The sequence below is a fragment of the Pelomonas margarita genome, assembly GCF_043555875.1.
GTDB lineage: Bacteria > Pseudomonadota > Gammaproteobacteria > Burkholderiales > Burkholderiaceae_C > Pelomonas > Pelomonas margarita.
The window spans coordinates 1-57376 of record NZ_JBIGHW010000014.1; the positions used below are offsets into that span (position 1 = coordinate 1).

Sequence of the window (57376 nt, forward strand, 5' to 3'; positions counted from 1 at the left end):
ACCTTCGCTGAAGTCCATCTTGGGCACGACCCACTGGCAGACGCGACGAAGCATTTGCTCGTCGGACCACTCAGCCTTCGCCACGAAGTGATGCAGCGACTGATGCCGCGCACTTGCGTGGACCGGGTCCACACGCGCCGCCATGGGCTCTACGCTCTTGCGAGCCAGCGGCAACATCAGTCCCGTGCAATAGCCACGAAGCCCCTCGTGACGGTCGGCGTGTCCCAGCCCCGAAGCCAAATGCTCCAGGTATTCCTCAAAGCGGTCTGCGACGTTCATCGATCCTCAACCAAAGAATCAAGAAGTCCGCATAATGCCTTGATTTTATTGACACAGTAAGATTAGGCGTTTGCCGACGTTTGACCATGCTCAGCGACTAGCGCGACGAGGAACGCCGGCGAGCTCCTCGTCGTAGAGCCCCAGCTTCCGACTGGCATCCATCATCGCGTCGAGACCCTTGGATTGCCGTTCTTTGCTACTTGCCTTGTAGGCGAGCAAGGCGATCCTAGAAATTCGTCGGTGATTGCCAGCCGTTCGTCGTATCTCCCCAAGAGCGCCCGAGTCTGCCAACGTGTTGAGATGACTTCGGGAAACATGCAGCAGCTTCGCAGCCTCTTCGCTCGTCAGCTCATCGTCGTCCAATGCCTCGAGAGCTTCAACCGACGCAGCTTTCTCTCGAGGGAGCGACTTTCCCGTGAGTCCAAGCGACTGGACCTGAACAGTGGATAGCAAGTGGAGCAACACCGCACGTTGTTCCGCGGCCGCCTTGCTTACCAACAGGCCTGTGACAAACGCCTCTTCGAGCAATGCGGGGACCTTCTCCGCAACAACCTTCTCGACGACCTTTGGAGAGGCCTTCTTCGCCTTTAGCTGTGCGTTAACCAAGGACGACAACTTGGCCGCAAAGCCCGCAGTGATGTCCGCGAGCACAAAGCTGAGCTCCTTCCGACCTTGAGTGTCGAGGGAAGGCGCGGAGGCGGTACGTGCGAGTGTGGTCATGGCGAACTCCAGTTGATTGGCAGCGTAGCGAAAACCGTCAAAATCGTCAAAATCGGCACCCCTCCGGGACTCCTCGCCGTGTGGGCATGTATGCGTTGCTTCCGGGCTGCCCTCAAGCTCCCTGGGCATCCCTAGGCCGAAGTTGCCCCAGCAAGACCGTCGTGAGGCGGTCCTGCGCTGCTGGCTCCATGAGACCGCGGCAGCCGTTCGTTGCCACCAGGTGGCCGCGGCGCTCGTCGGCAGTCCACAGCGATGACTCGTCGTCGATGGCAACCAACGCTTCGATGAGCTCGGCACGATCCTTCGCAAGAACCCTCATGCGCGCTCGTACTCGACGAGCTTGCCGTTGAAGCCCAGCTTGCTCTGAATGCGCCGTTTGCCAACACTGAAAACCACCCCTGTTGGGATCTGGGTGCTGCCGCCAGAGTTGCACTCGCGTGTCTGACGGCCCCCACCAGCTCACGAGCATCAATGTTTCTTTATGACTGTAATTATTGACCATCACATTATTTTCGCAACACAATGCACCCATGACGGCCAGTGACGCCACGACCGCATCCACCCACGAACAGCAGGTCCTGCGCCTTGCGCGCAACCGCACCTTGCTGCGTGCGCGCGACCTGACGCAGCAGGGCCTGCCAACCATCGTCCTGACGCGCCTGGTGCAGGCCGGCAAGCTCGAACGCGTGGCACGCGGTCTCTACGGTCTGCCGGGCGCCGAGATGAGCGAGCACCGCTCGCTGGCAGAAGTCTCGGCACGCGTACCCCGGGGCGTGGTCTGCCTGCTGTCGGCCCTACGGGTCCACGAAATTGGGACCCAGGCGCCCCATGAGGTCTGGTTCGCCATCCCTCCACACATGGTAAGTCCCAGGCTCGACCAGCCCCCCATCCGCGTCGTGCGGATGTCAGACGAGGCCCTCGCCGAGGGCGTCGATCGCCTGCACATCGACGGCGTCGACGTGCCGGTCTTCAACGCGGCCCGGACCGTCGTCGACTGCTTTCGGTTCCGCAACAAGATCGGCCTGGATGTGGCGCTGGAAGCCCTACGCGACGGCTGGACCCAGCGCAAGTTCACGCTGGACGACCTCTGGCGCCACGCCGCGCGCAGGCGTATGGCCAACGTCATGCGCCCCTACATCGAGGCCATCACGGCATGACCACCAACCGCGCTGCGTCGATCCGCGCCAGGCTCAAGCAGCACGCCGACAAGTCGAAGCAGGACTTCAACCTAACGCTGACCCGGTACGGGCTGGAACGCCTGCTCTACCGGCTGTCCATCTCCGAACACGCGCCGAACTTCCTGCTCAAGGGCGCACTGCTGTTCCAACTCTGGTACGGGCAGCCGCACCGGCCGACACGCGATGCCGACCTTCTGGGATTCGGCCCCGACGACGTGCCTACGCTGGTCGACCTGTTCCGATCCATTGCCAGCATCGCAGTGGACGACGGCGTCGTCTTCGATGCCAGATCGGTCACGGGCAGCCCGATTCGCAAAGATACTGGCTATGGCGGCGTGCGCATCGACCTGCGCGCCACGCTCGACGGCGCCCGCATGTCCCTGCAGATCGACATCGGCTTCGGCGATGCCGTTACGCCGGCGGCTCAGTCCATCGCCTACGCCACGCTGCTGCGAGACGTCCCCGCGCCGACCTTGCGCGCCTACCCCAAGGCTACGGTCGTGGCCGAGAAGCTGCATGCCGTGACCGTGCTGGGCATGACCAACACCCGCATGAAAGACTTCTTCGATCTCGCCCTGCTGTTGCGCGACGACACGCTCGACGACGCAGAGCTGCAGCAAGCCGTCGAAGCGACTTTCGCCCGCCGAAAGACGACCATGCCCAGCACCATGCCCATCGGCCTGAGCGATGCATTTGCCGACGACACCACCAAACAGACGCAATGGCGGGCATTCCTGAGCAAGAACAAGTTGGACCCGATGGACCTTCGCGAGGTAATCGGGGCCATCCGAACGCGTGCGACGCTGTTCGGATGGCCAAGGCAGTAGGACTGGCTCTGCACCACCCATGCCCACAGCGCTGCTCGACTTCGCCGCCCCAGTGCAGCGAGCGCGTGGCGTGCCATCGACAACCGCGCATGGGCAGCACCTCTCGCAGCTCACTGCGCCACGCCCCAGCAGGTCACGCCGTGTTTGCGGGAACCGTCTCGCTGGAGGTTCACATCGGTGCTGTCCAGCCCCGGCGAACGAAACCTGGCTGGTACCAAGGCCTGCCTGATCGAACTGCGCGGCGATAACAAGCCGGGTGGTAGGCCGGTCAGGCTTCCCGTCGGGCGATGCCCATGCCAATTCGCTATGGTGCTGCGGTCATGTGCAATCTGTATCACGTCAGCCCCAAGGACGACTTCGCGGTGTACGTCGCGAAGCACGCGGCGCGCTGGGTCATCACTGACTACGCCATGCGCACGGTGGGGCCGAATCAAGACGGCGTCTTCTTCGTCGCGGCCGACGGCGCCGTCGTCGGTCACGTCGGGCAATGGGGCCTGATCCGCCCCGGTCAACCCGAGCGCATCGACTACCTGCCCAGCAAAGTTCCCGGCAAGCGAGGACGTCCGCGCAGCACGAACAACGCGCGCGTCGAGGGCATCGAGAAGAAGGTGACCTTCAAGGTGGCCTGGGCAACTGGACGCCGCTGCCTGGCACCTGCGGCCTGGTACCAGGAACCCAACTGGGAAACCGGCAAGAACATCTGGTGGCAGCTCAAGCGAGCTGACGGCACGCCTTGGATGCTCGCCGGGTTGTGGTCTGAGTGGACAGACCCGAAGACGGGAGAGCTGGTGCCTAACTTCACACTGCTCACCACCAACTGCGACAGCCATCCGCTGTTGAATCGTCTGCACAAGCCCAACCCCGAACTACCGCCGGACGCGCAGGACAAGCGGTCGCTGATCCACGTCGACCCGGGCGACTGGGAGACCTGGCTTCGGGGTCGGCATCAAGACGTGCTGCCCTTGATCAAGCCGCCGACGGTGGAAGCCTTCGACTTGTCCGACGCCATCAGGACCGACGAGGCGCTGGCGGCTCTGCGTCGTTGACGACACGGCACCACCACCACTGCTCGTAGTAGGTCTTCGCAGACTTGTGACCCGGAACCGGGCCGATCTGATTGCCCGAGCGCATTGCAGCAGCGTACCCATCAGGTGGCGCAATCACGAGCAGTTCCACACGGAGTCGTCGATCACTGACTCGTCTAACCCAGCTTGTATACCTGTCAATACCGCCCGGCCGCCCCCGCCACCCTCAGGAACACGTAGGCGAACCACGCCACCACGGCCCGGCGCAGCATGGCACGCAGGCCCTTGCCGCCCGACTCACCCACGCGCTGCGACACGGCGATGGCGGCGTCCACCTCGCGGGCCAGCTGCGTGGCGAAGGCGGCGTCGTGCACGACGACGTTGGCCTCCAGGTTGAGCAGCAGCGACAGCGGGTCGATGTTGGAGCTGCCCACCGTTGCCCAGATGCCGTCCACCACAGCCACCTTGGCATGCAAGAAGGCCGGCGTGTATTCGTAGATCTCCACGCCATGGCCGATCAGCTCGGCGTACAGCGCCTCGGCGGCCCAGCCGGCCAGCCGGTAGTCCAGCTTGCCCTGCAGCAGCAGGCGCACACGCACGCCCCGGTCGGCCGCGCTGCGCAGCGCCTGGCGGATGCGCTGGCCGGGGTAGAAGTAGGGACAGAGGATGTCCACGCTGCCACGGGCGTTGGCGATCGCGTCGGCGTAGGCATGCTCGATGGTGCGGCGGCGACGCAGGTTGTCACGCAACACGAAGGCCGCGCACACGGGTGCCATCGGCATCACCGGCTCCGGCAGGCGCTGCGGGCCGCGCCAGACCTGGCTGAACCACAGGCCCAGGCGGCGGCGCAGTGGCACGTAGTCCAGCAGCGCGTCGTCGAAGTCGCGCCCCAGCCAGGCGCGCGACCAGATGGCCCGCACGCTCTGCCCCACCAGCTCCACCAGGCTGCCGCGCAGCGCGACGGCGAAGTCCAGCCGCGGCAGCTCGCTGGGGCCGTGGTGCAGGTCCAGCCGGTCGTCAATGACGTTGATGCCGCCGACGAAAGCCACGGCCCCGTCCACCACGCACAGCTTCTGATGCAGCCGGCGCAGCTGGCCCGGCTGCAGCCAGCGCCACCAGCGGTCCATGGGCCGGAACACCGCCAGCGCCACACCGCTGCCCGCGAAGCGCTCGCGCAGCTCGCGCAGGCTGCCGTTGCTGCCAAAGCCGTCAATCACCAGCCGCACGCGCACGCCGCGCCGGTCGGCGGCGATCAACGCGTCGGCCAGCGCGAGCGCGGTGGCGTCGCTGTGGAAGATGTAGGTCGCCAGCCAGATGTCGCTGTGCGCATGCCGGATGGCGGCCTGCATGCGCGGGAAGAGCTCATCACCGCCGCGCAGCAGCTCCAGCTCGTTGCCGCCGGTGAAGCCCACCTCGGCAGCGCGCGCGCGGCGCCGGCGCCGCAGGTTCAGCCTCATTCGAGCACCAGCTCCACCAGCAGCGGCAGGTGGTCGGACATGCGCGCCCAGCTCGGGCCGCGCGGCACCTGCAGGCCCGTGCAGCGCAGGCCCACGGTGTAGACGCGGTCCAGCGCGAACACCGGCAGCCGCGACGGGAAGGTGGCGCGTCGCGCCTGCCCCTGCAAGCCGGCGCGGCGCAGGCCGTGGGCGCGCATGGCCGGGTCCAGGCGCTCGCCCCAGTCGTTGAAGTCGCCCGCCACCAGCGCCGGCGCGCCCGCTGGCACATGCTCGCGCAAAAAGGCCGCCAGCCGGTCCACCTGGCGCATGCGGCTGGAATGAATGAGCCCGAAGTGCGCCACCACCACGTGCACCACCGTGCCCTGCCAGTGCACGGGCACGTGCAGCAGGCCGCGCTGCTCGAAGGCGTGGTCCGACACGTCATGGTGGCCCACATCGCCCAGCGGCCAGCGCGACAGCAATGCGTTGCCATGCTCGCCGAAGCGCGTCTTGGCGTTGGTGCGGTAGGCCACCTCGTAGCCGGCGGGAGCCAGGAACTCGGCCTGCCCCTGCTCGGGCCAGCCGAACCAGGTGTGGTCGAACAAGGCCGCCTCGCGGTGGTGGAACAGCCGCACCTCCTGCAGGCAGACGATGTCGGCGTCCAGTGCCGCCACGCCCATCTGCAGGTTGTGGATCTCCAGCCGCTTGGCCGGCCCCAGGCCGCGCACGCCCTTGTGGATGTTGTAGGTCGCCACGCGCAGCACCGCGCCGGGCGCGTGGGGCGTGGGGCGGGCGACGGAGCGCATCACGCGGCGGGCCGGGCCCGCAGGCGCGGCAGCTGCAGCACGGCCTCGGCGTTGGAGGGCGAGAAACAGCGGTCCGCCGCCTCCTGCCAGGGCAGCCATTGCCAGGCCAGGTGCTCGCGCGGTGCGAGCGTGGGCGTCAGCGGCGCGGGCAGCTGCAGGCCAAAGACATGCTCGGTGTTGCGCGTGACGCCAGGCGCATAGCGGTGGCGCCACTGCGGATAGATCTCGTAGACGTTGGCCAGCTGCCAGTCGCTCAGGCTGGCGCCCAGCGCAGCGATGTCGAAGCCGGTCTCCTCCAGCACCTCGCGGCGCGCGGTCTCGGCGGCCGGCTCGTCCGGCGAGTCCTTGGACCCGGTCACGCTCTGCCAGTAACCGGGGTGGTCGGCCCGCTCGATCAGCAGCACCTGCAGATCAGGCGTGTGGATGACGACGAGAACGGATTCGGGGATCTTGAAGGGCTTGGCCGACTGCATGCGCCAAGCATAGCCACGCCGGCGCCACCGGCCGGCGAACAGGCCCTTGGGCCGCTCAGCCGCCGCGGTTCTGGCGCGTGGCCACCGGTGGCGGCAGCGCCTTGGCCTGCAGCTCACGCACCTGCACGACGAGCTGGTTGTGCGCGTCCATGAAGGCCGCAGCGATGACCTTGCCCTCGTTGGAGTTGCTCCAACCCGCGCCAGCCGCACCGCCCAGCTTGCCCACCACGGCGCCGCCGACGCCGAGGTCGGCCACCTCGACCGAGCCGGTGGCGGCAGCGACCTGCTCGGTGGTCTCGTTGTCGGTCAGCAGCAGCGCCGCCTGGGCCTGCTTGAGCTTGACCTGCTCGGCCGCGCCGACGAGCTTGTTCAGGTAGGGGATGGCCTGCAGGATGCCGCCGATCTGCCGGCCAGCGTCCTGCTCGCTGAAGGTGAGGCTGGGCGTCAGGCTGTACTGCGCCTCGTAGCCCTTGCCCTTGTGCACGGTGTTGCCCTGCTGGCGCAGGATGCCGGCGTCCTTGAGCTCCTGCTCGCGCACGGTGGCCTTCAGGCCGGCGGAGCGGTCCACCACACGGAAGCACCCGCTTTGCTGGGCCAGCAGGCGCACCAGGGGCACGGGGCTGGCGGGCAGCTGGTAGCTGCCGGCATAGCTGTAGCCGTTGGGGTTCTCGATCAGGGCCATCGTGGCCACCGGCGCGTCGCACTTGACGAGCTGGCGGCTGGCATTGCTGGCGCCGGCCGGGCCGGCCGAGCCGCTGATCACCGAGCCGCCCTCCCCGAGCGAGGTGGACGACTTGCCACAACCGCCGAGCAACAGCACGGCAAGCGGGACGATGAGCAGACGGCAAACATTCATGGGCAGACCCTTCTCGCGAAACGAGGCGCGAGTCTGCCCGGGCGGCGGGCACCGGCAGGCCCTAGAACGTGGGATGTCTCCCGCGTCCACGGGGCCGGCGGTGGCCGCCCCGCGCGATCAGCTGCGCGTCAGCGTGGCCTTGAGCATGCTGTTGAGCATGTCCTGCAGCTCGGCGAAGTGCGCCCGCGTCTCCACCGACAGCCCCGGCTTGGCCGCGCCCATGCGCAGTTCGCCGGCCAGCTGGCTGGCGTGCCAGCGTGCCAGCGAGAAGGCGTCGGCGTAGGTGGCGGCCGCGTTGGTCGAGCGGTTCAGCTGTGCCTGCAGGCGCTTGACGTACTCGCGCTGCAGGCTGCGACGCATGCGGTCCACCTCGGCGCCGGTCTTCAGCTCGCTGAAGATGGCGCCCTGCAGGGTGCCGTACACCTCGCTCAGCGACACCGCGCCCTTGCGCTGGGCCTCAGGCAGGTAGGCGCCCTGCTCGATGAGGCGGCGCGCGGTGGCGGCCGACATCAGGCGGTCCAGCACGCGGGCCTGCACGGCGGCCACGGCGTCGGGGATGGACAGCGGCAGGCCGCGCTCCCACTCGTTGTAGTCCACCGTCTGGGTGACGAGGAACTCGGGGCGGAACTTGAACGCGTCGCTGGCCAGCAGGCCGCTGGCGATGAAGCGCAGCGCCTCGCGCTGCTGCGCGTTGTCCACCGGCTTGAAGGCCGGCCCCGGCGTGACGCCCGGCACCACGCGCTCGGCCTGCAGGCCGCCCACGTACTTGCTGACGTTGTGCGCCGTCGTGCCCAGTTGGCGGAACGAGGACAGGACGGAGCGGCGCGCGCGCAGCGGGTCTTCACCAGCCTGGGGCTTGCGAGCCTGCACGCGCTCCCACAGCTCCTGGCTGAGCTTGAGGCGCTTCTTGGCGTAGGCCAGCGGGTCGTCGCCCAGGTCGCCCTGATTGCTGCGCGGGTCGAAGCCGTCATAGACGCCGCCCACGCCCTGGTCCATGTCGTCGGCATAGGCCAGCTGCGGCTCGATGGAGCGCGCGGCGATACGGGCCAGTTCGGCCGCCTCCTGCTCGGCCGGCACCTGCTTGTAGGCGTACTCGATGGCCCAGTAGTCGTAGGCCCCCAGCGTGGTGTTGGTCAAGCTAGCCTTGGGCTCACCCTTGAGCGGCAGGTTGTAGGCGTTGTAGTCCATCACCGAGTTGGAGATGCCGTTGGCTTCGGTGAAGGCCTTGTCCCGCAGCTGGGCCTGGGTGATGGTGGCGGACGCGCGGAAGTTGTGCTTCAGGCCGAGCGTGTGGCCCACCTCATGCATGATCGTGTCCTTGATGACAGCCTGGGCCAGCGCCTCGGCCTCGGGGCCGGTCATGTCCTGGCCGTCGCGCAGCGCCAGCAGGTCCAGCGCAAAGCCGAACTCGCTGGCCTGATCCGCCGCGTAGTTGCACTGTTGCTCGATCCGCGCGCGGCTGCGCTCGCCCATCCAGCTGGCCAGCGGCGCGTGGTTGTGACCCTGATGGGCGTGCTGGGCGTGCTGGGCGTGCTGGGCGTGCTGGGCGTGCTGGGCGTGCTGACCCATCAGGTCGTCACTGGCCAAGCGGCGGCTGCCACGGCCGAAGACGTCGCTCATGCGGATGTCGGCATCCAGGATCTCGCCGGTGCGCGGGTCACGGGTGTGCGGCCCTTGCGCGAAGCCCACGTCGGCGCCGGTGAACCAGCGGATGGACGCGTGCGTGGCGTCCATGTTGTCCCAGTCGGCGTCATCGGGCTGCTGTTTGGCTTGAACAGCGTCCTTGAAGCCGATCTTCTCGAAGGCCTTGTTCCACTCCAGGATGCCGGCTTTGACGGACTCGCGGTACTTGACGGGGATGTTCTTGTCCATCCAGAACACGATGGGCTGCACCGGCTCGGACAGCGCGGCGGCCGGGTCCTTCTTCTCCAGGCGCCAACGCGACAGCAGGTGCACGCGCGGGTTGGCCTTCAGGTCGTCACCGAGGTCGGTGTAGGTCTCCATGAAGTGACCCAGGCGCGGATCGATGTGGCGGATGGCCGCCGGCTGCTCGGGCAGCGCACGGAAGTTGTAGACGAAGCTGAAGAACATCGAGCGCGGGTCTGGCGTGGCCTGCGGCGGCGTGGGCACGGCCACGGGCGGCGGCACCAGCGGCGGCGCGGGGATGCGCGCGGTGGCGAAATGCACGCGCGAGGTCAGCGTGGTCAGGCCGGCCTCGGCACGGGTGGACTCGATGTGCGAGTTCGCGCGATCGGGCGCATACGGCAGGCGGTACACCGCCTCCAGGCGCGTCGAGTAGCCGGGGATGTCGCCGAGCAGCAGGCCGCTGGCGTCCACCAGCACCGACTTGCGGTCCGGGTGCTCGGCACTGGCCACCGGGCCCGACGTGATCAGGCTGGGCGAGAAGGACTGCTCCAGCGCACGGCGGTTGACGGCGTCGTCGGTGCGGAACTTCATGTTCAGCGCGATCAGCTGGATCTGGTTGCCGACGCGGCGCCACTCGGCCATCTCGTCGCCCAGCATCTGGCTGGCGTACAGACCGCGCTCGCCCACGGAGTTCGCGACGTTGACGGTGAACAGGAAGGGCTTGTTGAAGGCCTCCTTGGGGATCTCCAGCCAAACCTTGTCGTCCTTGCGCCAGATGGGGAACAGGCCGGGCTGCTCCTTGGCACCCTTGATGACGTCGGCAAACGGCTTGGGCGCGGTGGGGTCCACCGGCGGGCGGGCCGCGGCAGCGGCGGCGGGTGCAGCGGGGGCAGCGGCAGCGGCGGTGGCCGGGGTCTGGGCGTGGGCCAGGGCCGTCAGCGCGAGTAGCGCGGCGGTGGCCAGAACGGAACGCGACATCGGGGTCATGAGATGTGTCCGAAGGAAACCAAAAGCGGGCGACTTTAAGCGCGGCGACACTTGCGTCAACCCGATGCCGCCCCCGTCGCGGCGCCCACAAAGTTCACGCAAAAACTTCCGTCATGGCCCTGACCCATCTGCTGTACCTGCACGGCTTTCGCTCCTCGCCAGCCTCGGCCAAGGCGGTGCGCATGGCGGCCTGGGCCGCCACCCAGCCGGGGCTGGTGTTCGCCTGCCCGCAGCTGCCGCCCTCGCCACTCGACGCGATGGCCCAGGTGGCCACGCTGGTGGCGGACTGGCCGGCCGAGGGTGCGGCCGTCATCGGCAGCTCGCTGGGCGGCTTCTATGCCACCTCGCTGGCCGAACAGCCCGCCCACCGCCGCTGGCGTGCCGCCGTGCTGAACCCGGCCGTGGACCCGGCGCGCGACCTCGCCCAGCACATCGGCGAGCTGACCGCCTGGCATGACCCGGCCCTGAAGTTCGATTTCACGGCGCAGCACGTGGCCGAGCTGGCGGCGCTGACGCCGCCAGCTCGCCTGAGCACCCCATCGCGCTACTACGCACTGATCGCCAAGGGCGACGAGCTGCTGGACTGGCGCGAGATGCTGGCCCGCTACGCCGGCTGCGACGGCGAGGTGGTGGATGGCAGCGACCACGGCCTGAGCGACTTCGAGGCGCATCTGCCACCCTTGCTGGCGCACCTCACCCGCTGAGGGACAATCCGGCCCCTATGTTTGCGCTGTTTGATGACGCCGGGAAATTCCTCGCCGGCCGGGTGATGAGCGAGGCTGATGCCTCGCTCCAGGTGGAGCTTGATTCGGGCAAGCGGGTCAAGGTGAAAGCCGCCAATGTGCTGTTGAAGTTCGAGCAGCCGGCGCCCGCCGTGCTGCTGGCCGAGGCTCGCAAGCTGGCCGACGACATCGACCTGGATCTGGCCTGGGAGTTCGCGCCCGAGGGCGAGTTCGGCTTTGCCGACCTCGCGCGGGACTACTTCGACGCCAAGGCCGGCACCTTGCAGCAGACGGCCGCGCTGTTCCGCCTGTTTGAGGCGCCGCACTACTTTCGCCGCGCCGGCAAGGGCCAGTTCAAGAAGGCGCCTGAGGAGACGGTGAAGGCCGCGCTGCTGGGGATAGAGCGCAAGCGCCAGCAGGCGCTGCAGATCGAGGCCTGGGCTCAGGAGCTGGTGGCGGGCACCTGCCCCGCCCCCATCCAGGAGCAGATCTACAAGATCCTGTTCAAGCCCGACAAGAACGGCCCCGAGTACAAGGCCGTCGTCGAAGCCAGCAAGCTCGCGCACAAGGCACCGCTGGACCTGCTGCAGGGCGCCGGCGCCATCACCAGCGCCTACCAGTTCCACTGGAAGCGCTTCCTGTTCGAGAACTTCCCCAAGGGCGCGGGCTTCCCGGCCCTGACCGCGCCGGAGATCAAGGACGAACTGGCGCTGAGCCCGGCGCGCGCCTTCTCCATCGACGACTCGCAGACCACCGAGATCGACGACGCCCTCTCCGTGCAAGGCCTGGGCACAGGCACCATCACCTTCGGCGTGCATATCGCCGCACCCGGCCTGGCCATCACGCCGGACTCGGCCGTCGACAAGGTGGCCCGCGAGCGCCTGTCCACGGTCTACATGCCGGGCTGGAAGATCACGATGCTGCCCGACGACGTCGTGCAGGCCTACACGCTGATCGAGGGCCGCGACTGCCCGGCCGTGTCCATCTACTTCACGATGGACGAGGCGACGTTCGAGATCAAGGCGAAGGAAACCAAGCTGGAGCGCGTGCACATCGCGTCCAACCTGCGCCACGACAAGCTGGACGGCATCGTCACCGACGCCTCGCTGTCGGGCGAGGCGCCGGCCGACTACGCCTTCGCCCCCGAGCTGGCCTTCTGCTGGCGCCTGGCCAAGCACCTGAAGGCGCAGCGCGAGGTGGTGCGCGGCAAGCCGGAGAACTTCAACCGGCCGGACTACAACTTCCGCCTGGCCGGCGAGCGCATGGAGCCGCCCAACGGCAGCGAGTCGGTGGAAATCAGCGTGCGCGCCCGCGGCAGCTCGCTGGACCTGATCGTGGCCGAGGCCATGATCCTGGCCAACTCCGCCTGGGGCGGCTGGCTGGCCGAACTGGGCCTGCCAGGCATCTACCGCAGCCAGGCCAGCCTGGCGCCCGGCATCAAGGTGCGCATGGGCGTGAAGGCGCTGCCGCACGCCGGCATGGGCGTGGCGCAGTACACCTGGGCCACGTCGCCGCTGCGCCGCTACGTGGACCTGGTCAACCAGTGGCAGATCATTGCCTGCGCGCGGCACGGCCGCATGGCCGCGCTGGCCGCGCCCTTCAAACCGAAGGACGCGCAGCTGTTCTCCATCATTTCGGGCTTCGAGTCGGCCTACGCCGCCTACAACGGCTTCCAGAACGGCATCGAGCGCTTCTGGACGCTGCGCTGGCTGCAGCAGAACGACACGACCGAGCTGACCGCCACCGTCATGAAGGAAGGCCTGGTGCGCGCCGACGACCTGCCGCTGGTGTTCAAGGCGCTGGGCTGCGAGCCCCTGCCGCGCGGCAGCCACGTGAAAGTGCGCATCACCGGCCTGGACGAGATGACGCTGGACGTGCATGCGACGCTGATCGAGCGCATGGATGAACAGGCGGCGGCCGAGGAAGCCGAAGGCGACGACGACGACCTGGCGGCCGCTGCGGCACCCATCGCGCTGGCCATCGACCTCAACGACGGCAACGCCGACACCGAGGCCACGCCCGCCGCCTGACGATGCGCCGCCTCAGCACCCTGCAAATCGCCCTTGCCTGCTCGCTGGGCGTGCATGGCGTTCTGCTGGGCTGGCGCATGGGGTCGCCAGAGTCCTTCAACCGCGTGTTCAAGGACACCCCGCTGGAAGTGGTGCTGGTCAACACCCGCTCCAATGAGCTGCCCACCAAGGCGGCCGTGCTGGCCCAGGCCAACCTGGCCGGCGGCGGCAACGCCGAGCAAGGCCGTGCCACCTCGCCGCTGCCGCCCGCCCGGCACAGCGAGGAGGGCGACGCCGCCGAGGCCCAGAGCTCGCAGATCGCCCAGCTGCAGCAACAGCAGCAGCAGTTGCTGGCCCAAGTGCGCCGCGAGCTGGCGCTGCTGCCACCACCCGACCCGCGCCGCGAGAAGACCGACGCCCGCGAGCGCGCCCAGGCCGAGAAGCGCCGCCAGCTGGTGGACCTGCTCGCCGAGATCGAGAAGCGCGTCAACATGGAAAGCGCCCGGCCGCGCAAGCGCTACGTGAGCCCGGCGGCGCGCGAGGTCGTCTACGCCCAGTACTACGACGGCCTGCGCCGCCGCATCGAGGAGCGCGGCACGCGCGACTTTCCCGAGTACCGCGGCAAGAAGCTCTACGGCGAGCTCATCATGAACATCCACGTGGACCACAAGGGCCGCGTCATCGAGACCGAGATCGTCTCGCCCAGCGGCAATGCGACGCTGGACAAGCGCGCCGTCGCCATCGTGCAGGCAGCGTCGCCGTTTGGCGTCTTCACCAAGGAGATGCTCAAGGGCGCCGAGGTGCTGGTGATCACGTCCCGCTTCAAGTTCACGCGTGATGAAGAGCTGGAAACCTCGCTGGCCGGACAGCCCTGACCCCTGAACCACACATGGCCGCCACGCCAGGCCGGCCGCGCAGCTTCCAAGAAAGCCTCCCATGACCGATCGATACGCCGTTGTCGGCAACCCGGTGGAACACAGCCGCTCGCCGACCATCCACGCCCTGTTCGCCGAGCAGACCGGCCAGGTGCTGCGCTACGAGCGCCTGCTGGCACCGCTGGACGGCTTCGAGACCTGCCTGCGCGCCTTCGCAGCCGCCGGCGCCAAGGGCTGCAACATCACCGTGCCGTTCAAGTTCGACGCCTTCGAGCTGTGCAGCCACCGCACCGAGCGCGCGCAGCTGGGCGGCGCCGTCAACACGCTGCGCTTCGACGCAGACGGCTGGACCGGCGACAACACCGACGGTGCCGGCCTCGTCAACGACATCCAGAAGAACACCGGCCGCCCGCTGGCCGGCCTGCAGGTGCTGCTGGTAGGTGCCGGCGGCGCGAGCGCCGGCGCCCTGGGTGCGCTGATCGCGGCCGGCCCGGCACGCATCACCGTCGTCAACCGTACGCTGGACAAGGCGCAGGCGCTGGTGGCCAGCCATGCCCACCTCGGCGTGCCGCTCACCGCTGCCACGCTGGCCGAGGCGCCCGCCGCGCAGGACATCGTCATCAACGCCACCAGCACCAGCCTGTCCGGTGCCGCCGCGCCGGTCGGCGCCCACGTGCTCAAGCCCGGTGCCCTGGCGCTGGACATGATGTATGGCCCCAAGGCGCAAGCCTTCCTGGACTGGGCAGCCAGCCACGGCGCCGAGCCGCGCGACGGCCTGGGCATGCTGGTGGAACAGGCTGCCGAGGCCTTCTTCTTCTGGCGCGGCGTGCGCCCCGACACCGCACCGGTGCTGAAGGCGCTGCGGGCCACGCTATGAAGCGTCATGCCTTGCGGCTGCTGGCCGTGCTGGCGCTGGCCGTGCTGTGCCTGCAGCTGTGGTTTGCCGGGCGCATCGCGCTGATGAATGTGCTGGCGCCACAGTCCACCAGCTTCCAGCGCAGCGAGGCGCTGCGGCTGCTGAAGGACAAGCAGCAGGTGGCCTGGGCGCAGGCCTGGGTCGATGACGAGCGCCTGCCGCGCACGCTCAAGCGCGCCGTCATCGCCAGCGAGGATGACGGCTTCGCCGCGCACGGCGGCGTGGACTGGGAGGCGCTGCAGGGCGCCTGGAAGAAGAACGAGAAGGCGCAGGCGCGCGTCGAGGCGCGCGGGCGCGGCGTGGCCAAGGTCATCGGTGGCTCCACCATCACGCAGCAGCTGGCCAAGAACCTGTTCCTGTCCAGCGAACGCACGCTGCTGCGCAAGGGTCAGGAATTGGCGCTGACGCTGATGCTGGAAACCCTTCTCAGCAAGCAGCGCATCCTGGAGATCTACCTGAACAGCGTCGAATGGGGCGAGGGCCTGTTCGGCGCGCAGGCGGCGGCCCGGCACTACTTCCGCACCGACGTGTCACGGCTGGGCGCCTTCGAGGCCGCGCGGCTGGCCGTCATGCTGCCGGCGCCCAAGCGCTTTGAGCGCCAGCCGGGCTCGCCCTATGTGATGGGCCGCGCCGCGCTCATCATGGGCCGCATGAACAGCGCCCAACTCCCCTGACCGCGCCATGACCAACGACCTGACCGCCGAAATCGCCGCCGCCGCAGCCCGCCTCATCGTCGACGAAGGCATGGACTGGGGCCCGGCCAAGCAGCGCGCGGCACGTGATCTGGGCATGCCGCGCGGCGCGCTGCCCGGCAACGACGAGGTCGAGGACGCCGTGCGCGAGCACATCACCATCTTCCACGCCGATACCCAACCGGCCGAGCTGCGCGCGCTGCGCGAGCTGGCCGCCGTGTGGATGGCGCGGCTGGCTGACTTCCGCCCGCACCTCACCGGCGCCGTCTGGCGCGGCACGGCGACCCGGCTGTCCAACCTGCACCTGCAGCTGTACTGCGACGACAGCAAGGCCGCCGAGATCGCGCTGCTGGACCGCGGCGTGGACTTCGACGTCGCCGAGACGCGCGGCAGCAAAGGCCGCACGGTGGACATGCTCGTGCTGGACGCGCCCTGCCCCGCCCTGCAGGAACGTGTCACGATCTGCCTGACCATCCTGGACTTTGACGATTTGCGGGGCGCCCTCAAGCCTGACGCGCGCGGCCTGACCGAGCGCGGCGACCTGGCCGCCCTGCAAACCCTGCTGGACACCGACTAAGAATGACTCCCCTCTCACGCCGACTCCTGCTGGCCGGCGCCGGCCTGGGCGCCGCCGCGCTGGGTGCCACCTATGCCTGGCGCCAGGGCAGCAAGCCGCCCCCCTCAGCGGTCGCCGAGGCCTTCTGGGCGCGCCGCTTCGCGGGCTTGGACGGCGTGGAGCTGGATGTCGCTCGCTGGCGCGGTCAGCCGCTGCTCGTCAACTTCTGGGCCACCTGGTGCCCGCCGTGCGTCAAGGAGCTGCCTGAGATCAATCAGTTCTACGGCGAAGCCAGGGGCAAGGGCTGGCAGGTGCTGGGCCTGGCCATCGATCAGGCGGAGCCGGTCAAGGCCTTTCTGAAGAAGACGCCGCTGGACTTCCCCATCGCGCTGGCCGGCGCCCAGGGCCTGTCGCTGGTGCGTGAACTGGGCAACGCGGCCGGCGGCCTGCCCTTCTCGCTGGTCTTCGACGAGCGCGGCGAGATCAGCTGGCGGCGCCTGGGCGTCACGCACCTGCAGGAACTGCGGGCACTGGCCTCAACTTGAGAAAAACCCCTATCCCCCGCGGAAATCGGCGCCAAAACGCGTAAAGTGCGCCCTTCCTCAATTTAGTGGCGACTCTCTAGACCTTTGGGTCCGGTCCGGCGCCACGTGTTTGATGCAAATTCTTGTCCTGCATGGGCCCAACCTCAACCTGCTCGGCACCCGCGAGCCCGAGGTCTACGGCTCGCAGACCCTCGCCCAGATCGACGCTGAACTGAGCGCGATCGCGGCCAATGCCGGCGCCAGCCTGACGAGCTTCCAGAGCAACCACGAAGGTGCGCTGGTGGACCGCATCCAGGCCGCGCGCAGCGACGGCACGCGCTTCATCGTGATCAACCCGGCCGCCTACACGCACACCAGCGTCGCCATCCGCGATGCGCTGGCAGGCGTGGCGCTGCCGTTCATTGAAGTCCACCTGTCCAACATCCACCGCCGCGAGCCCTTCCGCCATCACAGCTACCTGAGTGATCTGGCGGTCGGCGTCATCTGCGGCCTGGGTGCCAACGGCTACCGCCTGGCCGTGCGCCACGCCCTCGAATCGTTGGGAGCCACCGGCGCCTGATCTCCGGCACCGGTTCTCCTTTTCCTACGCCACAACAACAACATCGCCTGGAGCCATGATGGACCTGCGCAAGCTCAAAACCCTGATCGACCTGGTCTCGGAATCGAACATCTCCGAACTGGAAATCACCGAGGCCGACGGCAAGGTCCGCATCGTCAAGACCGACCCCGCAGCCGCCGTGGCCATGCAGCCGGTCTATGCCGCTGCGCCCGCCGCACCGGTCGTCACGGCCGGCGCACCCGTGGCCGCGCCGGTGGCTGCCGCCCCGGCCGCTGCCGCTGCGCCGGTCGAGACCGGTCACGTCGTCAAGTCGCCCATGGTGGGCACCTTCTACCGCGCCTCCAGCCCGAACGCGAAGCCGTTCGCCGACGTGGGCCAGACGGTCAAGGAAGGCGAAGCCATCTGCATCATCGAGGCGATGAAGATCATGAACGAGATCGAGGCCGACAAGTCCGGCACGATCACCAAGGTCTTTTGCGAGAACGGCCAGGCGGTCGAGTTCGGCCAGCCGCTGTTCATCATCGAATAAATGAAGCCCGCTCCCTACCGGCCTTGGCGCCCCGTGTTCGGGCGCACTGTCGGTGGCCTGGCAACGCCAGTGCCACCTCAGCCGCTGGATAGGGCCCTTTGCTTCGATGCGCCCCGTGCGCTGGGCAACTGCCATGTTTAAAAAAGTTCTGATCGCGAATCGCGGGGAAATCGCCCTGCGCATTCAGCGTGCCTGCCGTGAACTCGGCATCAAGTCCGTCGTCGTCTATTCCGAGGCCGACCGCGAAGCCAAGTACGTGCGTCTGGCCGACGAGGCCGTCTGCATCGGCCCCGCGCCCTCGGCGCAGAGCTACCTCAGCATGCCGGCCATCATCGCGACGGCCGAGGTGACCGACGCCGAGGCCATCCACCCCGGCTACGGCTTCCTGAGCGAGAACGCCGACTTCGCCGAGCGCGTCGAGCGCAGCGGCTTCACCTTCATCGGCCCGACCGCCGACTCCATCCGCCTGATGGGCGACAAGGTCTCGGCCAAGCAGGCCATGATCCGCGCCGGCGTTCCCTGCGTGCCCGGCTCCGAAGGCGCGCTGCCGGAGGACCCGAAGGAAATCATCAAGATCGCCCGCTCGGTGGGCTACCCGGTCATCATCAAGGCGGCCGGCGGCGGCGGCGGTCGCGGCATGCGCGTCGTCCACACCGAAGCCGCCCTGGTGCACGCCGTGCAGACCACGCGCGCTGAGGCCGGTGCGGCCTTCGGCAACCCCGAGGTCTACATGGAGAAGTTCCTGGAGAACCCACGCCATGTGGAGATCCAGGTGCTGGCCGACACGCACAAGAACGCCGTGTGGCTGGGCGAGCGCGACTGCTCCATGCAGCGCCGCCACCAGAAGATCATCGAGGAAGCGCCGGCTCCTGGCATCCCGCGCCGCATCATCGAGAAGGTGGGTGACCGCTGTGCCGCAGCCTGCAAGAAGATGGGCTACCGCGGCGCCGGCACCTTCGAGTTCCTGTATGAAAACGGCGAGTTCTACTTCATCGAGATGAACACCCGCGTGCAGGTGGAGCATCCGGTGACGGAGCTGGTCACCGGCATCGACATCGTGCAGCAGCAGATCAAGATCGCGGCCGGCGAGAAGCTTCCCTTCACGCAGCGCCAGATCGAGATGCGCGGCCACGCCATCGAGTGCCGCATCAACGCGGAAGATCCGGTCAAGTTCGTGCCCTCGCCCGGCCGCATCACGATGTGGCACGCCCCTGGCGGCCCCGGCGTGCGGGTGGACTCGCATGCGTACACGAACTACTTCGTGCCGCCCAACTACGACTCCATGATCGGCAAGATCATCGTCCACGGCGACACGCGCGAGCAGGCCCTGGCACGCATGCGCATCGCGCTCAGCGAAACGGTCGTGGAAGGCATCCAGACCAACATCCCGCTGCACCGCGAGCTGATGGCGGACGCCAAGTTCATCGAGGGCGGCACGTCCATCCATTACCTCGAAGGCTGGATGGCGGCCCACAAGCGCTGAACCGGCGTCTTGTCACGGGACAATACGCCGCATGAGCCATCTGTTTGAACTAGCCCTGGTCTGCCGCGAGGCCGACGTCGAGATCGTCAGCGATGCCCTGATGGAGATCGACGCCCTCGCGGTCTCCGTCGAGGACGCGGACGCCGACACCGAGTCCGAGCGCGCCCTCTTCGGCGAGCCCGGCATGCCCGCTCCCAAGGCGGGCTGGGAACGCTCGGTGGTGAAGGCCCTCTTCCCTGCCGAGTCCGAGGCCACCGAGGCTGCCACGCTGCTGTTGGCCCAGGACTGGGCTGCCGACGTGCACGTGCAGGCCATCCAGGCCGTGCCCGAGCAGGATTGGGTGCGGCTGACGCAAAGCCAGTTCGCCCCCGTCGAGATCACGTCCGAGTTCTGGATCGTGCCGAGCTGGCACGAGGCCCCGCCGCAGGCCAAGCGTGTCATGCGCCTGGATCCCGGCCTGGCCTTTGGCACCGGCACCCATCCCACCACGCGCATGTGCCTGCGCTGGATCGCGACGCGCGGCCAGGCCTGGCCGCGCGTGCTGGACTACGGCTGCGGCTCGGGCATCCTGGCCATCGGCGCAGCCCTGCATGGCTCGCAGGTGATTGACGCGGTGGACATAGACCCCGCTGCCGTCACGTCGTCGCGCGACAACGCCACCGCCAACGGCGTGACGCTGAACGTGGGCCTGCCGGAACTGGCCTCGGGCGAGTACCCGCTGGTCATCGCCAACATCCTGGCCACACCGCTGAAGTTGCTGGCCCCGCTGCTGTGCGCCCATGTGGCACCGGGTGGCCACCTCATCCTGGCCGGCATCCTGTCCCGCCAGGCCGATGAGCTCAAAGCCGCCTACGCGCCCTGGCTGGCACTGGACGTCAGTGACGAAGAGGACGGCTGGATCCTGATGACCGCGCACAGGCCTGCCCAGCAATGAGTCTGGCCACGCGCTGCACTGCCTGCGGCACGATCTTCCGGATCGTCGAAGACCAGTTGCGCGTCTCTGACGGCTGGGTGCGCTGCGGCCGCTGCGCCGAGATCTTCGACGCGCGCGAGTTGCTGTTCGACATCGAGCAGGAAACGCCGCCGCCCTGGCCCGCCGCCTTCGTGCCGCCACCTGCACCGGCGATGCCGGCTCCCTTGCCCCCGCCACCGCCAGTGCAGCAACCGCCGGCGCCAGAGCCCAGCTGGATGCCGCCGCCCGAGCCCGAGCCCGAGCCGCGCATCGATCCGCTGCCCACGGGATGGCCGCCGGCCGACGATCTCCGCCAGGAGCCTCGCTGGGAGGATGAGCCCCGCGACCTGCCGCCCGAGGCCAGCCAACCGGCATCGGCACCAGAGCCGGCGCTGCTGGCGTCGGAGCCCATGCCCGACACACCGGTGGCCGCGCCAGCACCCGTGCCCGAGTTCATGCGCCGGGCCGAGACCGCCGCGCGGTGGAACCGTCCTGGGGTGCGTCTGGCCCTGGTCGCCGTCAGCCTGATGCTCACGCTGCTGCTGCTGCTGCAGATCGCCGTGCATTTCCGCCATGCGCTGGCCGCGCTGCATCCGCCGCTGCGTGCCGGGCTGCAGGGCCTGTGCAGCATGACGGGCTGCGAGGTTCAGGCCTGGCAGCGCATCGAGGCCCTCAGCATCGACTCGACGTCGCTGAACCCGCTGGGCAGTGCCGGCTACAAGCTCAATCTGACACTGCGCAACAAGACGGCGGTCGACGTGGCACCGCCCTCGCTGGAGCTGAGCCTCACCGATGCCAGCGGTGCGCCGCTCGCACGCCGGGTCATCGCCCCCGAGGCCCTGCAACCGCCGTTGCAGCGGGTGAGCGCCGACTCGGAGCAGGCGCTGTCCTTTAGCTTCAGCACTGGCAGTCAGCGCGTCAGCGGCTACAGCGTCGTCGCGTTCTACCCCTGACGACTGGACCGCCGCGGCGACCCAGCTAGCCACACACGGCCATCAACCAGCCCGCCCTAGCCTCGGCAAGGGCGCAAAAAAACCCGGCATCGCTTGCGCGTGCCGGGTTTTGCGCGTCAGACAACGGGCCGCAGGGCCCGTCCAGACAAACGCTTAGGGCTTGTTGCCGGTAGGGAAGGGCCAGGCAGCTTGCGGGCTCAAGGCCGTCTTGGCGGCAGGGGCGGGAGCAGCAGCAGCAGGCTTGGCAGCCGGGGCAGGCTTGGCGGCGGCCTTCTTCGGGGCAGCAGCGGCCTTCTTGGCAGCAGGCTTCGCAGCCGGCTTGGCAGCGGCGGCCTTCTTGGCGGGCGTCGCAGCGGCCTTCTTGGCCGGAGCGGCAGCCTTCTTCGCCGGAGCAGCGGCCTTCTTCGCCGGAGCAGCAGCCTTCTTTGCCGGAGCGGCAGCCTTCTTCGCCGGAGCAGCAGCCTTCTTCGCCGGAGCAGCAGCCTTCTTTGCCGGAGCAGCAGCCTTCTTCGCCGGAGCAGCAGCCTTCTTCGCCGGAGCAGCAGCCTTCTTCGCCGGAGCAGCAGCCTTCTTCGCCGGAGCAGCAGCCTTCTTCGCCGGAGCAGCAGCCTTCTTCGCCGGAGCAGCGGCCTTCTTTGCCGGAGCAGCGGCCTTCTTTGCCGGAGCAGCGGCCTTCTTTGCCGGAGCAGCGGCCTTCTTCGCCGGAGCGGCGGCCTTCTTTGCCGGAGCGGCGGCCTTCTTCGCCGGAGCGGCGGCCTTCTTGGCCGGAGCGGCCTTCTTTGCAGTTGCCATGGTTTTCTCCTTGATCAAGTGGAAAAGTCACCGCCCTGTGCGGACCGGTCCGCGCAGATACGGCTATTCACCGTCCGAGAGTCGCTCAGGAGGAACGCCTCGGTACGGTGAATGGGATTGCCATGCAGCCCCGCCACCTCGAGGGTGTTGATGCGGGTTTCGCTCGGTGACTGCATTGGCCAGGTCTTGATCGGGTGGTGGCTGGGGTTCAATCCCAGCTCAGGGCCCCGCCCGATTGGTACTCGATGACACGGGTCTCGAAGAAGTTGCGTTCCTTCTTCAAGTCGATCATCTCGCTCATCCAGGGGAAGGGGTTCTCTTCGTTCGGGAACAGCGGGTCCAGACCGATCTGCACCGCACGGCGGTTCGCGATGAAGCGCAGATAGCCCTTGAACATCGACGCGTTCAGGCCCAGCACGCCGCGCGGCATGGTGTCCTCGGCGTAGCGGTATTCCAGCTCGACGGCCTTGAGGAACAGCGCCTTGATCTCGGCCTTGAACTCCGCCGTCCACAGCTGCGGGTTCTCGAGCTTGATCTGGTTGATAAGGTCGATGCCGAAGTTGCAGTGCATGGACTCGTCGCGCAGGATGTACTGGTACTGCTCGGCGGCGCCGGTCATCTTGTTCTGCCGACCCATCGCCAGGATCTGCGTGAAGCCGACGTAGAAGAACAGGCCTTCCATCAGGCAGGCAAAAACGATCAGCGACTTCAGCAGCGTCTGGTCCGCCTCGGTCGTGCCGGTCACGAACTCCGGCTTCATGATCGCCTCGATGAAAGGGATCAGGAACTCGTCCTTGTCGCGGATGGACTGGACTTCGTTGTAGGCGTTGAAGATCTCGCTCTCATCCAGGCCCAGGCTCTCAACGATGTATTGATACGCGTGGGTGTGGATGGCCTCTTCAAAGGCCTGGCGCAGCAGGAACTGGCGGCACTCGGGCGCCGTGATGTGGCGGTAAGTGCCCAGCACGATGTTGTTGGCGGCCAGCGAGTCGGCGGTAACGAAGAAGCCGAGGTTGCGCTTGATGATGCGGCGCTCGTCTTCAGTCAGGCCGTTGGGGTCCTTCCAGAGCGCGATGTCGCGGCTCATGTTCACTTCCTGCGGCATCCAGTGGTTGGCGCAGGTGGCGAGGTACTTCTCCCAGGCCCACTTGTACTTGAAGGGCACCAGCTGGTTGACGTCGGTCTGGCCGTTGATGATGCGCTTGTCAGCAGCCTTCACACGACGGGCCGTCGTGGCCTCACCGGACAGCTGCGGGGAAGGCATCGAGGCGCTGGTTGCTGCGTGCGTGGCTGTCGCGGACAGCGCCGCCGACGGCGTGGCCGCGAGGGGCTTCGCGGCGTGGGTATCAGTGGACTTCAGGTCTTCGTCCCAATCCAGCATGGTGTGCTTCCTATCACTTCGAATTATCTGCAGTGCTAGCGCAGTTCAACAAGAACCAGCGACTGCTATTTGCGCCATTCGCGCGAAGTTTGTTGCGCAAGGGCATCGAAAACAGCAGCGCCAACTTGTCTATACAAGTTGGCGCTGCTTCGCCAATTACTGGCAGGCCTCGCAATCGGGGTTGTCGATCGAGCAGAACTTCATGTCCGTCGCCGGCAGTTCGGGCTCGACCGCAGCCACCGGTGCGGCCGGCTGCGCCATCGCCGGTGCCGCACCAGCGGACACGGCGTTGAGCTGACCCGAGCGCGTGACCGTGCTCTTCTCGGCCTGCGTCGCGCTGATGGTGCGCAGGTAATAGGTCGTCTTCAGGCCGCGCTGCCACGCGAGCTTGTAGGTCTCGTCGAGCTTCTTGCCCGACGCGCCGGCCATGTAGATGTTCAGGCTCTGCGCCTGGTCGATCCACTTCTGGCGGCGCGCGCCGGCTTCAATGAGCCACGAGGTGTCCACCTCGAAGGCCGTCGCGTACAGCGCCTTGATGTCCTCGGGCACGCGGTCGATGCGGCGCAGCGAACCGTCGAAGTGCTTGAGGTCCATGACCATCACGTCGTCCCACAGGCCCAGCGCCTTCAGATCACGCACGAGGGACTCGTTGATGACGGTGAACTCGCCCGACAGGTTGGACTTCACCGACAGGTTGCCGAAGCAAGGCTCGATGGAGGCGTCCACGCCAATGATGTTGGAGATGGTGGCCGTCGGCGCGATGGCGACGCAGTTGCTGTTGCGCATGCCGTGCGCAGCGATGCGAGCACGCAGCGCGTCCCAGTCCATGCTCACCGAGCGGTCGACGTCGACATAGCCACCACGGGCCTCGGCCAGCAGGTCCAGCGAGTCGATCGGCAGGATGCCGCGATCCCACAGCGAGCCCTTGTAGGACGAGTAGCGGCCACGCTCCTCGGCCAGCTCGGTCGAGGCCCAGTAGGCGTGATAGCAGACGGCTTCCATCGAGCGGTCGGCGAACTCAACGGCGGCTTCGGACGCATACGGCGTGCGCAGCTGGTACAGCGCGTCCTGGAAGCCCATGATGCCCAGGCCCACCGGGCGGTGGCGCAGGTTGGAGTCACGGGCCTTCTTGACGGCGTAGTAGTTGATGTCGATGACGTTGTCGAGCATGCGCATGGCTGTGCGCGTCGTCTTCTTCAGCTTGACCTGGTCGATGGCGCCATCCTTGATGTGATGGGCCAGGTTGACGGAGCCTAGGTTGCAGACGGCAATCTCGCTGTCGTTGGTGTTCAGCGTGATCTCGGTGCACAGGTTGCTGGAATGCACGACGCCGACATGCTGCTGCGGGCTGCGCACGTTGCAGGCATCCTTGAACGTGATCCAGGGGTGGCCGGTTTCGAACAGCATCGACAGCATCTTGCGCCACAGGTCCTTGGCCGGCATGCGCTTGAACAGCTTCAGCTCGCCACGATCGACCTTGTTCTCGTAGCCGACGTAGGCTTCCTCAAAAGCCTTGCCGAACTTGTCGTGCAGGTCCGGGCAGGTCGAGGGGCTGAACAGCGTCCAGTCACCGCCCTCGATCACGCGCTTCATGAACAGGTCGGGAATCCAGTTCGCCGTGTTCATGTCGTGCGTACGGCGGCGGTCGTCGCCGGTGTTCTTGCGCAGGTCCAGGAACTCTTCGATGTCCAGGTGCCAGGACTCCAGGTAGGCGCAGACAGCACCCTTGCGCTTGCCGCCCTGGTTCACGGCGACGGCCGTGTCGTTGACCACCTTCAAGAAGGGCACGACGCCCTGGCTCTTGCCGTTGGTGCCCTTGATGTGCGAGCCCAGCGCGCGCACGGGCGTCCAGTCATTGCCCAGGCCGCCGGCGAACTTGCTCAGCAGCGCGTTCTCCTTCAGGGCTTCGTAGATGCCGTCCAGATCGTCGGCCACCGTCGTCAGGTAGCAGCTGGACAGCTGCGAGCGGCGCGTGCCGCTGTTGAACAGCGTCGGCGTGGAGCTCATGAAGTCGAAGCTGGACAGCACTTCGTAGAACTCGATGGCGCGGGCTTCGCGGTCCACCTCGTTCAGCGCCAGGCCCATGGCCACACGCATGAAGAAGGCCTGCGGCATCTCGATGCGGGTGTCCTCGATGTGCAGGAAGTAGCGGTCGTACAGCGTCTGCAGGCCGAGGTAGTCGAACTGCAGGTCACGGTCGGCCTTCAGCGCGGCACCCAGCTTGGCCAGGTCGTACTGGCCCAGCTTCTCGTCCAGCAACTCGGCGGCGATGCCCTTCTTGATGTAGCCAGGGAAGTACTCGGCGTACTTGGCCTGCATCTCGGCCTGCGTGACTTCACCGCCGATGATTTCGCGGCGGATCGTGTGCAGCAGCAGGCGGGCCGTCGCACGGCTGTAGCCGGGGTCCTTCTCGATCAGCGTGCGGGCGGCCAGGATGGAGGCCTTGTAGACCTCATCAATGGCGACGCCGTCGTACAGGTTGCGCTGCGTCTCGGCCAGCACCGGCTCAGGCTTCACATCGGCGCCGAGGTTCTCGCAGGCCGACGCGATCAGCGACTTCAGCACGCGCAGGTCCAGCGGGCGGCGCACGCCACCGTCCATCACCATGAACTGCGGTTCGGCGGCGCGTGCGGCCTCTCCCTGGGCAGCGCGCTCCTGCGCGCGGCGCTCGCGGTACAGCACGTAGGCACGGGCCACGTCGTGCTGGCCGCTGCGCATCAGGCCCAGCTCGACCTGGTCCTGCACATCCTCAATGTGGAAAGTGCCGCCGCTCGGGCGCGAACGCAGCAGCGCGCGCACGACGTTCTGCGTCAGTTGCTCGACCGTCTCGCGCACGCTGGCCGAGGCCGCGCCGCTGGTGCCGTGCACGGCCAGGAAGGCCTTCATCAGCGCGACGGCGATCTTGCTGGGCTCGAACGAGACCACGGCGCCGTTGCGGCGAATGATCTGGTAGGCCTGGTAGCCCGACAGCGAGGGAGCACCGGCGGTTTGCGCGTCGGATCCAAACGCGCCCGGAGAACCCGAGGAAAGCGTGGCAGCGGGGGCGGCCTGGCCCGAGGCGGCTTCATGCAGCATGAGGAGATCCTTTTATCGAGAAGTGACAGACAAAAGCGCGGCACAGACCCGATGAAGGATCGACGCATCGCGCGTTGCTGGAGTGGTGGTGTTTCGGCCCTGCCGGTCCATTGCCAGGCCGGCGTTCCGGCTGGTTCCTCGGGCGGGTTGTTGCGGTGGCCAAGCCACTGCAGACAGCGATTCCGAGGTGATGGTCATGGGGTCGACTGGGTCAGCAGGATATCACGAGAGAACACTATATCTAGTGCTTGACGCCGCAGGTTGGCCACATCCCTAGTGTCAACCCGGGCTTCAATTGGCATTGAAAAACGCGCGATGGCCGCTTTGCATCGATCCCATCGGGGCACGCCCGCGATGGCCCGCATGAGCATTGGCTTTGCGGCCCGAAGTGGCCCGCAAAGCCGCGCCAATGCTGGGTTTGGCACGAGGGCCCTCCCCCACGCCGAACATTCAAGCAGGGCAAATCCCAGGGCTCGCTGCCAGTGAAAAATTGCGGGCCGCTCCCGAGCCGACCCAGCCAGGCGATGTGCGGGCGACGCCATGCCTCGCGCATCACCGCCCCCTCGGGGGCCGAGGCCGGCGCGCCGTCGGCTGCGCGGTGTGCAAGACCGCCCAGGACCGCCCGCATTCAGCGAAGCGGGGCTGAGCGAGGGGCCTCAGTTGTCCCCCGCCGAGATGGCCAGCCGCGCCATCCGGTAGCGGATCTGGCGCAGCGACAGCCCCAGGCTGGCCGCCGCCGCCGTGCGGTTGAAGCGGTGCACCTCCAGCGCCCGCAGCAGGATGGCGCGCTCCACCTCATCCAGGTAGGCCGCCAGGTCGGCAGGCAATTGCTCGGGCAGCGTCAGGCCTTCCACGCGCGGCGCCGTCTGCACGGGCGTCTCCAGCGCGGCGAACTGCGAGACGCTGCCGCCGTCGTCCAGCACGGCCTCGGGCAGGCCCAGGTCCTCGGCATCGATCCACTCGCCGCCCGCCAGCGCCAGCGCACGGTGCAGCAGGTTCTCCAGCTCGCGCACATTGCCGGGGAAGGCATAGCGCGACAGCGTCTGCAGCGCGCCGGGCGTCAGCCGCGGCGTCGGCGACACGCCGGCGTCTTGCGCGATGCGCGCCAGCACGCGGTTGCTGATGAGGCCCAGGTCCTCCAGCCGCTCGCGCAGCGGCGGCACCCGGATCTGGATGACGTTGAGCCGATAGAACAAGTCCTGCCGGAAGCGGCCGGCCACCACCTCGGCGGACAGGTCCTTGTGCGTGGCGCTGAGGATGCGCACATTGACCGGGCTCTCGGCCGTGGCGCCCACCGGCCGCACCGAGCGCTCCTGGATGACGCGCAGCAGCTTGCTCTGCATGGCCAGCGGCAGGTCGCCGATCTCGTCCAGGAACAGCGTGCCACCGTCGGCCGCCTGGAAGAAGCCCTCCCGGTCCTCGTTGGCGCCAGTGAACGCGCCCTTGCGGTAGCCGAAGAACTCGGCCTCCAGCAAGTTCTCAGGAATGGCGCCGCAGTTCACGGCCACGAAACGCTGCCCGGCGCGGGCGCCGTGGTCGTGGATGGCGCGCGAGACCAGCTCCTTGCCCGTGCCGGACTCGCCGTGCACCAGCACCGGCGCCATGCTGCGCCCGACCTTGTCGATCAGCGCCCGCACTGCCCGGATGGCCGGCGATTCGCCGATCAGGCGCAGCGCGGAGGCCGGGCCCACCGACGTCACGGCCGGCACCGCCGCCTCGCTCGGCGAGGGCGCAGGCTGGCGCCCCAGCGCCGAGCCCACCACCAGGCGGAACTGGCGCAAGTCCACCGGCTTGGTCAGGTAGTCGAAGGCGCCGGCCTTCAAGGCCTCCACGGCGTTCTCGGCCGAACCGAACGCGGTGATGACAACCGCCTTCTCCAGCCGGCCCGCCTGCTCCAGCCAGCGCAGCACGGCCAGGCCCGAGCCGTCGGGCAGCTTCATGTCGGTGATGACGGCGCCGTAGGTGGTCGCCTGCAGGTGGGCCAGCGCCTCGGCGACGGAGCCGGCGCTGTCCACCTCGTAGCCCTCGCGCAGCAGGGTGAGCTCGTAGAGGGTGCGCAGGTCGGGCTCGTCGTCGATGACCAGCAGGCGGGCGGCTTGGGCAGTGCTCATGGGGCGGCGTGCGTGCGCAGAAGCACGCAGAACTCGTTGGCATCAGCGCCGCTGGCGCGGCGGAAATCGATGCGGGCGCCGTGGCGCTCGCACAGCTCGCGACAGATGTAGAGCCCCAGGCCCGAGCCCCGGCTGCGCGTCGAGAAGAAGGGCTCGAACAGATGCCGCTCCACCTCCGGCGCCACCGGCGGGCCGGCGCTGCGCACCACCAGGGCCAGGCTGTCGCCCTCGCGGCTCAGCAGCACGCGGATGGTGCCCGGGCCGTCGTCGGCATGGCGCAGCGCGTTGTCCAGCAGGTTGACGAGCACGCGGCGCAGATGCTCCGCATCGAAACGCCCCACCAGCCCGGGCGCCTCGATCTGCAGTTGGAAGCGGCTCTGCTCCCCGGCTTCCAGCCCGTTGACGACCACCCAATCCACGCAGGTCTCGTGCACCAGCTCGCTGAGGTCCAGCGCCTGCGTGTCAGGCTGCACGCCGGGCGCCAGCTCCGTCACGTCGTCCACCAGCCTTTTCAGCCGCTGCACGTTGGACGCCACCATGCGCGTCAGCGGCTCGGCGCGCAGGCCGGCCACGTCCTCGGCAATCAGCGCATTGGCCTGCGCAATGGCAGCCAACGGGTTGCGGATCTCGTGCGCGATGCCGGCCGACACGCGCCCCATCGCCGCCAGCTTCTCCTGGCGAGAGCGCGCCAGCAGCTCGCGGTTGTCCTCCACGAACAGCACGCACAGCTCCTCGCTGCCCTCGCGCTGGCGCGTGAAGCGCAGGCGCAGGCGCAGGCTGCGCATGACGCCGCTGGTCAGCGGCAGCGCGACGTCCTGCTCGCCGCCCCGGCCAGCCGCATGCGCCTGCTCCAGCGCCTGCGCCAGCGGCTGCCAGTCGGGGCGGCCGCGCAGCTGCCAGCTCAGCTCGCCGCCGTCGGCGTCGAGCAGCGTGCGGGCGGCCGGGTTCATCGCGCGCACTCGGCCACGGCGGTCCACCACCAGCACGCCCTCCTGCATCTCGTCGATGACCAGCCGGTTCAGCGACTCCTGCTGCCGCGCCAGCGCCAGACTGCCGCGCGCCGCCTTTTCCTCGCGCGCCAGCCGTGCACTCAGCTCACCGGCGAGCAGGCTGACGGCGAACAGCCCGCCGCCCACCAGGCCGGCCTGCGTCGTCTTCACGCCCACGTCCAGATCCATCAGCATGGGCCAGCCCGCCGCCGCCAGCAGCCCGAGTGTGGCCATCGCGGCAGTGGCCAGCGCCAGCCGGCGCGGGCACAGCACGGCCGCCATCAGCACCGGCATGACAAACAGCGCGCCGTAGTTGACGCCGCCCGGGTCCAGCGCATGCAGGGCCCCGAACAGCAGCATGTCCAGCCCGATCGCCGCCCACCAGTGCAGGCTGCTGATGCGCGCCAGGCTGCGAGCGCTGGCGCCCAGGCGCAGCCGCGGCAGCAGCCACAGCGCGATGGCGGCCGCAGCATAGGCGGCGCACAGCACCAGCGTCGTGCGCGGCGGCGGCGTGGACAGCGCCGACGAGATCAGCTGCGCCGCCACCAGCGCCATGCCCAGCGCGGCCCGCGCACTCAGGAAGGCGCGGTACAGGCGGTCGAACGACGCACTGCCCTCGGCCGGATCCGCCGGCAACGACTCGACGAACCAGCCGCCGCCGGCCACGGCCTCAGCGGGCTTCAAAGCTGGCCCGGTGCGCCGCGCTGCAGAAGGCGCCCCCCTTGCCGGGCAGGGCCTCGTCGACCGGCAGGTGCATGCCGCATTCGGCGCAGCGCAGCATGGCCTGGGGCCCGGCAGGCGGCGCCGGCGGCGTGCGCGCCTCGGGCTCGCGCGAACGGCCACGCCGAGCGCCCCACAGCAGCGCCAGCACGGCCAGCACCAGCAGCAGCAACAAGTACTTCATGCGCCACCACCATTGGCGCCGCGCTGCAGCAGCACCTCCAGCACGAACCGCGAGCCCACGTAGGACAGCAGCAGCATCGCCGCACCGGCGTACAGCCAGCGCGTCGCGCGCCGGCCGCGCCAGCCGTAGATGCGCCGGCCCACCAGTAGGCCCGTCAGCACCAGCCAGCCCAGCACGGCCAGCAGGGTCTTGTGATCCCACTTCCATTGCGGCGTGAACCACCAGCCCAGCAGGATGGCCAGCGACAGCACGCCCACGCCGGCCGCCACGAAATTGAACGTCAACCGCTCCAGCCGCAGCAAGGGCAGCCCGCCAGGCGTGGCGCGCTGGTGGCGCAGCCGGGCCTCGGCGCGGTTCATCAGCGCCGCGTGCAGCACTGCCACGCCGAACAAGCCGTAGGACGCCAGGCCCAGCACCCAGTGCAGCGGCGCCCACGGCGAAGCCGCCTGCGGCCGGCTATCGCCGGGGAAGCCCCAGGCCAGCAGCACTGCAGCCGCTGCCAGCCAGGCCAGAACCCGGCGCACGCTGTGCAGCGGCAGGAAACGGCTTTCAACCAGATAGACCGTCAGCACCAGCCACGCCGTCATCGACAGCGCCGGCGCAAAGCCGAAGCGAGCTCCAGGCTGAGCCAGACCGTAGCCACTGATGTCGATGAAGAGGGCGGCGAACTGTGCCGTCCAGGCCAGCGCCATAGGCGGCACCGAGCGCAGCGGCGGCCGCGTGGACGCCGCATCGTCGGCCGGCGCGCGCATCAGCCCCACCCACACATAACCCAGCAGCGCCAGAGCGCTGGCGATGGCCAACGCGACGGTGGGGGCCATCGACTGCGCGGTGGCAGCGTCTGCCAGGGGAGCGGGCGATAAACTCATGGACGCAGTGTACTTTTGGGCTGTCGCGCGTTCTGCCGACTCTGGCCCCCTTCCAACACCATGGCATCCACCCTCACCGACCGCCTGAGTCGCCTCGTCAAGACGATGCGTGGCCAGGCCCGCATCACCGAAAGCAATGTGCAGGACATGCTGCGCGAGGTGCGCATGGCCCTGCTGGAGGCCGACGTGGCCCTGCCGGTGGTGCGCGACTTCATCGCCCGCGTGAAGGAGAAAGCGCTTGGCCAGGAGGTCGTCGGCTCGCTGAACCCGGGCCAGGTGCTGGTGTCCGTCGTCCACAAGGAACTCGCCGCGACGATGGGCGAAGGCGTGGCCGACATCAACCTTGCCACCCAGCCGCCCGCCGTCATCCTGATGGCTGGCCTGCAGGGTGCTGGCAAGACGACGACGACCGCCAAGCTCACCAAGCACCTGATCGAGAAGCGCAAGAAGAAGGTGCTGACGGTCTCGGCCGACGTCTACCGCCCGGCCGCCATCGAGCAGCTCAAGACGGTGACGAAGCAGGCCGGCGGCGAGTGGTTCCCGTCCGCGCCCGACCAGAAGCCGCGCGACATCGCGCTGGCCGCGCTGGACCACGCCAGGCGCCACTACTTCGACGTGCTGCTGGTCGACACGGCCGGCCGCCTGGCCATCGACGAAGCGCTGATGGCCGAGATCAAGGACCTGCACGCGACGGTCAATCCGGTCGAGACGCTGTTCGTCGTCGACGCGATGCAGGGCCAGGACGCGGTCAACACCGCCAAGGCCTTCAAGGACGCGCTGCCGCTGACCGGCGTCATCCTGACCAAGCTGGACGGCGACTCGCGCGGTGGCGCGGCACTCTCCGTGCGGCAGATCACCGGCGCGCCGATCAAGTTCGCCGGCGTGTCCGAGAAGATCGACGGCCTGGAGGTCTTCGACGCCGACCGCCACGCCGGCCGCGTGCTGGGCATGGGTGACATCGTGGCGCTGGTGGAGCAGGTCACGCAGAGCGTGGACCTGGCCTCGGCCCAGGCTTTTGCCCAGAAGCTCAAGGACGGCAGCGGCTTCGACCTGAACGACTTCCTGCAGCAGATCGCGCAGATGAAGAAGATGGGCGGCCTCGGCGGCCTGATGGACAAGCTGCCGCAGAACATGATGGGCAACAAGCAGCCCGGTCAGGCCGACATGGACCGCGCCGAGCGCGACATGAGGCGCATGGAGGGCATCCTGCGCGCGATGACCGCCAAGGAGCGCGCCCAGCCCACGCTGCTGATGGACGGCAAGAGCAAGGCCAGCCGCAAGCGCCGCATCGCCGCCGGCGCCGGCGTGCAGATCCAGGATGTCAACCGCCTGCTGAACCAGTTCGACCAGATGCAGGGGATGATGAAGAAGATGAAGGGCGGCGGCCTGATGAAGATGATGAAGAAGATGGGCGGCATGAAGGGCCTGCCCGGGATGTGAGCCCACCCCCGAGGCGCTGACGCGCCTCCCCCTCAAGGGGGCTGAGCCCGGACACAAACAGTCCTGAGGACTGTTTGTGCCTGGCGAAGGACAAGGCCACTGGCCTTGGCAGCAGCCAGTGGCCCGGCAAAGCCGGTTCCACGGCTGCTGCTGGATGAATCGGCCTTGCGGCCTCTGTCATCCGGGGGGCTGGCCTACTTCTTCTCGGCCGCTGCCTTCAGGCCCGGCAGGAAGTCGGCGCCGTGCGCGATCTGCGCGGTGGACTGACGCACCGTCTCGCCCAGCGGCTCGACACGGCCGCCCAGGCAGTTGCCCAGGAAGCTCTCGGCAATCGCGTTGAAGCCGATGCGGTTGTTGGGCTTGGCGAAGCCGTGGCCCTCGTCCGGGTACAGCACATAGGTGACCGGGATGTTCTTGGCCTGCATGGCCTGGACGATCTGGTCTGACTCCGCCTGCTTCACGCGCGGGTCGTTGGCGCCCTGGCCGATCAGCAGCGGGCGCACGATCTGGTCGGCCTTGTACAGCGGCGACGCAGCACGCAGGATGGCCTTGCCCTCGTCGGTCGTCGGGTCGCCCATGCGGCTGTACATCTGCTTCTTGCCGGCTTCCCAGTACGGCGGGATGGTGCCCAGCAGCGTCTCCAGGTTGGACGGGCCGACGATGTCCACCGCGCAGGCGAACGTGGTCGGCGTGAACGTCAGGCCGGCCAGCGCCGCATAGCCGCCGTAGCTGCCGCCCATGATGGCGACCTTGTCCGCGCTCGTCACGCCTTGCTTGACGGCCCAGTCGACGGCGTCGATCAGGTCGTTGTGCATGGCCAGGCCCCACTGCTTGTTGCCGGCGTTCAGGAACTTCTTGCCGAAGCCCGTGGAGGCCCGGAAGTTCACCGACAGCACGGCGTAGCCGCGGTTGGCCAGCCACTGGTGCGTGCCGTTGTAGCCATAGCCGTCGCGCGCCCAGGGGCCGCCGTGCACCAGCAGCACCAGGGGCACGGCCTGCTCGGCCTTGCCGTCGCCGTTCTTGTCGGCACCCTGCGGCAGCGTCAGATAGCTGGGCAGCGTCAGGCCGTCACGGGACTTGATCTCCACCGCATGCATGGGCACCAGCGGTGCGTTCTGCAGCTCGGGCCGGGCCACATACAGCGGCGACAGCTTCTTGGCCTTGCGGTCGTACAGGTAGGTCGCGGACACCTTGGACACCGGGTCGATGCCGACGATCCACTTGTCGTCCGCGCGGGTGCGGCTGGCCACGAAGACCTCGCCCTTGCCCAGCTGTTGCTGCAGCCAGTCGAAGTCGGCCTTCAGAGACTTGTCGATGAAGTGCCACTCGGTGGTCAGGTAGTCCACCGCATAGGCCTGCACCTCGCCGGTGATGGTGTTGCGCAGCGTGGCGCCAAGGTCGGCACGGGCGTCCTGGGCGATGAGCTTGCGGGCACCGGTGGCGGTGTCCTCGGCGAACACGGCCGTGGTGTCACGGTCGCGCGAGTCCATCCAGTACAGGGTCTTGCCGTCGGCGGTGTAGCCCAGCGGGCTGGTCGCGTTGTCTTCCAGGTTGGTGCTCAAGAAAGGCTTGTCGGCCACCGCACCGTCCTTGACCTGGAAGTAGTCGATGCCGCCGGCTGCGTTCGGGCGGGCGCCCATGCGCACCTGCAGGTCCTCATCGGTCTGGAAGCCGGCGAAGCCATCGGCCTTCATGACCAGCTTGAGCTCGCCGGTCTTCAGGTTCAGCAGGTGCACGTCATGCCAGCGCGGGTCGCGGTTGTTGACACCCACCAGCACCTCGTCCACACGCTTGCGAGACGTGCCCATCATGCGCACGCGCACCTTGTCGAAGGGCGTGTAGTCGCGCTGCGCGCCGGTCTTCACGTCCACGCCGTAGAGGCGGAAGTTCTCGTCGCCGGCGTTGTCCTTCACGAACAGCAACTGCTCGCTGTTACCCGACCAGAAGTGGCCGGGGATGGGGCGGTCCTTGGAGTCGGTGACGGCCTTGGCCGCCTCGGGCTTGGCGGCAGGCGCCACCCAAACGTTCATCACGCCGTTGACGGGTGCCATCCACGACAGCCACTGGCCGTCGGGGCTGAGCTGGGCACCGGACTTCACCGGGTTGCCAAACAGGGCCGCGCGCGAGATCAGCGGCGTGTCGCCCACGGTGATGGTGGCCTTGCGGGCATCGGCCGCGAGCGCGGCCGTCGGCAGCGCGGCGGCCAGCGCCAGGGTCAGCGGAAGCAGGGTCAGAGAACGGGACATGCGAGCCTCGATCGGATGAAAAACCCGCAGCATAGGCAGTCCGGCGCCCCATGCCGTCGGTCAGGGGGCCGGCCGACGGTCATCCCTTAAGGGTTGCCGCTGAGCGCGACACAAGCGCTCACATTTGCCCCCAAGTTCGAGGGACATGGCGGCGTGGTCAAGACCCGACACGGCCGCTAGCGTGCAGCCCATGCTGAACCTCCACCTCCCCCGCGCCGTCGGTGCGCTACTGAACCGCCTGACCGGCCAGGACGGCGCACCGCTGCCCGTCGACGCCAGCGACACCGTCATGCGCTGGCCGCCCACGCCGGCACGCGTGCTCGCCAGCGGCGAGCGGCACGCCCACAAATGCATCGCGCGTGCGCTGGCACTGGAGCATCCCAAGGGTTTCCTGCTGGCCCAGGTACCGCTGCACAAGCTGGTGCGCGTGCCCAAGCAGAACTCCTACCGCGAGTGGCTGTCGCGCACCGGGCTGCTGACGGTGGACTTCGCGCTGTGCGACGAGCACGGCGTGGTGCGCGCCATCGTGCTGATGCCGCTGCCCGATGACCAGCTGCGCCCGCGCCGCAAGCGCGAGCGGCTGCTGCGCGTGCTGGAGGCCACCGGCCTGCCGGTCGCGTCGTGGGACCGTGAATGGCAGGCAGAGCACGACGCGCAGCGCCTGCGCGGCACGCTGTTCCCACGCCTGGCCGGCAGCGGCCAGTACAGCGACACGCCGCACGCGCATTGACGCCCCTCGTCCCCGACGGGGACGGCCTGCGAGCTGCCCGGCAATCGGCCCGTGAGCGTTACTCGAGCAGCGCCCTGGCGAACTCGCGCGCGCTGAAGGTTTCGAGGTCTTCCAGCTTCTCGCCCACGCCGATGAAGTAAACCGGCACGGGCCGCTCGCGCGCGATGGCCGCGAGCACGCCGCCCTTGGCCGTGCCGTCCAGCTTGGTGACGATGAGGCCCGTCAGGCTCAGCGCCTCGTCGAAGGCCTTGACCTGGTTCAGCGCGTTCTGACCGGTGTTGCCGTCCACTACCAACAGCACCTCGTGCGGCGCGCCCTCCTGGGCCTTGGTGATGACGCGCTTGATCTTCTTCAGCTCCTCCATCAGGTGGATCTGCGTGGGCAGGCGGCCGGCGGTGTCGGCGATGACGACGTCAGCACCGCGCGCGCGGCCGGCGTTGACGGCGTCGAAGGACACGGCCGCCGGGTCACCCCCCTCCTGGCTGATGATCTCCACCTGGGCGCGGTCGGCCCACACGCCCAGCTGCTCGCGGGCGGCGGCGCGGAAGGTGTCGGCAGCTGCCAGCAGCACCTTCTGGTCGGAGTCCGCCAGGTGGCGGGTCAGCTTGCCAATGCTGGTGGTCTTGCCGGCACCGTTGACGCCCACAACCATCATCACGGTGGGCGTGAAGCGCCCCACTTCCAGCCCCTTCTCCAGCGGCTTGAGCAGCTCGGCCAGCGCATCGACCAGGAGCGCGCGCACGGCTTGCGGGTCCGTAGCCTTGGCGTCCTTGACGCGGCGCTTCAGGTCATCCAGCAGGAACTGCGTGGCCTTGACGCCCGCATCCGCCAGCAGCAGCGCTTCCTCCAGCTCCTCATAGAGCTGCTCGTCAATCTTGGTGCCGGTGAAGACGCTGGCGATGCTGCCACCCGTCTTGCGCAAGCCGGCACGCAGGCGCTCCATCCAGCTGGCGCGCGGCGGCGGCGCCGGGGCGGCCACGGGCGCCGGCGGCGGCGCGACGCTGACCACGGGGGCTGGCACTGGCACTGGCACTGGCACTGGCACTGGCACCGGCACCGGCGCTGGCGCTGGCGCTGGCCTGGGCAGCGGCGCGGCGACCGGCGGCACGACAGGCGCGGCGGCCTGAACCACGGCGGGCGGCTGCTGCGGCACCGGGACGGGTGCCGGGCTGGGCGTCGACACCAGAACGGGCGCCGGGCTGGGCGCTGGCACCGGGGCTGGCGGCGCCACCACCACGGCCACTGGCACCGCCTCTGGCGCGGGCGCAGGTGCGGCCGCGGGCCTGGTAGCCCAGCCCTCGGGCAGCAGCGCCGGAGCTTCGTCGGGCACGGGCGCCGGGGCCGACTTCTTCTTGAAGAAACTGAACATAGGCCGCCATTTTCGCCTGTCGCCATGACGGCGCTGTCGAGGCCGCTTTCTCGCATGCGCTTGATTTTTTGGCGCCGGGGAACCGGGTGAAACTTCTCGAAGATCCCAGCACTCCCGGTCCGCCATGCACGCTGCCCTGCCTTCCGTCCTCCGGTCCATCCCGCTCGCAGCCCTGTTGCTGTGCGCCAGCGCACTGGCCCAGGACCTGCCCGGACAGCAACCGCCCACCGCGGTCAGCACGCCGGCGCTCCCGCTCAAGCCGGTGGTCAAGGGCGAGAAGACCTTCCTGATGTCAGCCTTCATGGCCACGTCGCAGAACAAGCTCAGCCTGTTCTCGTCGGTGGACGGCGTGAACTTCACATCGCTGGGATCCGAGGTTTACCAGCCGCCCAAGGACCTGCTGCGCGACCCGTCCATCATCCGCGCCGCAGACGGCCTGTACTACATCGCCTACACCACGAACTGGGATGGTTCGACCTTCGGCATCGCCAAATCGGCCGACCTGAAGAGCTGGTCTCACATCGGCGATGTGACGGTCAAGCTGCCCGGCATCACCAACGTCTGGGCGCCCGAATGGTTCCGCGACACGGACGGCAGCCTGCATCTGGTGATGAGCCTCTCCAAGGGCGGTACCAAGGGCCCGTTCACGGCCTACACCATGAAGGCGTTGGACGCCGGCTTCACCAAGTTCTCCGACCCGGTGCCCATGGCCGGCCTGGAAAACAACTTCATCGACACCTTCGTCGTGCAGCATGAGGGCCGCTACGTGGCCTTCACGAAGAACGAGACCACCAAGCACATCGAGTTGGCCACCGCGCCGTCGCTGAACGGGCCGTGGAAGCTGGAGAAGACCGGCGACTGGGCCGGCTGGGGCAACTGGACGGAAGGCCCGGCGCTGGTGCCCATCAAGGGTGCGGACGGCAAGCCCGGCTGGCGCATCTACTTCGACGAGTACACGACCAAGCGCTACTGGTACAGCGACAGCTTTGACGGCTTCAAGACCTGGACGCCGAAGAAGGAGCTGGGCGGCGTGTCGGGCACGGTGCGGCACTTCACAGTCATCTCGGAAGACACGGCGCAGCTGGAGCGCGCGACGGCCCCCAAGGCCAAGCCCAAGACGGTGGCCTGGGACCGCCACTCGCTGATCATCGACGGCAAGCGCGAGATGATCTTCGGCGGCGAGTTCCATCCCTTCCGCCTGCCCTCGCCCAGCCTGTGGCGCGACGTGCTGCAGAAGATGAAGGCCTCGGGCCTGAATGCTGTGGCCTTCTACTTCGCGTGGGGCTATCACTCGGCCAAGCCGGGCCACTACGACTTCACGGGCATCCGCAACGTCGAGCGTGCACTAGAGATCGCCAAGGAAGAAGGCATGTACGTCATCGCCCGCATGGGCCCGTACGTGAACGCCGAGCTGACGGCTGGCGGCTTCCCTGGCTGGCTGTTGCGCCAGCGCGCCGAGGCCCGCACCGATGCAGCCGAGTACCAGGCCGCCACCGACGAGTGGATGACGCAGATCAACGCCATCCTCGCGCGCCACCAGATCACCAACGGCGGCGGCAACGTCATCGCCTACCAGCTGGAGAACGAGCTGTTCGCGGTGAACCCCAAGAACATCCGTCACATGCAGCACCTGGCGGACAAGGCGCGCGCTGACGGCATCACCGTGCCGCTGTTCCACAACGCCGCCTCGCGCCTGCCGGACTGGACGCCCAAGAACTCCACCGCGCCCTTCGCCAACCCCGGCCCGACGGACATCTACGCCTTCGACGGCTATCCCGGCGGCGTCTGCGATGTGTTCGGCCAGCCCGGCACGCCGGCCCCGGCGCCGGACTGGGGCATCTACGGCAAGAACTTCCCGAAGGTCGGCTCGCTGGCCTCGCCCAACACACCGGGCTTTGTCGCCGAGATCGGCGCGGGCTGGTTCGACTACTGGGGCAGCAACGGCACCTACGAGTGCACGGCCAAGCGCCAGGGCCCGGGCTACCAGCGCGTGTTCTACGGCAGCAGCCTGATCAACTCGCTGACCATCCACTCCCTCTACATGGCCTTCGGCGGCACCAGCTGGGGCTGGCTTGCCGGGCCGGTGGTCTACACCAGCTACGACTACGGCTCGCCCATCAACGAGAGCCGCGCGCTGCGCGACAAGGCCTATGTGCTGCGCCAGATGGGCAGCATGGTGCAGGCCGCCACACCGGTGCTGGCCGCGCAGGACAAGGCCGAGCCCATCGACCCGGGCAATGCCAAGGTCCGGCTGTATCACAACATCAACAAGGCACTGGGCACGCATGTGCTGCTGGCCCAGCACAACCACCTGTCGGGCACCGAGGCCTTCAGTATCAAGCTGCAGACGCGCGACGGCAGCTACGCCATCCCGCAGGCCGGCAAGCTCACGCTGACGGGCCAGGACGCCAAGATGCTGTTCGCGTCCTACGCGCTGGAACGCCAGCACCTGGTCTATTCCACGTCCGAGATCCAGACCCACCTGCAGCAGGGCCTGCGCGACGTGGCGCTGCTGTACGGCCGCGACGGCGACGACGGCGAGACCGTGCTGCGCTACTCGAACAAGCCGACGGTGAAGTTCCTGCGCGGCAACGCGCAAGTGAGCTGGGATGCCAAGACAGGCGACCTGCGCCTGAACTACGCGCACAAGGGCCTGATCGAGGTGCTGATCAGCGGCGGTGGCCGCGCACCGCTGCTGCTGCTGTTGGCCGACGAGAAGACCGGCTGGGAGTTCTCGCGTCTGAAAGCTGGCGAGCACAGCGTGCTGGTGCGCAGCCCGGCCCTGATCCGCACGGCGGCCGTCACCGGCAAGACCCTGCAGTTGACCGGCGACACCACCGCCACCAGCGCCGTGCGCGCCTGGGTGCCGGACGGCGTCAACGCGCTGAGCTTCAACGGCCGGGCCCTCGCGGCCGGCGCGCAGGACAGCAGCCTCGTGGCCCGCGCCACGCTGCCCGGCCCCGATGCCGTCACGCTGCCCGACCTGATGCAGGCAACGTGGACACGCCGCTTCGACTCGCTGGAAGCCGACCCGGCCTTCGACGACAGCGCCTGGCGCAAGACGGACGCGCCCGTCTCCGCCGCCAACGTCTACACCGCCACCGACAAGGGTCAGCCGGTGCTGGCCATGAGCGACTACGGCTTCCACCATGGTGACGTCTGGTACCGTGGACGCTTCAAGACCGCCGACGCCCAGGCGCTGCAACTGGAACTGTTCTTCGGCGGCGGCGGCGCTGGTGTCATCCAGGTCTGGGTGAACGGCAAGTTCATCGGCCAGCAGGATCACGACACCGGCCGCCCCTTCCCCGAGACGACCGACACCTTCCGCGCGACGCTCAAAGACCTGCCGCCCGGCGAGCACGTCATCGCCGTCGTCGTGCGCAACAACTCGCACAACTGGGACCTGTTCGCCGACGACGTGCACAAGGAAGCCCGTGGCCTGATCTCCGCCTCGCTCACGCCCAAGGGCGGCCAGCGTTTCGGCACGCCCATCGCCTGGAAGATCCAGGGCAACAAGGGCGGCGAGGACATCGCCGACCTCGTGCGCGGCCCCATGAACAACGGCGGCCTGCACGGCGAACGCATGGGCTGGCACCTGCCCGTGGACCCGGCCAAGCCGCAGAAGGACTGGGCAGCCACCGCCGTGGGTGCGGCACCGCCGGCCCCGGGCACCTACTGGCTGCGCACGAACTTCAAGCTGGACATGCCGGCCGGTCACGACGTGCAACTGGGCCTGGCCTTTGGTGACACGACCAAGCCGCGCTCGACACGCGAGAACCGCGCGCTGATCTTCGTGAACGGCTGGAATCTGGGCCAGTTCATCGCTCACATCGGCCCGCAGCGCACCTTCGTTCTGCCGCCCGGCATCCTCAATCCCAACGGCGACAACACGCTGACGCTGGCCGTCACGACCGATGGCGACGCCGCCAACGCGCTGGAGCCGGTCAAGCTGGTCCCGCTGGCCGTGTCACGCGGCGGCGTGCCGCTGGAACCCGTGCCGCAACCGCGTACCCTGCAGCGCTGAGCTGCGCCCCGACCCTCAAGCAGTACCCGAGAGACACCCCATGTCCAACCAGATCCTCAAGCCCGTCGACTCCTCCAAGATCCATCCGCTGCTGGCCCACCACACGGCCCACCTCGGCGCGGACCGCGACGACATCCGTGGCGCCATCGACCGGCTGATCCACAACCTGATCAACATCGAGGACAAGGACGGCAAGTTCCTGCTGCGCCTGGATGATGGCCGCGTGCTGGACACCAAGGGCTGGAACGGCTTCGAGTGGACGCATGGCGTGGGCCTGTATGGCGTCTACAAGGTCTGGGAACTGACGGGCGACCCCAAGGCCTGGGACATCATGACCAGCTGGTTCGAGGCACGCTTCAAGGAAGGCATGCCCAGCCGCAACATCAACACGGTGGCGCCCTTCCTGACGCTGGCCTACCTGTTCGACCGCACGGGCGAACGCCGCTACCTGCCCTACATCGACCGTTGGGCCGAGTGGGTCTACAACGACATGCCGCGCACCGAGGAAGGCGGCTTCCAGCACATCGTCTACAACAGCGTGAACAACCAGCAGCTGTGGGACGACACGCTGATGATGTCGGTGCTGCCGCTGGCCAAGTTCGGCCTGCTGCTGAACCGCCCCCACTACGTCGAGGAAGCCAAGCGCCAGTTCCTCGTCCACATCAAGTACCTGTCTGACCGCAAGACGGGCCTGTGGTTCCACGGCTGGACCTTCGACGGCCGCCACAACTTCGCCAACGCGCTGTGGGCGCGCGGCAACTCGTGGGTCACCATCGTGATTCCCGAGTTCCTCGAGCTGCTGAACCTGCCGGAGGGCGACGCCTTCCGCCAACACCTGGTGTCCACGCTGGAGGCGCAGGTCAAGGCGCTGGCGCAATTCCAGTCGCCGTCGGGCCTGTGGCCCACGCTGCTGGACGACCCGACCTCCTACGACGAGGCCGCAGCTTCCGCCGGCTTTGCCTACGGCATCCTGAAGGCGGTTCGCAAGGGCTACATCTCCAAGGACTACGAGGCCTTCGGCGTGAAGGCGGCGCTGGCGGTGCGCAAGCACATCAACGACGCTGGCGAGCTGACGCAGGTGAGCTTCGGCACGCCGGTGTTCAACACGCTGCAGGAATACAAGGACATTCCGCTGACCTCCATGCCGTTTGGTCAGGCCATGGCGCTGCTGGCCATGGGTGAGTTGCTGGTGCGCTTCATCTGAGCCCTGTAGGGCGGGTCGCGACCCGCCAACACCGGTGGCAGACCGCCACCAAACGGTGGCAGGCCGCCACCAAACGGCGGGTCACGACCCGCCCTACACACCGTTGACGCCATGCAAAAGAACCTACACCCCGCCGCCCGGCAACCCACCTGGATCAACTACTGGGGCTGGGGCTCGGGCGACATGCTCGGCGCCGGCGCGCAGGCCGTCATCACCGGCTGGCTGTTCTATTTCTTCACGACCTTCTGCGGCCTCAGCGCCGTGGAGGCGGGCCTGATCCTGGGCCTGCCGCGGCTGCTGGAAGCCATCACCTGCCCGCTGATCGGCTATGTGTCGGACAACCTGCGCCACACCTGGGTGGGTCGAAAGATCGGTCGGCGCAAGCTGTTCCTGCTGATCACCATCCCGCTGCTGCCCAGCTTCGCGCTGATCTTCCGCACCGGCCACACCTTCACCTACTACCTGCTCGTCTTCATCTTCTTCGAGCTGCTGTACACGATGTTTCTCATCCCCTGGGAGACGCTGGCAGCCGAGATGACCAAGGACTACAAGGAGAAGGCCAAGTTCGCCGGCGCCCGCATGATCGTGGCGCAGAGCTCGGCCATCCTGGCCTCCTACCTGCCCACGCTGCTGATCAACCAGTTCGGCGGCAAGGACTCGCCGGACACCTTCTTCTGGATGGCGGCCATCTTCGGCGTCATCTTCTCGGTGGTCGTCACCATCGTCGTGCTGACCAGCTGGGAGCGCCCCTACGGCCCGCGCGAAACCGCGGTGCTGTCGCAGACCTACGGCGGCGTCAGCCTCAAGGCCGCGCTGAACATCCCCGTCAAGATGTTCCGCGACCTGTTCTCCACGCTGAAGATCCGCGCCTTCCGCCAGCACCTGTCCATCTACCTGGGCGGCTACCTGTCGCAGGACATCTTCAACAGCGCGTTCGCCTTCTTCGTGGCCACCGTACTGATGGGCGCCACGCTGGTCATCTCGCAGCTGATGACGGTCATGTATGTCGCCCAGCTGATCTCGGTGATGGTGGCCATCCAGATCGTCATCCGCACTGGCCCCGTGCTGGCCTACCGGCTGGCAGCGTCGCTGTTCGGTGCCGCGCTGATGCTGTACCTGACCTTCTACCTGGTGCGCCCCGAGGGCTTCGCCGCGAGCTTCGGCGCGCTGGGCACCAACCTGTTCGGCGCACTGAACCCGGCAGGCGAGCACTTCTCGCCGAGCCTGGTGTTCTGGCTGTTCGTGCCCATCGTGCTGGCAGGCCTGGGCCGCGGCACGCTGAACTTCGTGCCCTGGTCGGTCTACAACTACCTGCCCGACGTGGACGAAGCCGTCACCGGCCAGCGCCGCGAGGGCATCTTCGCTGGCGTGATGACCCTGGTGCGCAAGCTCGCGCAGAGCGCCGCCATCATGGCCAGCGGCTGGATCATCGACTTGGGCGGCTACATCAAGACCAAGCCCGGCGAGGTGGTCGTGCAGACGCCCGAGGCCATCCAGACCGTGACGCTGCTGATGGTGGGCGGCCCGCTGCTGATGCTGCTGCTGGGCGCGCTGGCGTCGTGGAAGTTCCGCCTCAACGCCAGCACGCATGCGGTGCTGGTGCACGAAGTCGAGCGTCTGCGCAACGGCGCCACCGAGGCCGAGAGCGACGAGAACCGCCGCATCGTCGAGGACCTGACCGGTTGGCGCTACGACCAGCTGTGGGGCCGCGCCAGCGGCCACGCCGCCGACTCCACGCTGAGCCCGCTGCCCCAGCGCAGCTGAACCCGCGCCGCCACGCCATGAAGCCCACCCTGCTCCTCGTTGCCAGCCTGCTCGCCACGCCCGCCTGGGCCACCGAGGCGCTGCGCTTCAACTTCGACGGCCAGCCCGCCCCAGGCGAGCAGGCAGTGTCGGCTGACACGGCCTACAGCCGGGAGCGCGGCCACGGCTTCGAGGCAGGCGAGGCGCGCAACGGCGCCGGCCTGCCCTACTTCTTCTCGGTGAACCTGCCCGAGGGCAACTACCGCGTCACCGCCACGCTCGGCGGCCCGGCCGCCAGCGACACGACGATCAAGGCCGAGCTGCGCCGCCTGCAGCTGGACAGCGTGCGCGTGGCCGCCGGTCGCACCGAGACGCACAGCTTCATCGTCAACGTGCGCACGGCCAATATCGCCGCCGTGTCCGGCGAGCCCCCCATTGCGGCCGGCCGGGTCAAGCTCAAGGAGCGCGAGATCCAGAGCGAGGCCTGGGCCTGGGACCGCCGGCTGACGCTGGAGCTCAACGGCACGCAGCCGGCGCTGCGCAGCCTCACCATCGCGCCCGTCACCGTGCCCACCGTCTACCTGCTGGGTGACTCCACGGTAGCCGACCAATCCGGTGAGCCCTACGCCAGTTGGGGCCAGATGCTGACCGCGCTGTTCAAACCCACGGTGGCCGTGTCCAACCATGCCGAGTCGGGTGAGACCTTCCGCGACTCGCTGGCGCGCCGCCGCATCGACAAGATCCTCTCCACGCTGCAGCCCGGCGACACCGTGCTGCTGCAGTTCGGCCATAACGACCAGAAGCAGCAAAAGGACGGCAGCGGCAACGCCCAGACCTACCAGGCCGAGATGCGCACCCATGCCGAGGCCATCCTGGCGCGCGGCGGCGTGCCGGTCATCGTGTCGTCCATGGAGCGCCGCAACTTCGACCCGGCCACGGGCAAGCTGCGCCCCAGCCTGGCCGAGTACACCCAGGCCGCACGCGCCGTCGCACAGGCCATGAAGCTGGCCTTCATCGACCTCAACGCCATGAGCATCCAGCTCTACGAGGCGCTGGGCCCCGAGCGCTCACAGGCAGCCCACCCGGTGAACAACGGCAAGCTGGACAACACCCATCACAACAACTACGGCGCTATGCAGCTGGCCCGTTTGGTGGCACTGGGCCTGCGGGAAGCCCGGGTGCCGGTGGCCGCACACCTGCGCGACGATCTCGGCGCCATCGTGCCGGCCCAGCCGCAGGCGCCGGAGCAGTTCCGCGTCGCCATCAGCCCCGGCTTCACCCAACTCCGCCCGCTGGGCGACTGAGTCCTGCCATGAAGCACATCGTCCTTGCCGTGGCGCTGGCCTGCGCCGCGCTGACCCACGCCCCTTCCACGACCGCCGCACCGCGCCAGCCGGCGCTGACAGCCGGCTTCTCGGCCGAGCGCCTGCAGCGACTGGACACCGCCATCCTGGAGGACATCGCCCGCCGGCAGCTGGCCGGCGGCGTGATGGTGGTGATGCGCGACGGCAAGCCGGTCGTCTTCAAGGCCTACGGCCAGCGCGACATCGAGAACGCGCAGCCCATGCGCACGGACACCATCTTCCGCATCGCGTCCATGACCAAGGCGCTGACCTCGGTGGCCGTGATGATGCTGTACGAGGAAGGCCGCTTCCTGCTGAAGGACCCGGTGGCCAAGTTCCTGCCGGCCTTTGCCAACCTGCAGGTCGCCAAGGCCGACGGCGGCACCGAGAAGGCGCGCCGCGCGCTCACCATCCACGACCTGCTGACCCACACGGCCGGCATGAGCTACGGCGCCGGCCCGGCCAAGGCGGCCTACGACGCAGCGGGCATGAAAGACTGGTACCTCGTCGGCCACGACGAGACGCTGGCCGCCTGGACCGACCGCCTGGCCGCGCTGCCGCTGCAAAGCCACCCGGGCGAGCAGTACATCTACGGCTACGCGACCGATGTGCTGGGGCGCCTGGTGGAGGTGGTGTCGGGCCAGTCGCTGGAGGACTTCATCCAGACGCGCATCACCGGACCGCTGCGCATGCCGGACACGCACTTCTTCCTGCCCCCCGAGAAGGTGGGCCGCCTGGCCAACGTCTATGGCCTTGAAGGCAGCCAGCTCAAACTGCTGGAGACCCCCGCCCGCAGCGACTTCGTCAACGGCCCACGCAAGCTGTTCTCCGGCGGCGCCGGGTTGCTGTCCACCGCCGGCGACTACACGCGCTTTCTGCAGATGCTGCTGAACCAGGGCGAGCTCGACGGCGTGCGGCTGCTGTCGCCCAAGACCGTGGCGCTGATGACGGCCAACCACCTGGGGGACAAGGCGCGCGGCGATGCCGACGGCTTCGGCCTGGGCTTCTGGGTCAACGTGAAGACCGGCGGCTTCAAGGAGCTGGGCAGCGAAGGCGCCTACGGCTGGGGCAGCGCCTATTTCCCGCAGTACACGGTGGACCCGAAGGAACGCCTGGTCATCCTGTTCATGACGCAGCTGCGTCCGGCCGGCGGCTCGACGCTCAACCACCGCGTGCGCAACCTGACCTACCAGGCCCTGATCAAGTAGGGCGGGTCGCGACCCGCCGTTGGGTGGCGCCATGCCAGACATGCTGGCGGCCCACGACCCGCCCCACGCGGCGGCGAGCCTGCAGCCATCAGCTTTTTGCTCGGCCGTATCACGTGCCGGCATAGCAGAACGCAGCAACGCCGTACCTGCATGAAACGCTCATGCGGTTGACCGCACGGCGCTGCCTTGTCTCCCTAGAGTCCGCCGCCACGGACGGGCAATCGCCCTGTCTCGTGAATAACGACACAAACCAGGAGACTTCATGCACACGACGTGTTTGCGCGCACGCGGGGCGCGCTGGCTGGCCGCAGGCCTGCTTGCTGCGGCAACGCCGGTGGCGATGGCCGCCTTCAGCATCACCACCGTCCACGACAACAACAACGCGGCGCGGCCGCAGTACATCATCGACACCGATGGTGGGCTGGTGTTCAAGGTGCGCGGCTGGGATGCCAGCAGCACCACCGCCATCGGCGATCTGTCCAGCATCGTCTACAAGGGTGTGGAGTACGCCGACCCGTCGCGCGGCACGCAACTGAACTCCGGTGCCGACTGGCTCTACAACGGTGTGGGCGCCGTGGGCCTCAAGGTCGAGGCCGTCAGTGCCAACGGCACCGTGACGCCTGCTGCCACCACCAACGGCGGCGTCGTCAACGCGAGCGACTACATCCGCGTCACGCTCACCAGCGACAGCCTCAAGGGCGGCAGGCTGACGCACTACTACGTCGTCAAGCGCGGCGAGTCCAACATCCACATGGGCACGCACTTCACCGAGCAGCCCGATGTGCACGGCCTGGTGCGCTTCATTGCGCGCATCCGGGTCGACAGGCTGCCCAACGGCGGACCTGCCCAGGCGGCCGGTGGCCTGCTCACCTACGGCGGCGAGAGCTTCTGGGCCGAAGACCTTCGCGGCACCAGCGGCGCCATCGAGGCCAGCGACGTGTTTGGCTTCGCCAGCACCGACCCACGCGCCGGCCAGTCCCGCTCCAAGCACTACGCCAACCGCCGGCTGAAGGACTGGGAGTTCGTCGGCGGCACCGGCCCCGGCGTGGGCATCTGGTTCTGGCGTGACAACCATGAGGGCGGCTCCGGCGGCCCGTTCTACCGCAGCCTGCTGCAGCAGATCACCAGCACCAACAACGAGCTGACCTACATCGTCAACTACGGTGAAGCCCAGACCGAGCCCTACCGCATGGGCGTGCTGAACACCTACACGATGATCTTCAACGACGGCAGCACGCCAGCAGCCCGGCCCGACACCAGCTGGTACGGCCAGGTGGGCATGGTGGGCTATGTGCCGCCGGTAGGCCGCGGCTCGGTCACCGGTGCCGGCCTGAGCAACCGCATCGCCGGCCTGCCCTACACGGTGGGCTTCGCCAACGCGCAGGCGCAGTACTGGGCCGATGCCGATCCCGTGGACGGACGCTTCAAGGCCACCGGCATGCTGCCTGGCACCTACGCGATGACGGTCTACAAGGGCGAGCTGCCGGTGCAGACCGGTTCGGTGGTGGTGACCGCCAACGCCGACTACACGATGAACCCCATCGCCATCACGGCCGACCCCGAGACCAAGCCGGCGCTGTGGCGCATCGGCCATTGGGACGGTACGCCGCTGGAGTTCATCAACGGCGACAAGCTGACCTTCATGCACCCCAGCGATGTGCGCATGGCTTCGTGGAAGGTGGGGCCCTACATCGTGGGTCAGTCCACCCCCGCGCTGCACTGGCCAGCCTACCAATGGCAAAACCACAACAACGGCCTGCAGGTGCGCTTTGTGCTCAAGCGGGGCCAGAACACCGCACCGCTGCGGCTGCGCCTGGGTGTGACGGCGGACTTCAACAGCGCCCGCCCCGTGGTCACGGTCAACAGCTGGTCGTCGGGCATCCCGCCTGCGCCGCCCAAGGTGTCGCGCAACCTGACGGTGGGCACCTACCGCGGCTTCAACCGCACCTACAACTTCGACATCCCGGCCAGCCAGCTCGTGGTCGGCACCAACACGCTGACCATCAACATCGCCAGCGGCACCGGCGGCAGCAACTTCCTCAGCCCCGGCCTGTCCTTCGATGCCATCGACCTCGTTCCGGCTAACTGACGCCTGACTGCATCATGAAAACCAAACTCATCCCTCTGATCGCCGCGCTGCTCGCCGCGCCCGCCATGGCCGCCGTCGTGCAGACCACCGGCGCTGGCAACACCACGCCCGGCCAGGCCGCGCACCTGTCCTATGCGGCCGACTTCGACGCCAACGTCACGCTGGCCAGCCCCTGGGCAGAAGGCGGTCTCGTCATCTCTCACACGGGCGTTGCCAACGACAACGGCGGCTGCGGCTACGCTGGGCTGGACTGCCTGGTCGATCCGGCCGACGTCTACACCGAGGCCTTCAGCGGCAACTTCTTCGGCACAGCCGGCACCAATGCCTACGTGTCCATCCGCAGCGCGGGCGCTGACCTGCACGGCATCGAGCTGGCCGTCAGCTCGGGTTTCAGCACCATCTACGCGCGTTGGGTGACGCTGCTGGACGGCGCCGTCACCGGCAGCGGCAACGTGGGGCTGGGCAGCCAGCTCGTTGGCGGCGTGCTGGGCCTGAGCGACCTGGCGGGCTTCGACGAGGTGCGCATCTACACCTTCGACAGCGCCACCGACACCAGCGGCTACAGCCGCGCCGAGATCGACAGCGTGCGGGCCTTCACCCTCCCCGAGCCGGGCTCGCTGGCGCTGGTCGCGCTGGCCGGCCTGGGCCTGGCGGGCGCGCGTCGCCGCCGCCGCAGCTGATCCGGCAGCGCCCATGAAGAAAGGGCCGGCCTCGCGAGAGGCCAGCCCTTTGCATGGGTTGGCGGCTTGCCACCGGTGCTGGCGGGTCTTGACCCGCCCTACAAGCTTGACCCGCCGCCCTACAGGCCCTGGCGCCACTGGTCGCGGTAGGCCCGCCACCCCGGCGGGCACCACGCCGCCACCGGCGCCGGCGCCGGCGCGGCTTCGCGGCCCCAGGCATCCAGCAGCCAGGCGCCGCAGGTCGTGCCACTGCCGTCGTCGGACACGGCCACATCGCGCCCATCCGACAGCCCGGCCAGCAAGGGGCCGAACCACGGATTGACCGTGAACGCGCCCTCCACCACCACACGGCCGCTGGCACCCAGCGCCTGCAGGCAGTGATCGGTCATCAGCACGACGTAGAGCGTGGCCAGCGCGGCGCGCTCGGCATCGTTCTGCGGCATGGGCCCAACCACGCGACCGATCTGACCGGCGAACGGCCCGCCGGTCTCGACAAAGCACGGCAGCGCCATGGTTTGCCGCGCGATCAGGCGCTCGACATCCGCCGCCGTGAACGGCGCCGGCCGCTCGCCCGCCAGCGCACCGAACTCCCGCCCGCCCATGAAGCGCATGCAGGGCACGGCCTCACCGAAGACATCGCAGTTGGCCAGCATGTCCTGCGCCTCGACCAGCGGCTTGGTGGCCGAGCCCAGCGCCGCGGCGATCAGCCACGTGCCCGTGGACAGCACCGTGCAGGGGCCGCTCTGTTTGAGCGTCAGCAGGTGGCGCAGCAGCGAGGCATTGCTGTCGTGGATGCCGCAGACGATCTCGCAATCAGCGGGCAAGCCCGTGTCGGCTGCCAGTTCTGGCAGCAGCACGCCTAAGCGCGCCCAGGCGTCGCGGCGCGGCGGGAACAGCGGCTCCCAGCCCAGCCGCTCGACGAGGCTGGAGAAGCGCCCCACGGCGGGTCGCCACAGGTCGGTGTGGCAGCCCAGCGAGGTGACCTCGCTGGCCGCCACGCCACACAGGCGCCAAGCCCAGTACTGCGGGTACATCAGCACATGCTTTGCCCGCGCGAACTCCGTGGGAAAGCGCGCGGCCAGCCAGTCCAGCTGGCGGCCAAGGTTGAGGCCGGCCGGCAGCGCGGGCGATCCGCTGTCGGCGAACACCGGCCGCAGCCCGGCATAACGCGACGCGTCGGCGGCATCGCCGGGCACATGCTCGTAGTCCAGCACCGGCAGCACCAGGCCGGCGTCATCCACCAACGCAGCCGTCGCGCCATGCGTGACGGGCACGATGGCGCGGATGTGCGCCCGCTGCGACAGCTCGCGCAGTTGCCCCAGCATCCAGGCCCACAGCCGCTCCGTGTCGTGGTGCGGGTAGGGACCCAGATTGCGCACCGTGTTGGGTGTGCGCGCCTCGGCCAGCGTGTGGCCGTCGGCATCGATGAGGGTCAGCTTCGCATTGGTCTTGCCAATGTCGAGAACTACGGTTCCGGGAGGCAAAGCGCTCAAGAGTTCAGCCCCGCATGACGGTGGTAAGCGCCCGACTCCAGCACGGCCGCATAGTCATGCGAACTCATGGCCGAAGCCTCCACCACGCGAGGGTCCACCTGTTCCGGCTCCACGGTGATCACGCGCACGCCGTAGTGCTCCAGCAATTGCACCGCACTGTCGGACGCACCGGTGTCGGTGATGACGGTGGACACGCGGTTCAGCCCGCACAGCACGAGACCTGCCTTGCGCTGGAACTTGGAGCTGTCCACCAGCACGACGAGTTCCTCAGCCTGCCCGATGAGGCGCTTCTCGGCCTGGATCAGCAGCGGGTCGGCCTCCATCAGGCCCAGGATGCTCAGGCCGTAGACGCCCATGAACATCTTGGCGGCGTAATGGTGCTGAGCCACGTCGTTCTCGAACGGGCTGAGGATGACGTTCTGCTCACGGTAGACCTTGCCGCCGGGCAGGATGATCTCGTTGTCGCTGGTGACGAGCAGGCGCTCGGCCATCAGGAACGAGTTCGTCAGAATCTTCAGCTGTTTCTCGACGAGAAACTCCGCCATCATGAACGTGGTAGTACCGCCGTTGATGATGATGGTTTCGCCGTTATTGCACATCGACGTGGCATAACGAGCGATGGCGCGTTTGGCAGCAGTATGTTGCTGCGCATTGTTTTGAAAGGTCTCGCTCGACAGCGTGTAGGCCTTTTTCTTCTGCTCCAGGCGCTGCGCACCACCTCGGGTGCGCGTCAGCTGGTTTTTCGCGGCCAGCCAGGAAATATCCCGGCGCACGGTCGCGGCCGACGCCGACAACCATTCCATCAGTTGCTGCACGCTGGCGTGCTCACGCTCGTCCAGCAGCTTGAGCAGACGCTTGTGCCGTTTGTGATTGATCATGGGGCTACCTGGCTATCGGGCGCCCTCCTGCAGCGGCGGCGACCGTTGTCTCTCGGAAGTTGCCCGACCTCTTGGGGTGGGCATCGCTTTGCCGGAGGCCGCCTTCGTCGGCACCCTCTCGGGTCACGCCCCAGGCCGTTGGCCGCCGGGCGCCGTCGCCATGTTGCAGTGCAATCAAGATCGCTCAGACTGCAGGTGAAACACAGTTCCGAAAGCAGATTACGTCAGTCGAATGACAGCGTCAATCACGAAACGCTCACGGCCGTGAGCGTTTCGTGAGCGGCACCGCTGCGGTGCGCGCTTTCGCTCATCCTTTTGATTTCCTGTTGCGGCGCTGTGTCGGGGGCAGTGTTTCGGCCCACACTGCGGCCCGTTTCCACCATGGATCACCCGTCGCTGACAGGTGCCGGCACGCCGAAAAGGCTCCGGGCAACGAATACGACTGAAACCAGGCAAGCTGATGACTGCAAACTCCCAAACTCCTGCGCAAACCCCGATCGCTTCCAAGTGGGACGATGCCGTGGCGGCCAAACTGAGCGAACCCGAACTGCTGCTGTATCGCTCCAACCTGCTGGGTTCCGATCTGCGCGTGACGAATTTCGGCGGCGGCAATACCTCGGCCAAGGTCACGATGCGCGACCACCTGACCGGTGAAGACGTGCAGGTGCTGTGGGTCAAGGGCTCGGGCGGCGACCTGGGCTCCATCAAGCTGGATGGTTTCTCCACGCTCTACATGGACAAGCTGAATGCGCTGAAGAAGCGCTATCGCGGCCTGGAACATGAAGACGAGATGGTCGACTACCTGCCGCACTGCACGTTCAACCTGAACCCGCGCGCTGCCAGCATCGACACCCCGCTGCACGCCTACATCCCGAAGGCGCATGTCGACCACATGCACCCGGACGCCATCATCGCCATCGCCGCCTGCGCCGACAGCAAGCGCCTGACCGAAGTGATCTTCGGCGGCCAGCTGGGCTGGCTGCCGTGGCAGCGCCCTGGCTACGACCTGGGCCTGAAGCTGGAAGCCCTGGCCACGTCGCAACCCAACCTGAAGGGCATCATCCTGGAAGGTCACGGCCTGTTCACCTGGGGTGACACCGCCAAGAGCTGCTACGAGATCACGCTGGACATGATCCGCCTGGCCGAGCAGTGGCTGAACGAAAACATCAAGCAGCCGGTGTTCGGCGGCGTGAAGACCGTGACGCTGGCCCCCGAGCAGCGCGCTGCCATCGCCGCCAAGCTGATGCCCGCACTGCGCGGCCGCATCAGCGCCGACGAGCGCAAGCTGGGTGACTTCAACGACAGCGACGCCGTGCTGCAGTTCGTCGCCAGCAACGATCTGGTCAAGCTGGCCGCACTGGGCACGTCCTGCCCCGACCACTTCCTGCGCACCAAGATCCGCCCGCTGGTGCTGGACTTCGACCCGGCCAACCCCGACGTCGACGCCGTGCTGGCAGGCCTGGACGCCGCGCTGGAAGCCTACCGCGCCGACTACCGCGCCTACCACGAGCGCTGCAAGCGCCCGACCAGCCCGGCCGTGCGTGATGCCAACCCCATCATCTACCTGATCCCCGGCGTCGGCATGCTGTCCTTCGCCAAGGACAAGGCCACCGCTCGCATCGCCGGCGAGTTCTACATCAACGCCATCAACGTCATGCGCGGCGCGAACGGCGTCGACAAGTACGTCGGCCTGCCCGAGCAGGAAGCCTTCGACATCGAGTACTGGCTGCTCGAAGAAGCCAAGCTGCAGCGCATGCCCAAGCCCAAGAGCCTGGCCGGCCGCGTGGCCTTGGTCACCGGCGGCGCCGGTGGCATCGGCCAGGCCGTTGCCCGCCAGCTGCTGCAGGAAGGTGCCTGCGTCATGCTGACCGACATCGACGCCGGCGCGCTGGCCGAAGCTCATGCCAACCTGGTCAAGGTCGGCGGCAAGGACGCCGTCGCCACCGTGCAGGGCAACATCACGTCCGAAGCTGAAGTGGAAGCCGTGCTGACGGCCACCGCGCTGCGCTTCGGCGGCCTGGACATTCTGGTGTCCAACGCAGGCATCGCCTCGGCCGCCCCGCTGGAAGACACGACGCTGGAAATCTGGCAGCGCAACCAGGACATCCTGGTGACGGGCTACTTCCTGGTTGGCCGCGCAGCCTTCCGCCTGATGAAGCAGCAGAAGATCGGCGGCTCCATGGTGTTCGTGGCCAGCAAGAACGGCCTGGTCGCCTCCGCCGGCGCCTCCGCCTACTGCACGGCCAAGGCCGCTGAGATCCACCTGGCCCGCTGCATCGCGCTGGAAGGCGCGGCCATCGGCGTGCGCGTCAACGTCGTCAACCCCGACGCCGTCATCCGCGGCTCGCGCATCTGGGACGGCAAGTGGAAGGAAGAGCGTGCAGCGTCGAACAAGATCGACAGCGACAACATCGAAGAGTTCTACCGCCAGCGCAGCATGCTCAAGCTCAGCGTGCTGCCCGAGGACATCGCCGAGGCCGTGTACTTCATGGCCAGCGACAAGTCCGGCAAGAGCACGGGCAATGTGCTGAACGTTGACGCGGGCAACGCCGCGGCGTTTACTCGTTGAACGCGCAGGAGACTCCCATGACCAAGCAAATGATTGACGCTGGCCAAGTCGAACAACACAACGCCGCGCTGCGCGCTGAGTTGCAGGCCGACTACGACGCGCTGGGCGGCATGCTGTCCCGCCGCGGTGTGGACATCGAGGCCCTCACTGCCAAGGCCCAGACCTTCGGCGTGGCCGTGCCCAGCTGGGGCGCAGGCACGGGCGGCACGCGCTTCGCCCGCTTTCCCGGCAAGGGCGAGCCGCGTGACGTGACCGAGAAGCTGGAAGACTGCGCCGTCATCAACCAGCTGACCCGCGCCACACCGGCCGTGTCGCTGCACTTCCCCTGGGACAAGCCCGCCGACCCCAAGGCCCTGCGCCAGCAGGCCGACGAGCTGGGCCTGGGCTTTGACGCCGTCAACAGCAACACCTTCCAGGACCAGGCCGGCCAGCCCGCCACCTACAAGTTCGGCAGCCTGACCAGCACCAACAAGGCCTCGCGCGAGCTGGCCGTGCAGCACAACATCGACTGCATCGAGCTGGGCAAGACGCTGGGCTCCAAGGGCCTGACGGTGTGGGTTGGCGACGGCGCCAACTTCCCCGGCCAGAGCAACCTGCGCGGTGCGCTGGAGCGCTACATCGACAGCGCCAAGGGCATCTACGCCGCCCTGCCGGACGACTGGCAGATGTACATCGAGCACAAGCTGTTCGAGCCGGCGTTCTACTGCTCCGTCATCGCCGACTGGGGCACCAGCTTCGCCGTCGCTAAAGAGCTGGGCCCGAAGGCCAAGTGCCTGGTGGACCTGGGCCACCACGCGCCCAACACCAACATCGAGATGATCGTGGCGCGCCTGGCGCAGTTCGGCAAGCTCGGTGGCTTCCACTTCAACGACAGCAAGTACGGCGACGACGACCTGGACTCGGGTTCCATCGACCCGTTCCAGCTGTTCCTGATCTTCAACGAGCTGGCGGACTCGCAAGCCCGTGACGGCGCCGGCTTCAACCCGTCGTACATGCTGGACCAGTCGCACAACGTGACCGATCCCATCGAGAGCCTGATGAGCAGCGCCGTCGAAGTGCAGCGCGCCTTCGTGCAGGTGTCGATGGTGGACCGCGTTGCCCTCGCCGGCTTCCAGGAATCCAACGACGTGCTGCAAGCAGCGCAGACGCTGAAGAAGGCCTTCCGCACCGACGTGAGCCCCATCCTCGCGATGGCCCGCCTGCGCTCGGGCGGCGCGATCGACCCGGTGGCTGCCTACCGCGCTGCCGGCTATCGCGAGCAGGTCGCCGTCAAGCGCCCGCCCAAGGCTGGCGCCAGCGGCTCCGGCATCGTCTGATGACGCGGGCTTGCGTGCAAGCGCAGGCCTACGGTGCACGCGGCGACGGGTGCACCCTCAACACCCGCGCCCTGCAGGCCGCCATCGATGCGGCGGCTCTGCAGGGCGCGGAGTTGCGTCTGGGCCCCGGCGTCTACCTGACAGGCGCGCTGTTTCTGAAGAGCGGCATGACGCTGCACCTGGCGCATGGCGCCACGCTGCTCGGCTCTCGCGATCTGGCTGACTATCCGCTGCTGCCCACCCGTGTGGCCGGCATCGAAATGCGCTGGCCGGCAGCACTGGTCAACGTCTATGGCGAGCAGGACGTCACCCTGACCGGCGAGGGCTGCATCGATGGTGATGGCCAGGTCTTTTGGGACAGCTACTGGGCGCTGCGTGCCACCTACGAGCCGCGTGGCCTGCGCTGGGCTTCGGACTACGACTGCCAGCGCCCACGTCTGATCCAGGTCTTCGAGTCCGCACGCATTCACATCGGCGGCGGCCTGCTGCTGCGCCGTTCGGGCTTCTGGACGCTGCACCTCTGCTACTCGGAAGACGTCACTGTCGACGGCGTCACCATCCGTAACAACGAGGACGCGCACGGCCCGTCCACCGATGGCATCGACATCGACTCCTCGCGCCGCGTGACCATCCGCCACGCCGACATCGCCGTCAACGACGATGCGCTGTGCCTGAAGGCCGGCCGCGACGCTGACGGCCTGCGTGTTGCGCGCGTCTGCGAGGACATCCACATCAGCGACTGCGTCGTACGCGAGGGCGCCGCCGGCCTGACCTTTGGCAGCGAGACCTCGGGCGGCATCCGCCGCATCACCGCGGAGCGCATCACCGTGCACGGGCCGGTGCCGGTGGGCCTGCTGTTCAAGTCCGCGCCCACGCGCGGCGGCTTCGTGCAGGACCTGCGCATCACCGACCTGCAACTGCTGAACGTGCCCGTGGCCCTGCGCGCCACGATGAACTGGAACCCCGCCTACAGCCGCGCCACGCTGCCCGAGGCCGAGGCAGCACACGCCCCGACCCACTGGCACACGCTGGCCGCACCGGTTTCAGCCGAACAAGGCCGCACCCGTGTCGAGGGCGTGCGACTCACCCGACTCAGCGCGCAGGGCGCGGACGTGGCCTTCGAGGTGGACGCCACAGACGAAGTGCCGCTGCGCGACTTCGAGTTCAACGCGCTCGACATCCAGGCCAATCGCGGAGGCCATGTGCAGGACGTGCGCGGCTGGCAGTTCGGCAGCGATTGCCGGCTGCAGCTGGCCAGCCCCATCCGCGTCGGCACCCGCTGCGAGCTCGCCGGCCTGCCGCCCCACACCACCCTGGCCGACGCCGCGCTGCAGCGCCGCGACGTGTCCACACTGAGCATGGCCGAACAGGACGTGCTCTGAGCAAACAGGAGACAAACCCCATGAGCGACGAGATTCGCGCCTTCAAGATGCAGCTCAAGCCCGGCGTGGTCGCCGAGTACAAGAAGCGCCACGACGAGCTGTGGCCCGACCTGGCCGAGGCGCTGCGCGGCGCCGGCATCCACGACTACTCCATCTTCCTGGACGAGAGCACGCTGAGCCTGTTCGCCGTGCTCAAGCTCAAGCCCGGCTACCCCATCGCCGAGCTGCCTTTGCAGCCCGTCATGCGCCGCTGGTGGGACTACATGGCCCCGCTGATGGAGGTCGAACCCGACAACA

The 57376-nt window shown here is 68.1% G+C and carries 46 protein-coding genes (1 of these 46 cut by a window edge); 28 read left to right on the forward strand and 18 right to left on the reverse strand.

Translation table 11 applies throughout. The annotated features are described in order from the left end of the window. Positions 1 to 279, reverse strand: a 279-nt coding sequence (locus tag ACG0Z3_RS19755) for a transposase (protein WP_394400754.1), incomplete at its 3' end; no start/stop codon positions are given. A 90-nt stretch (positions 280 to 369) separates the two neighbouring features. Further along, complete coding sequence (locus tag ACG0Z3_RS19760) at positions 370 to 999, reverse strand: helix-turn-helix domain-containing protein (RefSeq protein WP_394400757.1); 630 nt, start codon at positions 997 to 999, stop codon at positions 370 to 372. Between the two features lie 530 nt (positions 1000 to 1529). On the opposite strand from ACG0Z3_RS19760, the gene ACG0Z3_RS19765 reads away from it, so the two are divergent. From ACG0Z3_RS19765 to ACG0Z3_RS19775, 3 genes are all read left to right on the forward strand, one after another. Beyond that, on the forward strand, positions 1530 to 2156 hold the full coding sequence (locus ACG0Z3_RS19765; protein WP_394400759.1) for a type IV toxin-antitoxin system AbiEi family antitoxin domain-containing protein: 627 nt from the start codon (positions 1530 to 1532) through the stop codon (positions 2154 to 2156). Then, positions 2153 to 3004 (forward strand): nucleotidyl transferase AbiEii/AbiGii toxin family protein, encoded by an 852-nt coding sequence (locus tag ACG0Z3_RS19770; protein WP_394400761.1) that lies wholly within the window; start codon positions 2153 to 2155, stop codon positions 3002 to 3004. The genes ACG0Z3_RS19765 and ACG0Z3_RS19770 overlap by 4 nt, the downstream gene beginning before the upstream one ends. Before the next feature lie 362 nt (positions 3005 to 3366). After that, complete coding sequence (locus tag ACG0Z3_RS19775) at positions 3367 to 4050, forward strand: SOS response-associated peptidase family protein (protein WP_394400764.1); 684 nt, start codon at positions 3367 to 3369, stop codon at positions 4048 to 4050. A gap of 176 nt (positions 4051 to 4226) precedes the next feature. Here the strand turns inward: ACG0Z3_RS19775 and clsB are convergent, their stop codons facing one another. From clsB to ACG0Z3_RS19800, 5 genes are all read right to left on the reverse strand, one after another. Then, a complete protein-coding gene (gene clsB / locus ACG0Z3_RS19780; protein ID WP_394400766.1) occupies positions 4227 to 5486 on the reverse strand; it encodes a cardiolipin synthase ClsB in 1260 nt (419 codons plus the stop codon). Beyond that, entirely contained in the window at positions 5483 to 6271 is a 789-nt protein-coding gene (locus tag ACG0Z3_RS19785; protein ID WP_394400769.1) for an endonuclease/exonuclease/phosphatase family protein, read from the reverse strand. The genes clsB and ACG0Z3_RS19785 overlap by 4 nt, the downstream gene beginning before the upstream one ends. Then, positions 6271 to 6744: a dihydroneopterin triphosphate diphosphatase gene (nudB, locus tag ACG0Z3_RS19790; RefSeq protein WP_394400771.1), complete on the reverse strand. Its 474-nt coding sequence runs from the start codon at positions 6742 to 6744 to the stop codon at positions 6271 to 6273. Before nudB ends, ACG0Z3_RS19785 begins: the two co-directional genes overlap by 1 nt. Positions 6745 to 6799: 55 nt before the next feature. Next, the gene (locus tag ACG0Z3_RS19795) at positions 6800 to 7600 is read right to left on the reverse strand and encodes a CsgG/HfaB family protein (protein ID WP_394400774.1); all 801 of its coding nucleotides are present in this window, start codon (positions 7598 to 7600) and stop codon (positions 6800 to 6802) included. 117 nt (positions 7601 to 7717) lie between these two features. Continuing rightward, positions 7718 to 10444, reverse strand: coding sequence for a zinc-dependent metalloprotease (locus ACG0Z3_RS19800; RefSeq protein ID WP_394400777.1), 2727 nt, complete (start codon positions 10442 to 10444; stop codon positions 7718 to 7720). A gap of 122 nt (positions 10445 to 10566) precedes the next feature. Between ACG0Z3_RS19800 and ACG0Z3_RS19805 the strand changes: the two genes are divergently transcribed. The 12 genes from ACG0Z3_RS19805 (at position 10567) to ACG0Z3_RS19860 (ending at position 21244) form a co-directional block, all read left to right on the forward strand. Then, the gene (locus ACG0Z3_RS19805; protein ID WP_394400780.1) at positions 10567 to 11157 is read left to right on the forward strand and encodes a YqiA/YcfP family alpha/beta fold hydrolase; all 591 of its coding nucleotides are present in this window, start codon (positions 10567 to 10569) and stop codon (positions 11155 to 11157) included. A 17-nt stretch (positions 11158 to 11174) separates the two neighbouring features. Continuing rightward, positions 11175 to 13205 (forward strand): ribonuclease catalytic domain-containing protein, encoded by a 2031-nt coding sequence (locus ACG0Z3_RS19810; RefSeq protein WP_394400783.1) that lies wholly within the window; start codon positions 11175 to 11177, stop codon positions 13203 to 13205. Between the two features lie 2 nt (positions 13206 to 13207). Next, the gene (locus tag ACG0Z3_RS19815) at positions 13208 to 14059 is read left to right on the forward strand and encodes an energy transducer TonB (protein WP_394400786.1); all 852 of its coding nucleotides are present in this window, start codon (positions 13208 to 13210) and stop codon (positions 14057 to 14059) included. A gap of 61 nt (positions 14060 to 14120) precedes the next feature. Next, complete coding sequence (aroE, locus tag ACG0Z3_RS19820; RefSeq protein WP_394400788.1) at positions 14121 to 14936, forward strand: shikimate dehydrogenase; 816 nt, start codon at positions 14121 to 14123, stop codon at positions 14934 to 14936. Beyond that, the gene (gene mtgA, locus ACG0Z3_RS19825; protein ID WP_394400790.1) at positions 14933 to 15649 is read left to right on the forward strand and encodes a monofunctional biosynthetic peptidoglycan transglycosylase; all 717 of its coding nucleotides are present in this window, start codon (positions 14933 to 14935) and stop codon (positions 15647 to 15649) included. The genes aroE and mtgA overlap by 4 nt, the downstream gene beginning before the upstream one ends. Before the next feature lie 7 nt (positions 15650 to 15656). Continuing rightward, complete coding sequence (locus tag ACG0Z3_RS19830; protein WP_394400793.1) at positions 15657 to 16244, forward strand: hypothetical protein; 588 nt, start codon at positions 15657 to 15659, stop codon at positions 16242 to 16244. A 2-nt stretch (positions 16245 to 16246) separates the two neighbouring features. Beyond that, complete coding sequence (locus ACG0Z3_RS19835) at positions 16247 to 16768, forward strand: TlpA family protein disulfide reductase (protein ID WP_394400796.1); 522 nt, start codon at positions 16247 to 16249, stop codon at positions 16766 to 16768. Between the two features lie 109 nt (positions 16769 to 16877). Continuing rightward, on the forward strand, positions 16878 to 17327 hold the full coding sequence (aroQ, locus tag ACG0Z3_RS19840; RefSeq protein ID WP_394400799.1) for a type II 3-dehydroquinate dehydratase: 450 nt from the start codon (positions 16878 to 16880) through the stop codon (positions 17325 to 17327). A 58-nt stretch (positions 17328 to 17385) separates the two neighbouring features. Continuing rightward, positions 17386 to 17856 (forward strand): acetyl-CoA carboxylase biotin carboxyl carrier protein, encoded by a 471-nt coding sequence (gene accB / locus ACG0Z3_RS19845; RefSeq protein WP_394400959.1) that lies wholly within the window; start codon positions 17386 to 17388, stop codon positions 17854 to 17856. A 133-nt stretch (positions 17857 to 17989) separates the two neighbouring features. Next, complete coding sequence (accC, locus tag ACG0Z3_RS19850) at positions 17990 to 19339, forward strand: acetyl-CoA carboxylase biotin carboxylase subunit (RefSeq protein ID WP_394400801.1); 1350 nt, start codon at positions 17990 to 17992, stop codon at positions 19337 to 19339. 40 nt (positions 19340 to 19379) lie between these two features. Then, a complete protein-coding gene (prmA, locus tag ACG0Z3_RS19855; protein WP_394400962.1) occupies positions 19380 to 20273 on the forward strand; it encodes a 50S ribosomal protein L11 methyltransferase in 894 nt (297 codons plus the stop codon). After that, positions 20270 to 21244 (forward strand): zinc-ribbon and DUF3426 domain-containing protein, encoded by a 975-nt coding sequence (locus ACG0Z3_RS19860; RefSeq protein WP_394400804.1) that lies wholly within the window; start codon positions 20270 to 20272, stop codon positions 21242 to 21244. Before prmA ends, ACG0Z3_RS19860 begins: the two co-directional genes overlap by 4 nt. 153 nt (positions 21245 to 21397) lie before the next feature. Here the strand turns inward: ACG0Z3_RS19860 and ACG0Z3_RS19865 are convergent, their stop codons facing one another. The 7 genes from ACG0Z3_RS19865 to ACG0Z3_RS19895 all read right to left on the reverse strand — a co-directional run bounded on the left by ACG0Z3_RS19865 (position 21398) and on the right by ACG0Z3_RS19895 (position 31365). Continuing rightward, positions 21398 to 22036: a histone gene (locus tag ACG0Z3_RS19865; RefSeq protein ID WP_394400807.1), complete on the reverse strand. Its 639-nt coding sequence runs from the start codon at positions 22034 to 22036 to the stop codon at positions 21398 to 21400. Positions 22037 to 22244: 208 nt separating this feature from the next. Further along, entirely contained in the window at positions 22245 to 23417 is a 1173-nt protein-coding gene (locus tag ACG0Z3_RS19870; RefSeq protein ID WP_394400810.1) for a ribonucleotide-diphosphate reductase subunit beta, read from the reverse strand. 156 nt (positions 23418 to 23573) lie between these two features. Continuing rightward, positions 23574 to 26492, reverse strand: coding sequence for a ribonucleoside-diphosphate reductase subunit alpha (locus ACG0Z3_RS19875; protein ID WP_394400812.1), 2919 nt, complete (start codon positions 26490 to 26492; stop codon positions 23574 to 23576). A 656-nt stretch (positions 26493 to 27148) separates the two neighbouring features. After that, positions 27149 to 28603, reverse strand: coding sequence for a sigma-54-dependent transcriptional regulator (locus ACG0Z3_RS19880; RefSeq protein WP_394400815.1), 1455 nt, complete (start codon positions 28601 to 28603; stop codon positions 27149 to 27151). Next, on the reverse strand, positions 28600 to 30276 hold the full coding sequence (locus tag ACG0Z3_RS19885) for a sensor histidine kinase (protein ID WP_394400817.1): 1677 nt from the start codon (positions 30274 to 30276) through the stop codon (positions 28600 to 28602). Before ACG0Z3_RS19885 ends, ACG0Z3_RS19880 begins: the two co-directional genes overlap by 4 nt. Then, positions 30263 to 30496, reverse strand: a complete 234-nt coding sequence (locus ACG0Z3_RS19890; protein WP_394400820.1) for a PP0621 family protein — start codon at positions 30494 to 30496, stop codon at positions 30263 to 30265. The genes ACG0Z3_RS19885 and ACG0Z3_RS19890 overlap by 14 nt, the downstream gene beginning before the upstream one ends. Then, positions 30493 to 31365 carry a cytochrome C assembly family protein gene (locus ACG0Z3_RS19895; RefSeq protein ID WP_394400823.1) on the reverse strand — a complete coding sequence of 291 codons (873 nt, stop codon included), beginning with the start codon at positions 31363 to 31365 and terminating at the stop codon, positions 30493 to 30495. The genes ACG0Z3_RS19890 and ACG0Z3_RS19895 overlap by 4 nt, the downstream gene beginning before the upstream one ends. A gap of 60 nt (positions 31366 to 31425) precedes the next feature. Here ACG0Z3_RS19895 and ffh point away from each other — a divergent pair, with 60 nt between their 5' ends. After that, positions 31426 to 32805 (forward strand): signal recognition particle protein, encoded by a 1380-nt coding sequence (gene ffh / locus ACG0Z3_RS19900; RefSeq protein WP_394400825.1) that lies wholly within the window; start codon positions 31426 to 31428, stop codon positions 32803 to 32805. A gap of 194 nt (positions 32806 to 32999) precedes the next feature. Here the strand turns inward: ffh and ACG0Z3_RS19905 are convergent, their stop codons facing one another. Continuing rightward, positions 33000 to 35051 carry a S9 family peptidase gene (locus ACG0Z3_RS19905; protein WP_394400828.1) on the reverse strand — a complete coding sequence of 684 codons (2052 nt, stop codon included), beginning with the start codon at positions 35049 to 35051 and terminating at the stop codon, positions 33000 to 33002. 190 nt (positions 35052 to 35241) lie between these two features. On the opposite strand from ACG0Z3_RS19905, the gene ACG0Z3_RS19910 reads away from it, so the two are divergent. Beyond that, a complete protein-coding gene (locus ACG0Z3_RS19910; RefSeq protein WP_394400830.1) occupies positions 35242 to 35781 on the forward strand; it encodes a hypothetical protein in 540 nt (179 codons plus the stop codon). Positions 35782 to 35839: 58 nt separating this feature from the next. On the opposite strand, the gene ftsY is transcribed toward ACG0Z3_RS19910, so the two are convergent. Further along, complete coding sequence (gene ftsY / locus ACG0Z3_RS19915) at positions 35840 to 37150, reverse strand: signal recognition particle-docking protein FtsY (RefSeq protein WP_394400833.1); 1311 nt, start codon at positions 37148 to 37150, stop codon at positions 35840 to 35842. Between the two features lie 124 nt (positions 37151 to 37274). Here ftsY and ACG0Z3_RS19920 point away from each other — a divergent pair, with 124 nt between their 5' ends. From ACG0Z3_RS19920 to ACG0Z3_RS19950, 7 genes are all read left to right on the forward strand, one after another. Continuing rightward, positions 37275 to 41174: a beta-galactosidase gene (locus tag ACG0Z3_RS19920; protein WP_394400836.1), complete on the forward strand. Its 3900-nt coding sequence runs from the start codon at positions 37275 to 37277 to the stop codon at positions 41172 to 41174. Positions 41175 to 41214: 40 nt separating this feature from the next. Then, entirely contained in the window at positions 41215 to 42378 is a 1164-nt protein-coding gene (gene bglB, locus ACG0Z3_RS19925) for a beta-galactosidase BglB (RefSeq protein ID WP_394400839.1), read from the forward strand. A gap of 111 nt (positions 42379 to 42489) precedes the next feature. Further along, on the forward strand, positions 42490 to 44142 hold the full coding sequence (locus tag ACG0Z3_RS19930) for an MFS transporter (protein WP_394400842.1): 1653 nt from the start codon (positions 42490 to 42492) through the stop codon (positions 44140 to 44142). A gap of 17 nt (positions 44143 to 44159) precedes the next feature. Beyond that, positions 44160 to 45425 carry a rhamnogalacturonan acetylesterase gene (locus tag ACG0Z3_RS19935; RefSeq protein ID WP_394400844.1) on the forward strand — a complete coding sequence of 422 codons (1266 nt, stop codon included), beginning with the start codon at positions 44160 to 44162 and terminating at the stop codon, positions 45423 to 45425. A gap of 8 nt (positions 45426 to 45433) precedes the next feature. Next, a complete protein-coding gene (locus ACG0Z3_RS19940; RefSeq protein ID WP_394400847.1) occupies positions 45434 to 46672 on the forward strand; it encodes a serine hydrolase domain-containing protein in 1239 nt (412 codons plus the stop codon). 262 nt (positions 46673 to 46934) lie between these two features. Next, positions 46935 to 48761, forward strand: a complete 1827-nt coding sequence (locus ACG0Z3_RS19945; RefSeq protein WP_394400850.1) for a rhamnogalacturonan lyase B N-terminal domain-containing protein — start codon at positions 46935 to 46937, stop codon at positions 48759 to 48761. A gap of 14 nt (positions 48762 to 48775) precedes the next feature. After that, the gene (locus ACG0Z3_RS19950; protein ID WP_394400852.1) at positions 48776 to 49441 is read left to right on the forward strand and encodes a PEP-CTERM sorting domain-containing protein; all 666 of its coding nucleotides are present in this window, start codon (positions 48776 to 48778) and stop codon (positions 49439 to 49441) included. A gap of 119 nt (positions 49442 to 49560) precedes the next feature. Here ACG0Z3_RS19950 and ACG0Z3_RS19955 read toward each other — a convergent pair whose 3' ends face one another. Then, a complete protein-coding gene (locus tag ACG0Z3_RS19955; protein WP_394400855.1) occupies positions 49561 to 50925 on the reverse strand; it encodes an FGGY-family carbohydrate kinase in 1365 nt (454 codons plus the stop codon). A gap of 5 nt (positions 50926 to 50930) precedes the next feature. After that, positions 50931 to 51812 carry a DeoR/GlpR family DNA-binding transcription regulator gene (locus tag ACG0Z3_RS19960; RefSeq protein ID WP_394400857.1) on the reverse strand — a complete coding sequence of 294 codons (882 nt, stop codon included), beginning with the start codon at positions 51810 to 51812 and terminating at the stop codon, positions 50931 to 50933. Between the two features lie 460 nt (positions 51813 to 52272). Between ACG0Z3_RS19960 and ACG0Z3_RS19965 the strand changes: the two genes are divergently transcribed. The 4 genes in view from ACG0Z3_RS19965 to ACG0Z3_RS19980 are tightly spaced (at most 20 nt apart) and all read left to right on the forward strand, a layout consistent with a single transcriptional unit that may run on beyond the window. Beyond that, positions 52273 to 54381, forward strand: coding sequence for a bifunctional rhamnulose-1-phosphate aldolase/short-chain dehydrogenase (locus ACG0Z3_RS19965; RefSeq protein ID WP_394400859.1), 2109 nt, complete (start codon positions 52273 to 52275; stop codon positions 54379 to 54381). Between the two features lie 17 nt (positions 54382 to 54398). After that, complete coding sequence (gene rhaI / locus ACG0Z3_RS19970) at positions 54399 to 55697, forward strand: L-rhamnose catabolism isomerase (RefSeq protein WP_394400862.1); 1299 nt, start codon at positions 54399 to 54401, stop codon at positions 55695 to 55697. Further along, positions 55697 to 57079 (forward strand): glycoside hydrolase family 28 protein, encoded by a 1383-nt coding sequence (locus ACG0Z3_RS19975; RefSeq protein WP_394400865.1) that lies wholly within the window; start codon positions 55697 to 55699, stop codon positions 57077 to 57079. The genes rhaI and ACG0Z3_RS19975 overlap by 1 nt, the downstream gene beginning before the upstream one ends. A 20-nt stretch (positions 57080 to 57099) precedes the next feature. After that, positions 57100 to 57376 carry the 5' portion of an L-rhamnose mutarotase gene (locus tag ACG0Z3_RS19980; protein ID WP_268165124.1) on the forward strand. 47 nt of this gene lie beyond the right edge of the window, so the window shows 277 of its 324 coding nt (coding positions 1-277); its start codon is at positions 57100 to 57102; the stop codon falls past the right edge of the window.

What these genes read in the sequence shown, in the direction of transcription:
- ACG0Z3_RS19965 (WP_394400859.1), top strand. Translation starts at nt 52,273, where the DNA reads ATGACTGCAAACTCCCAAACTCCTGCGCAAACCCCGATCGCTTCCAAG.
- accC (WP_394400801.1), top strand. Translation starts at nt 17,990, where the DNA reads ATGTTTAAAAAAGTTCTGATCGCGAATCGCGGGGAAATCGCCCTGCGC.
- bglB (WP_394400839.1), top strand. Translation starts at nt 41,215, where the DNA reads ATGTCCAACCAGATCCTCAAGCCCGTCGACTCCTCCAAGATCCATCCG.
- ffh (WP_394400825.1), top strand. Translation starts at nt 31,426, where the DNA reads ATGGCATCCACCCTCACCGACCGCCTGAGTCGCCTCGTCAAGACGATG.
- ACG0Z3_RS19940 (WP_394400847.1), top strand. Translation starts at nt 45,434, where the DNA reads ATGAAGCACATCGTCCTTGCCGTGGCGCTGGCCTGCGCCGCGCTGACC.
- ACG0Z3_RS19960 (WP_394400857.1), bottom strand. Translation starts at nt 51,812, where the DNA reads ATGATCAATCACAAACGGCACAAGCGTCTGCTCAAGCTGCTGGACGAG.
- ACG0Z3_RS19765 (WP_394400759.1), top strand. Translation starts at nt 1,530, where the DNA reads ATGACGGCCAGTGACGCCACGACCGCATCCACCCACGAACAGCAGGTC.
- ACG0Z3_RS19870 (WP_394400810.1), bottom strand. Translation starts at nt 23,417, where the DNA reads ATGCTGGATTGGGACGAAGACCTGAAGTCCACTGATACCCACGCCGCG.
- ACG0Z3_RS19760 (WP_394400757.1), bottom strand. Translation starts at nt 999, where the DNA reads ATGACCACACTCGCACGTACCGCCTCCGCGCCTTCCCTCGACACTCAA.
- ftsY (WP_394400833.1), bottom strand. Translation starts at nt 37,150, where the DNA reads ATGTTCAGTTTCTTCAAGAAGAAGTCGGCCCCGGCGCCCGTGCCCGAC.
- ACG0Z3_RS19815 (WP_394400786.1), top strand. Translation starts at nt 13,208, where the DNA reads ATGCGCCGCCTCAGCACCCTGCAAATCGCCCTTGCCTGCTCGCTGGGC.
- ACG0Z3_RS19865 (WP_394400807.1), bottom strand. Translation starts at nt 22,036, where the DNA reads ATGGCAACTGCAAAGAAGGCCGCTCCGGCCAAGAAGGCCGCCGCTCCG.
- ACG0Z3_RS19785 (WP_394400769.1), bottom strand. Translation starts at nt 6,271, where the DNA reads ATGCGCTCCGTCGCCCGCCCCACGCCCCACGCGCCCGGCGCGGTGCTG.
- clsB (WP_394400766.1), bottom strand. Translation starts at nt 5,486, where the DNA reads ATGAGGCTGAACCTGCGGCGCCGGCGCCGCGCGCGCGCTGCCGAGGTG.
- ACG0Z3_RS19770 (WP_394400761.1), top strand. Translation starts at nt 2,153, where the DNA reads ATGACCACCAACCGCGCTGCGTCGATCCGCGCCAGGCTCAAGCAGCAC.
- accB (WP_394400959.1), top strand. Translation starts at nt 17,386, where the DNA reads ATGGACCTGCGCAAGCTCAAAACCCTGATCGACCTGGTCTCGGAATCG.
- ACG0Z3_RS19905 (WP_394400828.1), bottom strand. Translation starts at nt 35,051, where the DNA reads ATGTCCCGTTCTCTGACCCTGCTTCCGCTGACCCTGGCGCTGGCCGCC.
- ACG0Z3_RS19835 (WP_394400796.1), top strand. Translation starts at nt 16,247, where the DNA reads ATGACTCCCCTCTCACGCCGACTCCTGCTGGCCGGCGCCGGCCTGGGC.
- mtgA (WP_394400790.1), top strand. Translation starts at nt 14,933, where the DNA reads ATGAAGCGTCATGCCTTGCGGCTGCTGGCCGTGCTGGCGCTGGCCGTG.
- ACG0Z3_RS19920 (WP_394400836.1), top strand. Translation starts at nt 37,275, where the DNA reads ATGCACGCTGCCCTGCCTTCCGTCCTCCGGTCCATCCCGCTCGCAGCC.
- ACG0Z3_RS19945 (WP_394400850.1), top strand. Translation starts at nt 46,935, where the DNA reads ATGCACACGACGTGTTTGCGCGCACGCGGGGCGCGCTGGCTGGCCGCA.
- ACG0Z3_RS19795 (WP_394400774.1), bottom strand. Translation starts at nt 7,600, where the DNA reads ATGAATGTTTGCCGTCTGCTCATCGTCCCGCTTGCCGTGCTGTTGCTC.
- ACG0Z3_RS19880 (WP_394400815.1), bottom strand. Translation starts at nt 28,603, where the DNA reads ATGAGCACTGCCCAAGCCGCCCGCCTGCTGGTCATCGACGACGAGCCC.
- ACG0Z3_RS19875 (WP_394400812.1), bottom strand. Translation starts at nt 26,492, where the DNA reads ATGCTGCATGAAGCCGCCTCGGGCCAGGCCGCCCCCGCTGCCACGCTT.
- ACG0Z3_RS19910 (WP_394400830.1), top strand. Translation starts at nt 35,242, where the DNA reads ATGCTGAACCTCCACCTCCCCCGCGCCGTCGGTGCGCTACTGAACCGC.
- nudB (WP_394400771.1), bottom strand. Translation starts at nt 6,744, where the DNA reads ATGCAGTCGGCCAAGCCCTTCAAGATCCCCGAATCCGTTCTCGTCGTC.
- ACG0Z3_RS19860 (WP_394400804.1), top strand. Translation starts at nt 20,270, where the DNA reads ATGAGTCTGGCCACGCGCTGCACTGCCTGCGGCACGATCTTCCGGATC.
- ACG0Z3_RS19800 (WP_394400777.1), bottom strand. Translation starts at nt 10,444, where the DNA reads ATGTCGCGTTCCGTTCTGGCCACCGCCGCGCTACTCGCGCTGACGGCC.
- ACG0Z3_RS19890 (WP_394400820.1), bottom strand. Translation starts at nt 30,496, where the DNA reads ATGAAGTACTTGTTGCTGCTGCTGGTGCTGGCCGTGCTGGCGCTGCTG.
- ACG0Z3_RS19950 (WP_394400852.1), top strand. Translation starts at nt 48,776, where the DNA reads ATGAAAACCAAACTCATCCCTCTGATCGCCGCGCTGCTCGCCGCGCCC.
- ACG0Z3_RS19975 (WP_394400865.1), top strand. Translation starts at nt 55,697, where the DNA reads ATGACGCGGGCTTGCGTGCAAGCGCAGGCCTACGGTGCACGCGGCGAC.
- ACG0Z3_RS19810 (WP_394400783.1), top strand. Translation starts at nt 11,175, where the DNA reads ATGTTTGCGCTGTTTGATGACGCCGGGAAATTCCTCGCCGGCCGGGTG.
- ACG0Z3_RS19895 (WP_394400823.1), bottom strand. Translation starts at nt 31,365, where the DNA reads ATGAGTTTATCGCCCGCTCCCCTGGCAGACGCTGCCACCGCGCAGTCG.
- aroE (WP_394400788.1), top strand. Translation starts at nt 14,121, where the DNA reads ATGACCGATCGATACGCCGTTGTCGGCAACCCGGTGGAACACAGCCGC.
- ACG0Z3_RS19830 (WP_394400793.1), top strand. Translation starts at nt 15,657, where the DNA reads ATGACCAACGACCTGACCGCCGAAATCGCCGCCGCCGCAGCCCGCCTC.
- ACG0Z3_RS19930 (WP_394400842.1), top strand. Translation starts at nt 42,490, where the DNA reads ATGCAAAAGAACCTACACCCCGCCGCCCGGCAACCCACCTGGATCAAC.
- rhaI (WP_394400862.1), top strand. Translation starts at nt 54,399, where the DNA reads ATGACCAAGCAAATGATTGACGCTGGCCAAGTCGAACAACACAACGCC.
- ACG0Z3_RS19935 (WP_394400844.1), top strand. Translation starts at nt 44,160, where the DNA reads ATGAAGCCCACCCTGCTCCTCGTTGCCAGCCTGCTCGCCACGCCCGCC.
- ACG0Z3_RS19805 (WP_394400780.1), top strand. Translation starts at nt 10,567, where the DNA reads ATGGCCCTGACCCATCTGCTGTACCTGCACGGCTTTCGCTCCTCGCCA.